This window comes from Pseudomonas sp. SDO5591_S426, from assembly GCF_054070755.1.
This window is the reverse complement of sequence record NZ_JBSVXD010000035.1, coordinates 1-41,934: the sequence shown is the minus strand read 5'-3', so window position 1 is coordinate 41,934 and position 41,934 is coordinate 1. Positions and strand designations below refer to the sequence as shown.

Below are 41,934 nucleotides of genomic sequence, written 5' to 3'. Positions count from 1 at the left end.
TCTGTAGGAGCTGCCGCAGGCTGCGATCTTTATTCCTCGCCGAGCTCTGTATACTGCGCCCTCGTCTTGAACACTGAGGTCGCCGCATGCCATCCGTAATTTCCACCGACGTTCTGATTGTCGGCGCTGGTGTCGCCGGCCTCTGGCTGAACGCGCGCCTGCGCCGCCAGGGTTTTTCGACCGTGCTGGTGGAAAGCGCCAGCCTTGGCGGCGGGCAGAGCGTGAAGTCCCAGGGCATCATCCACGGCGGCGCCAAGTACGCGCTGCACGGCGCCCTGACCGGTGCTTCGGAAGCCATCGCCGACATGCCGCGTCGCTGGCGTGAAGCCCTGGCCGGTGACGGCGAGCTGGACCTGTCCGGTGTGCGCCTGCTGTCCGAAGCCCATTACCTGTGGTCCCCCGGCACGATCGCCGGCAACCTCACCAGTTTCTTCGCCAGCAAAGCCGTGCGCGGCCGCGTCGATCAGGTCAAGGGCGACCAACTGCCGCCCGCTCTGCAAGACAAACGTTTCAAGGGCAAGGTCTATCGCTTGGCCGAACTGGTGATCGACGTGCCGAGTCTGGTCCAGCGCCTGGCCGACCTGGCCGGTGACGGTTTGCTCGCCGGTCAGCACATCGAGCCGTTGCTTGAGGGTGGCGTGCTGGTCGGCCTGAAAGTGGACGAGCATGAAATCCGCGCGCAACGCATCGTCTTGAGCGCTGGCGCCGGCACTGCTGCGCTGCTCGAAGCGCTGGGCCTGAGCCAACCGGCCATGCAACGCCGCCCGCTGCACATGATCATCGCCAAAGGCCCGAGCCTCAAACCGCTTTACGCCCACTGTCTGGGCGGCGGCACCAAACCGCGGATTACCGTGACCACGCACCCGGCGGCTGATGGCCAATGGGTCTGGTACATGGGCGGCGATATCGCCGAAAGCGAGGGCGTGGCCCGTGAGCCCGCCGAACAGATCGCCACCGCACAGAAAGAGCTCGGCCAATTGCTGCCCTGGATTGACCTGAGCACTGTGCAATGGGCCACCTTGCGCGTGGATCGTGCCGAACCGCTGCAATCGGGGCTGACCCGCCCCGACAATGCGTTTCTCGCCGAGGAAGGTCGACTGCTGGTGGGCTGGCCAACCAAACTGGCGTTGGCGCCGGACTTCGCCGACCGCGTTATCGCCAGCCTGGCCCGCGACGGCATTCAACCGGGTCCGGTGACCGCGCTGCCGCCGCTGCCAAAACCGCCGATGGGTGTTCCGGCCTGGGAGCAATTGCTGCCATGAGCCAACCAACTCTGCACGACCTGCATCGTCCCTTGGGCAGCACCGGCCTGCTGGTCTCGCCGCTGGGCCTTGGCACGGTAAAACTCGGTCGCGATCAAGGGGTGAAGTACCCCAACGGCTTTCAGATCCCGGATGATGATGAAGCGCGGATGCTGCTCAAACTCACACGCGATCTGGGCATCAACCTGATCGACACCGCTCCGGCCTACGGTCGCAGCGAAGAGCGCCTTGGCCCGTTGCTGCGCGGCCAGCGTCAGGATTGGGTGATTGTCAGCAAGGTCGGCGAAGAATTTGCCGACGGTCAGTCCCGTCACGATTTCAGCGCCGCTCATACCCGGTTTTCGGTAGAGCGCAGCCTGCAACGGCTGGAAACGGACTTCATCGATCTGGTGCTGGTGCACTCCGATGGCAACGATATGGCCATCCTCAACGACTGCGAAGTCTATGCGACCCTCGCCGAGCTCAAGGCTGAGGGCAAGATTCGCGGCTTCGGCTTTTCCGGCAAAACCGTTGAAGGTGGTTTGAAGGCGCTTGAGCAAGGTGATTGCGCAATGGTCACCTACAATCTGAACGAAAAAACCGAGAAGCCGGTCATTGACTATGCTGCTGCTCACGGCAAAGCCATTCTGGTGAAAAAAGCCCTCGCCAGCGGCCACGTGTGTCTGAGTCCGGGGGTGGATCCGGTGCGTGCCAGTTTCGAGTTGTTGTTTGAACATCCGGGTGTTGCCAGTGCTATTGTCGGGACCATTAATCCGCTGCACCTCGCCCATAACGTCGCGACCGTTGCCCAAGTCCTACGTAGCAACTGATGCCGCCCACGCGGCCTTAAGCAGGAGCCGACATGCCGCGTACGCTCATAAGAAAGAACCCTAGCAACTTCAAGACCCTGCCGTTATTCGTCGAAGCGACTCCCGAAGGCCTGAGTTATCAGAGCGTCGGGAGACCGCTCAACTTCTCCCAGATCCTGCAACGTCGCCGCCCGGTCACCGTCGCCGATAGCGAGCGGTTTTCCCTTGAGCTGGCCAACCTCGGGGTTTCGGTGCGCCTGACCCTGCATTGGCAGAATCGCGATTACTGGGTGTTGGTGCGCCAACGCCGACAGGATCGTGGCGACGTAGTGCTCAAGTTGATTTCCGGATATGTGCCGGCCCATGAGCTGAACCTGCCGTTGCACACGGCTATCCAGGAAATTGCCGAGGAGTGCCTGCTGGAAACCCCGGAAGGCTGGCTCGGCGGGCGCTTCAACGATACATGGCTACCGGCGCCCTACTCGTCTGCCCTGCATTACCGCGAAGCCCTGCCGTTTCGCCTGACGCCACTGTCGGGTTCGGCACGACCGGTGCGCTGCGCCAATCTGCAGTTGATCGAACGCCCACGGGCCTATGTGCACTTGCCGACCGCGTCGTTGCAGTTGATCTACGATTTGCGCCTGGACGTGCCCAAGGAAGCCAAGCCCTTGAGCCTGTTCCATGTCGACGAACGACTGGAAGGCGATCAACTGGTGGCCCGCCTCGACCGCAAGCGTCCCGATCTGTACCTGATGCCTTTGCAGGACGGCCACCCCACGGCCGAGCTCTATACCTTGAAAAAGGATCAGCTGTATCCGGCGAGCACGCGCGGGTTGTACCTGGCGGAAAGCTTTGCCCGACAGGAAGGCTGGCTGGTGAGGGATGAGCGGATTCGCTGGAAGGATTGGGTGCGGCAGCAGGGATTGACCCCACCGGGGAAGAATTCGGGGTTGGCGTTGTTACGCGGGAAAGCGAAGCAATTGCTGAAGAAGATCGTGCCGCGCAAGGCTGCACGCCCTTGATCGTTCCCATGCTCTGCGTGGGAATGCAGCCCGGGACGCTCCGCGTCCCTTTAACACCGAACGCGGAGCGTCCGTAGAGGCGTTCCCACGCAGAGCGTGGGAACGATCAGCGCGTCACTCAGACTTGCGGATTTTCTCGACAATCGCGGTCGTGGAGCTGTTTTCAACCAGCCCCAGCACTTTCACGGTGCCGCCGTAAGCGGTCACGATGTCCGCGCCGACCACTTGATCGATCCCATAGTCGCCGCCCTTGACCAACACATCCGGCTTGACCTCGCGCAGCAGGTTCTCCGGCGTGCCTTCAGGGAAGCTGATCACCCAGTCCACCGCGCCCAGACCTGCCAGCACGGCCATGCGACGGTCGACACTGTTGATCGGACGACCCGGCCCTTTCAGGCGGCTGACCGACGCATCGTCGTTGACCGCAACGATCAGGCGATCGCCTTGCGCCCGCGCCTGCTCAAGATAGGTCACGTGGCCGGCATGCAGGATGTCGAAGCAGCCGTTGGTGAAGACGATCTTCTCGTTGTGCGCACGGGCATCGTCGACTGCCAGCAGCAGTTGTTCGAGACCCAGCACGCCGCGTTCGGAACCTTCTTCACGCTGGATGGCGCGACGCAACTCCGGCGCGCTGATGGCCGCCGTACCGAGTTTGCCGACCACGATGCCCGCCGCCAGGTTGGCCAGGCCCACCGCATGCGGCAGTTCCTCGCCAGCAGCAATTGCTGCCGCCAGGGTTGAAATCACCGTGTCGCCGGCACCGGTCACATCGAACACTTCACGGGCGCGGGCCGGCAGGTGCAGCGCCGGATGATCCGGGCGCAACAGGGTCATGCCGTGTTCGCCACGGGTGACCAGCAAAGCGCCGAGGTCGAGGTCGTGCATCAACTGCGCGCCCTTGCTCACCAACTCGTGCTCATCGGCGCAACCACCGACGATGGTTTCGAACTCGCTGAGGTTCGGCGTGATCAGGCTCGCACCGCGGTAGATCGAAAAATCCTTGCCCTTGGGGTCGGCCAATACCGGAATGCCACGGGCACGGGCGGCCTGGATCAGCACCTGGTGATTCTTCAGCGCGCCTTTGCCGTAGTCGGACAGCACCAGCACCTTGATGCCTTCGAGCAATTCGTCGACTTGCACCGACAACTCCAGGGCATCTGTGGCGAAGGGTTCTTCGAAGTCGATACGCAACAGTTGCTGGTGACGACTCATGACCCGCAACTTGACGATGGTCGGCTGGTGCGCAATGCGCTGGAACAGCGCCCGAACACCGGCACCCTTGAGGCTATTGGCCAGGCTGTCGGCGGCTTCATCGTCGCCGGTCACACCGACCAATGAGGCCGGTGCGCCAAGGGCGGCGATGTTCAACGCAACGTTGGCGGCACCGCCGGGGCGGTCCTCGATGTGATCGACCTTGACTACCGGTACTGGCGCCTCAGGGGAAATCCGTGAGGTACCACCATGCCAGTAACGGTCGAGCATGACATCGCCGACCACCAAGACAGGGGCTTGATCGAATCGCGGCATGGACAACTTCATGGAGCAACCCACATACAAAATGAACAGGGGCGCGATATTAACACAGGGTAGGCATCGGCTTGTGCGACGGCTGCAACGGGATGATACGACGGGGTCGATTGCTCATTTTTCAAGCAAATCATTCAGACAGGGCGAGTCGTGCTCGCCCTGTTGTTGTCGAGGTCAGGCGATGTCTTCGGCCGGTGTGTCCAGGCCCATCGCATGCAGTCGCGAGTAGTAGCCGTTTTGCGCCAGCAGCTGCGCGTGGGTGCCGCGCTCGACGATCTGGCCCTGATCCATCACCAGGATCAGGTCAGCCTTCTCGATGGTCGACAAGCGGTGAGCGATGACCAGCGTGGTGCGACCTTTCATGACCTGGTCCAGCGCCGCCTGAATGTGGCGTTCGGATTCGGTGTCGAGTGCCGAGGTCGCCTCGTCGAGGATCAGCAGCGGCGCATTTTTCAACAGTGCCCGGGCGATCGCCAGACGTTGACGCTGGCCACCGGACAGCAACACGCCATTTTCACCGACCTGCGTATCCAGGCCTTCGGGCATCTGCGAAATGAAGTCCATTGCGAACGCATCCGTAGCGGCCTTTTCAATGTCGGCACGGGGTGCACCGGCCAGGTCACCGTAAGCGATGTTGTTGGCGATGGTGTCGTTGAACAGGGTGACATGCTGCGTGACCTGGGCCACGTGCCGACGCAGGTTGCGCAGGCGGTAGTCTTCGATCTCGACATCATCGAGCAGGATTTCGCCGACGTCGTGATGATAGAAACGCGGAATCAGGCTGGCCAGGGTCGACTTGCCGCTGCCTGAGCGACCAACCAAGGCGATCATCTGCCCCGGCGCCGCCGAGAAATTGATGTTCTTCAATACTTCACGGTCGGTTCCCGGATACGTGAAGCTGAGGTTGCGCACCTGCAGGTGGCCATTGACGCGATCACGCTCGACTGTGCCGTTATCGACTTCAGGCTCGACGTCCAGTTGCTCGAAAATGCTCTCGGCACCGGCAACGCCTTTCTGGATGGTCGAACTGACTTCCGAAAGCTGCCTGATCGGCTTCGGCAACAGACCCGCAGCGGTGATGTAGGCCACCAGATCACCGGCGGTGGCGTCGCCGCGCAGGAACAGCACGAGGAACATCAACACGGCCATGGCGGTGTAGATCACCAGTTGCAGCATGGGCGTATAGACCGCTCCGGTTTTGGTCATGCGCAATTGCTTGTCGGTGTTGCCCTGGCTGGCGGCGGCAAAGCGCTGTTCTTCGTAGCTCTCGCCACCGAAGCTGCGCACTACGCGATAGCCCTGAATGGTCTCGGAAGCTACGTGCGTCACGTCGCCCATGGCCACCTGGATCTTCTTGCTCTGCTTGCGGAATTTCTTGCTGGTGTTGCCCACCATGAACGCAATCAGCGGCAGGATGGCCAGCATCACCAGGGTCAGCTTCCAGTTCATCCACAGCAAATAGGCAAACAGGAAGACCACGGTCAGGCCTTCGCGGATCACCACCTTGATGGCATCCGTGGCCGCGCCGGTCACCATCGTCACGTTGAACGTGATGCGCGAGATCAGGTGCCCGGAGTTGTGGGTGTCGAAGTAGCGATTGGGCAGCACCAGCAGCTTGTTGAACAACTCGACGCGCAAGTCATGCACCAGCCCCAGCGATACCTTCGCCAGGTAGTAGTTACCGAGGAACGAGCCCAGGCCCTGCCACGCCGCGATCAGGATGATCAGCAACGGCACGGCCATCAGCAACTGCAAATCCTTCAGGTAAGGAACCGTGGGGAAGAGCACCGCTTCAGGGTTGCTCAGGCCATCGACGAAATACTTGAGAATCCCGGCCAGCATTGGCTGTGTGGAGGCAAAGATCACGAAGCCCACGATACTCAGCAGGAAAAGGCCGACATAGGGTTTTACATAACCCAAGAGCCGAAGATAGATTTTCAGGCTGGAATCCTGTCCCGCTTTAGGCGGTGCGTCAGTCATCGTAGAGCTCACTGGTTAGGTAGAACGCGAAATTTTATCACAGGCGTCGGAATTGGCCCGCGCCCACACCAAAAGACTGGCCAGCCCTACGGGTAACCAGCTTATGAACCATTCGGGCCTTGGTGTACCGGACAGACTGGCGGCGTCAAACTGCATGGCCAGTGTCGAAAACAGCCAGATGCCAATGATCCCCTTGGCATAGAGCGTCTCGCGGACTTTCCAGGCCTCGTACAGTACCGCAAGCCAAATCGCACACCACAACAGCAGTCCTGGCAACCCCAGCTCGATGGTCACGTGGGTAAACAAGTTGTGCGTATGGTCAAAATACAGATCCGAAGCAAACACTCGGTAATTACCGCCCAGTCCCAGGCCAAGCCATGGATGCTCACTGATCATCTGCAAACTGGCTATCAGGATCTGCGGTCGATAAGACACACCACGCGCCACGACGAAGGATTCGAAGAACCAGACAGCCAGCACCGCCACGATCAATGCAACCGCCGCGATGATGCGACTGCGTCGGTCACCGCTCCACACAGGCATGGCGAGTATCGTGAAAAACAATGCCACCCCGGCACCGCGGCTCTGGCTAAGCATCACAAAGGCGCAAAGCAGGCCCAGAGCTACCGCCCAGACCCCTTGCATCCTGCGGTTGTTCGGAGGCCAGAAAGCCAGCCATACCGCTGCCAACCCAATGACATAGCCCCCCAGAATCGGATGAGACAACTCACCCAACCCCTGAAGACGCGAAGTCCAGTCGTTTCCGTCAACGCCATAAAACCTGACGATGGCTACCAGCGCCGTCGCTGCCAACCCGATGCCTCCCCATTGCATGATGCGGATCACACGCTCGGGCCGGCCATTGGCAAAAACCGGAAAGAACAACAGGAACACCACGATGTAGAGCAAACGCTTGGCCTCGCGAGCGAGGTCAGGAGTGTTCGTCCATGCAAGACTGATCAGCGACCAGACCAGAAGACCGAGCATCGGTAGGTAGATCCAGCGTTGCTCATAGAACAACTCCCGGAGTCGGAAACGTGCGGACCATGAAAACAATATCGCCGGCACCCACAGCAATGCGACCAAACCTTGTTGATAGATTTTGTTGGTAGGCGCAACTGCGATGGCCAACAAAAACCACAGCAGACCTATTGTCATCCATACTTGCGCCCAGCGTTTTTCTTGCATCAAATTACCCCTGAGAAAAATCACCCACCCCGCCCGGCATGGTTAAAGCTGAAACTTTTCGGCATCATTGCCCGCCACAACACCCCGTATTCCAACAAGGCTTCTACGATGCAATGTTCTAGGCTTTCGATAGCCGCTCTAAATCAGATGATTGAAGGCGCCAGAGTACTGGAAGCCGACAGCTTTGGGCCGAAAGTCTACCTGTTGCAGAATGGGAATATTCTGAAACTGTTCCGCCGCAAGCGTATTTTTTCCTCCGCGCTATTTCGTCCCTACTCGAAACGCTTCATCGACAATGCCACCGAACTGCAAAAGCTCGGCGTGCCGACCTTGCAGGTCCTGAAGTACTACCGACTGCAAACACCGGGCATGACTGCAGTGCTTTACCAGCCTCTGCCAGGAGAGACCCTGCGCCAGATCGCCAGCAAGGAAGGCTTCACCTGGCCGCAGGCCCTGCCGGAGCTGGTCGGGCTGATACAAAGTCTTCATAAGTCGGGGATCTACTTCCGGTCACTGCACCTGGGCAACATTGTGGTCACACCCGACAACCGCATGGGCCTCATCGATGTGGCAGACATGCGTTTTCTGCGGGCGCCGTTGCCCCGTCATTTGATCAAGCGCAACCTGCAGCACTTCGCGCGCTATATTGCACGAGAGAACCTGAACGACAGCTTTCCGATGCAAGCACTCGAACAGGCATTGCTGCCGTCATGAAAGCAATGCCCGGGAAGCCTGGCTGAAGCTCAACCAGGCTTGATCCGGGGCAAGTGCCCGGTACTGATCTGCGGTGATCGTCCGGGCAGATACGCTGAACGCTCGCACAATGGCGTCGCGCCAGGCACTCACATCCTCGACCGGGGCGTACCAGCCGGTATCGCCCAGTTGCTCACGGAACACGTCCAGTTCGCTGGCGATTACCGGAACGCCCGCCATCACCGCTTCCTGCATGATGAGTCCCAAGCCTTCGCTCAGCGAGGGCATCGCGACCCAGTCGAATGCACAATAGAGTTGCGCCACGTCGTTGACGTGGCCCGGCAACAACACCCTGTCGTGCAGCCCCAGCGCATCGATTCGCGCTTCCAGCTCGGCACGGGCCGTACCTTCTCCCACAATTACCAATAGCAGATCCGGCCGTTCATGCAATGCCGCCGCAAAGGCATCGAGCAGGCAGCCAAAACCTTTTCCCGCGACCAGCCGTCCTACGGCACCCAGCACCGGCGTGTTATCCAGGGGCAGCCCCAAACGCGCACGCGCCTGCTCGCGCGGCAGCAGAGCCGAACGAAAGGCAGCAGGATCGAAGGCGCTGCGCAGCGTCGTGACCGGTACTTGCAGGTCCTGGCTCAACGAAGTCGCGAGGGTTTGCGACACCGCGACCACCGTCAGCCGGGAGGCCGCAAAGCGCTGAAAGAGCGCCCGATCAGTAGCGTGAACCCGCGTCGAGCCGTGGAAAATCACCACCGCACGGATATGTGGCAAGGCCTCGAGCACAGGCAGCAGCGTTCGCGCTACACCCAGGCCATCGAGCAACAGTACATGTACATCGCTGTCCTGAAGGGCACGCTGAAACCTGTGGCGCATCCACGGTCTGGTCAGTCGCCAGAAATGTCGCCCCTTCAACCGGGCAGAGGACAACCCCCACTCCCGTACTTCACCGACTTCTACCCCGCTGTCGGACGCATGTCCCTGCAACAGCCAGGTTTCAATCGGTACGGTGGTCGGAGCCTGAGACAATATCTGCTGGTGCACCTTATGAGTCGAGGCGAACGGAGCACCGCTGGCCCACATGACGTTAAGAATGCTCATAGCAGTCAAATGCCCAACATCAGGCGGATTTTTTCCAGCAGGCTCAACGGTGCGCGAGCACCCAAAGCAGGCTTGAGTTCCTCGACGATCCGCTGACCGATGCGCGCAAAACTGAACTGGCTGACCGCCAGCTCACGACCATTTCGGGCGATACGCTGTGCCATTTCCGGGTCGCTGCGCAATAGCGCCAGTTTTTCCTGAAGCTGCGCGATGCTCTGATAGAACACAATGTTGTGCATATCCTGCAGCCCCAGCGCCTGGCTTTCCGCCTCGCCCTGGTCATACGCCAGCAACACACAACCACAGGCCATGGCCTCGAAATTCTTGATCATGAATTCGCCCATGCCGACATCGGCACTGACGAAAAAGCGGATACGGTTGAGCGTGTCGCGGTACTCCTCACCGGATTTCGTGCGAGTGACCACCAGGGGTTCGACACGGGCCAACTCATCGAGCAGGGCCTTGCGTCCACTGTAGGCGACACTGTTGGTGCTGCCGACAAAAGCCAGTTCGATATCCCGCTCGCGGCCTTGATCCTCAAGTTGCGTCTGGTCGTAACCCTTGGGCACGAACACCGCGTCGAACCCCTCACCGCGCAGCCGTTCGGTGACAACGAAACCGGAACTGATGACTCGCGCCCACGGCAGCCGGCGGTAGTGCGCGCTGAACTTGCCGGTGTATTTGCAAGGAATGTAGTTCTGGTAAGCGTCGTGTTCGAGAATCACCAGGTTGGGGATCGTGCGGATAAACCCGACCTGACGGATTTCCTGTTTGAAACGCAGGAAAAACACGATGCGGTCATAGCGCGAGACATCGACTTCGCGCCGGAAATAGCTGCGCAGGTTGCGCTGTTCACTGCTGCTCAGCCACCGCAGGTCGCACTCGCAATGAGCCGCCACGCCGTCGTACAAACGGTCCAGGATGGCCCGTTGATCTTTCTGCACCAGAAATAGAACTTTCATCGTCTTCCTTGCCGCAACAGGCAAACCGAGCAACACCTGACACCCTTCCTGCTCGCAGCAGGCGGACTTCAGGCCCGTAACACTTTACAAATGCCAGAACAGCTCATGGCGACGCACAGCCTTGCGAAAAAATTCGTTCTCGCCGTAAGGCGAACCAGAGCGCCCGGCCAGCAGTCGCTGCAAGCCGCGACGCAACCGCCGCTTGAACGGGGCTCGGGGCTGCAAGTCATGCATCATCCCCAGTGCCATGGCCTTGTCCCGCTGCTGGGACTGAGCCAGCAGAAGGCAGTAGGGATGCAGCAACGAGGCCGGATCGAACACCGGTGGCAACGTCACACCGGCACCGCTATCGCCCATTGGCCAACGATCGTTGTCATGCAGATGATTGGCGTAACCGAGCAGCGTCGGCTGCCAGTCGAGCCCGTTCAAGGCTTCGAGAACTGCTGCATGAGCGCAAATATGATCCGGGTGTGGATCAAGGGTCGGGTGTGGCAGCACGATCACTTCAGGCTGTGCCCGCAGCAGCAGCTCACGCAGGTCGGCCAACAAATTGTTCCAGGTCGGCGCACCGTCGACATCGCCCGGCAAGGCAAACGGGTTCAACTGGCGAAACAACCGGGTGTCGCTCAAGTCCGCTTCTCGTGAGCCTGCCGGCTGAGCAGGCGAGGCTTGCATGGCCGCCAGTTGCAGGCAGAAATAACCCAACTGCACGCAACGGCTTTCAGGCACCCCGGCCCAGCGCGGTACCGCGACACTGTCCCAGGCACGCAAACGGCCTTTGAGACGCGCGGCCTCGACCTTGCCCAAGCCCATCTGCTGATAGTGTTCGGCTTCGATTTCACCGGCAGTCAGTGTGACGACCCAGGTTTCATCGGCCTGGCTGTACAAGCCATAGGCTGCCAATTCCGCATCATCGGCATGGGGCGCGATGACCATCACCCGCTGACGGCGGTAATCCGGATGTTCGAAAGCCCACAACACAGGCTCGCCGAGCAATCGGCAAAAACGCCCGCGCAGACGCAATTCCCCTCGTGACAGCACTTGCGCCTGACCACTGAGATTGAGGTAACGCAGGCCGTTCACACCACGCTCGAAAGTTTGTCGGTCCGGGTTATCGCCCCCGGACAACTCAACCACAGGATCGAGAAAACGCCCCAGCCATGTGCTTTTGATCCGCAGCGCCAACACCAGCGTCGCGTCGTCGACCAGCATCACACCGTCGTCCAGTCGCAGGCGTTCGCCGCTCAGATGAACCTTGGGTTTTGGCGTGTAAGGCGGGAAGTTGTACTGGTAATCGTCGTTGGGCGAGTAGAACAGATGATCGGCAAACCAGGCTTCGTGGGCGATCCAGCCCAGCACCGCCAGCACCGGCGGCAACCACCAAGCCACCATCACACCGATGGCGACCAACACCGCCAGTGCGATCAACAGACCGATGCGTTTGTTGCGTCGATGGCGCTTGAGCAGTTGCTGTTTGCGGCTCATGGGCTGACTCATACGGTGTAGACCGGCACGGGGTTGCACCAGCGATCCTTGTACTCCCGGTCGGCGCGACCGAAGGAAAAGCGCAAGGGCTTGTCCAGCGCCCGGGCATGTTCCCAGGCACTTTGGGTGTTGAGAAAACTCAGCACGCTGCCGGGGCTGAACTCGCGGGTTTCAGGGTCGACGCCGCCATTGATGTACTCGACACTGATCCACTGCGGTGTCTCGACGCGGTACACCAGTTGAATGGCGATCGGCGCATCGTTGAGAAAAATCACCGATCCGATCAGCAACTCGCGCAACAACTCGATGACCTCGGCCATACGCTCGGCACCGGTCGCCGGAAAGCCCCAGCGGCGCTGGAACAAGTCGCAATAAATCGCCGCCAGCTCGCCACTGGAAAACTCGGACACCGGCCGCACCGTGCCACCCGCTTCCTCCAGCAAACGCAATTCACGGCGCTGGTTGTAGCGAAATTTCTTCGACAATTCTTCAGGCGTGCGGGCCATGGCCAGTTGTTCGGTCTGCAACTTGATGCCGGTGAAACGGCTTTCGTTCAGCGCCGACAAATAACGACCACGGTGACGCAGTGGAGCCTGGGCCTCTTCAGCGGCCGGCAAAATGATCTCCGCATTGCCGAGGTCGAACAGGCCCTTTTTGCCGTGACGCTTGAGCACGTCTTTGGACAAGGCAAGGTCGCGTCCCCAGGTCGGGATCGCTGCCTTGACTTCGCCGTTTTGCTCCCAGGCCAGGTAACGCACCGGGATATCGGCCAACTGCGCCAGACGCTCGACCACCATTGGATGGGTCGCGACGCTGCCGCCATAACGCTGCCAGGCCTCGGCGTAAGTCGAGGCATCGGCTACCGACCAGCCACGTTCGCGCCAGCCTTGAAATCGGTTGAGCATCAGCCCCTCGGTGCCAGTTCGATAACGTGTGGCAAATGCCAGAAAGCATCGCGTACCGCGCGGTCGGAGAAGCGTTCGCGCAAGCGGTCGAGCATCAGCTCGGCGCATTGGCGACGTTGCTGATCGTCCATCGCGGCCAGATGTTGCAGCCCTTGAGCCAGGTGTTCGGCATCGCCCAGGGGGAACAGAATGCCCACGCCCTCGACCACTTCCTTTGCCCCACCACACGCGGTGGCGAGCAACGGTACGCCGGCGGCCATGGCTTCGAGCAGCACCATGCCGAACGGCTCGTGATCGGAACTCAGGGCAAAAACATCGAAAGCACGGAAATAACGGCGCGCTTCGGGCACCTGGCCTAGGAACAGGACGCGATCGCCAATTCCCAACTCGCGGGCCTGGGCCTTGAGATCCTGTTCCAGACGGCCGCTACCGAGAATCACCAACTGACTGCTGGCCGGCAACCCCGGCAGCGCCGCGGCAAAACCGTCCAGCAATGTGGCCTGATCCTTGTCCGGATGCAGTCGTCCGACGTTGCCGACAACCCAGGCATCCGGCGCCAGCCCGAGAATTTCCCGAGCCTCGCGAGCCGTCACCTGGCTGTCCTGCAACGTTTGCACATCGATACGGTTATAGAGCGTCTGAATCCGCGACGCCGACCACTTTGGCAGGCAACGGCGCATGTCATCGCGCACCGCATCGGACACCCCGAGCAGGCTCAGGCGCTTGCGGAAAATCTGCGCGAACAGTTTGCGCGTACCTCGTTTGTAATCGTCAAACGCGTGATGCACGCCAATCACCGGCAACGACGTGCCGAGCAAGGCGATGTAGATCGGCTTGAAGCGATGGGCGATGCAGAAACTGAAGTTGCGCGAAGCGGCGATCTTGCGCAGATCGCCGATGGCGCCCAGCTTCAGGCCACGAATGGCCTTGGAGCTGTATTCCATGAACAACACTTCGTCGGAAGCGCAACCCGCAGCGACTTCGGCGTCGGCGACCCCGGTGAGAAACACCGTGGTCACGCGATAACCGGTCCCCGCGAACAGGCTGGCGTACTGCCGGGCACAGTCCAGAAACGGCCCGTCATAGCCGTGGCAGAACTGCAACACATGGCGTTCAGCCGAGCGTGTCATAGGTGTTCGCGCCCTCTTTGACCACCAGGATGTCTTCCATGATCAGATACTGTAGATCCGATCCGAAGAACATGTTCAGTGCATCGGTCGGCGAGCAGATCATCGGTTCGCCACGACGGTTGAGCGAGGTGTTCAGCGACACGCCGTTGCCGGTCAGCACTTCGAGCGCCTTCATCATGTCGTAGTAGCGCGGGTTGTATTCGCGCTTGAGCACCTGGGCACGGGAAGTGCCGTCTTCGTGGACGACTTCCGGTACGCGGGTTTTCCACTCTTCCGCCACTTCAAAGGTGAAGGTCATGAACGGTGCCGGGTGATCGATCTTGATCATCTGTGGCGCGACGGTGTCGAGCATCGACGGGCAGAAAGGCCTCCAGCGCTCGCGGAACTTGATCTGGTGGTTGATGCGGTCAGCCACGCCGGGAATGCTCGGGCAACCGATGATCGAACGACCGCCGAGTGCGCGCGGACCGAACTCCATGCGGCCCTGGAACCAGGCCACCGGGTTGCCATCGACCATGATCCTGGCGATCTGCTCCGGCATGTTGTCGAGCTTGCGCCAGGTCGGCTTGTTCTCATGACGGGCGCACGCGGCAATCACGTCTTCGTTGCTGTACGACGGGCCGAGGTAGACGTGTTCCATCTTCTCGACCGGTACGCCACGGGCGTGAGACACATAGGCAGCAGCGCCGACGGCGGTGCCGGCATCACCGGATGCAGGCTGTACGAACAGTTCTTTGACGTCGTCGCGGGCAATGATTTTCTGGTTCAGCTTGACGTTCAACGCACAGCCACCGGCATAGGCCAGTTTGCCGGTTTCCTTGAGCACGTCGCCCAGGTAGTGGTCGATCATCTGCAGCGAAATTTTTTCGAACAGCGCTTGAATGCTGGCGGCGTAGTGGATGTACGGCTCGTCGGCGATGTCGCCTTCGCGCTTCGGACCCAGCCACTCGATCAGCTTCGGCGAGAAGTAGTAACCCTTGCCCTTCTCTTTATAACGACGCAGGCCGATGACGTTGGCGTAGTCGGTATTGATCACCAGCTCGCCGTTTTCGAACGAGGCCAGGCGCGAGAAATCGTATTTGCTGGCGTCGCCGTACGGCGCCATGCCCATGACCTTGAACTCACCGTCGAGCATGTCGAAACCGAGGAACTCGGTGATCGCGCCGTACAGGCCGCCGAGGGAGTCCGGATCGAAGAATTCCTTGATCTTGTGGATCTTGCCGTTTTCGCCATAACCGAAGAAGGTCGTGGCGTACTCACCCTTGCCGTCGATGCCAAGGATCGCGGTTTTCTCTTTGAAACCGGAGCAGTGATAAGCGCTGGAGGCGTGGGCCAGGTGGTGTTCGACCGGCTCGATCTTGATCTTCTTCGGATCAAAACCCAGTTGTTCCAGACACCAGACGATCTTGTTGCGATAGCGCTTGTAGCGACGGTTGCCCATCAGGATCGCGTCGAGTGCACGATCCGGGGCGTACCAGTAACGCTTCGCGTACTGCCAGCGGGCCTTGCCAAACAGGCTGATCGGAGCGAACGGGATCGCTACCACGTCAACGTCGGAAGGTTTGATACCGGCCTGTTCCAGGCAGAACTTCGCCGATTCGTAGGGCATGCGGTTCTTTGCATGTTTATCGCGCACAAAGCGCTCTTCTTCAGCCGCCGCGACCAGCTTGCCGTCGATGTACAAGGCTGCGGAAGGATCATGGCTAAGGGCGCCGGACAGGCCAAGAATCGTCAATGCCACAGGGGTCTAGCCTCTTTAGTCTGCGTGCAGGCGCAACGCGCCTCAAAAATTAATGTGCCCTCGCAAGGGGCGAGAGACAGCTAAAGGGCGGGATTATAGCTTAAAAGCAGCGGCAAACCTCTAGCGGCTAACGGCGTGCTTTTTCGGCCATGACCTTGCCGGTGTTTATCCACGCGCGGGCCGCCAGTAGATAAGGATGTTGCCGTCCACGCCTTGCCGGTAAATCGTGTACGGCAAGACAATCGTGTCCAGAGCGCCGGACAAGGTCAGGTCCAGCAATACAAGTGGCACGAGGATACCCGTGGGATCGGGCGGTGCATTCAACACACAGAAATCATAGGAGAGGCCGCTGTAAACCCTGGGAATGGACTGGCAATAGGTTTTTTGCCTTCGCAGCCCCTGAGCCGCGTCGGCATCGTCCTGCAGAACCGTTACGGCGGTCCCGCAGCCGGTCAAAGCCAGCGAGATAACGCCCGATGCAACTGCCATTTTTATTGTCAAAGCCTGCCCTCCGAGAACGTCTGGGCAAACTAGCATTGGGGGGAATCGGGCCACAGTTCATGGCTTCCGAAGATTGCGTAGGACGGTTCGCAAGGACTTGTCCCTAATCTTCGCTGACTGTTCCGGCCTCATCGCGAGCAAGCTCGCTCCCACAAGATTCTCGGCCGTACACAAGAAATGTTTTTGACCAAGATTCAATGTGGGAGCGAGCTTGCTCGCGATGGGGGCTTAGGCAGCGCCCGAGATGTTTTTGGGCAATCGCTGATCAATGACCTGGTAAAGCGCACTGCTTTCCGGCCAATTCCGCATGAACCGCGCCCGATCCCGCGCATACGCCGGTGCAAAACTGGCGAGCGAACCGTGTTGGCACATCGAATCCAGATCGATCAGCGCCCAGCGATCCTCCTGCCAGAACAGGTTGTGACCCTTGAAGTCGCCGTGACTGATGCGCTCACGAATCAGTTCGGCAAACAAATGATCCAGCGCTGCCAGCTCTGACTCCGGTGCATCACCGCTTTCAACATACGGCGCAAAGCGCTCGATGATGTCCGGCCCGGGAAGATGCTCGGTGATCAGATACGCGCGGCTGCGCAGCCACAGAAAACGCTTTTCCAGCAACGCCAGCGGCTTGGGCGTGGCAATCCCGAGGAACGCCAGGCGATTGCCTTCGCGCCAGGAGTGCCAAGCGCGGCTCGGGCGCCAGAAGCGCTTGAGCCAGTGGGCAAACCCCTTGATGTTGTAGCGCTTGATCACCAGCGTGCGGCCATCCACCTCGACCTTGCCGACGCTTGCCGCGCCGCCGGTCTTGTACAAGTGGCCCTGATCGAGCAAGGCATCGGCCTGTTCCAGCACCGGCAACATCGCCGCTTCTTCCTCGCGACGAATCGCCCGCAAGCCGAACGCGTCGCGTTGGACGCTGAACAGCGTGCATTCGCGGCCGACCTTGATGAGGTAGTCCTTGAGACGCCAGCTGCGGACCTTGTCGATCTGCTTCTGCAACGCTTCCATGGGCAAGGCGTGCTCGCCATTGCTCAGCAGGTAATACACCAGCAATTCTTCGGTGAACGGCTCCAGCGACTTGGGCAATTGAGCGAAAAACACTCCGAGGTTTTCCAGGACCTTCTGCCGCGACAGCGGCTGGCCTGGCGTTTCGGTGCAGATTCCGGCGCCATCGATCAAATACAGACGATTGCCCTGGCGGAGCAGGTTGTCCAGGTGCAGGTCTTCCTGCCACAGGCCTTTGCGGTGCATCTGGCCGATCGCGCCCAAGGCTTCCGCCAGCACCGCCGTTTGCTCATCGGCCAACACCGGCAGGTGATCGACCTGCTGCCAGGCATCACCGAGGCTGGCGGCGTTTTCCAGAAACTCGAACAGCAGCCAACCGCCCTCGCCGTCCTTGAGCCCATCAGCCAACAGCAGCGGTGTGGTCAGGCCTTGCGCCGCCAGCAGGCGCACGCCATCCAGCTCCCGCTGAAAATGCCGCGCCGCTTTGGCGCCGACCAACAATTTGGCCAGCACCGGACGACCACGCCAGACACCGGCCCCGACATATCGCTGTCCGGGCAACACGCGCAACAGGCTCAGCAGTTGCAAATCCGCCGGCCCGGCAGCATCGGCCAGTGAAAGGCTCAGCGGCAGCGTCGGGCTGCGGCCGGCGTTCTTCAGTTCTGACAAACGCATCAACGTTTCCCCTTGCGGTTACGCCGTGCGGTCAGGCGATTGAGCCAAGTGTCGATCAGCGAACTGTCCTGCGGCTGATCCAGATACGCGGCCAGCAAAATGCGCAACTGCGCTTCACTCCACTCGGGCGCCCGTCGTAACAGAGGCTCCAGATCCTTGACCCGGTCACGCTGACCGAACAGTAGCGGTCGGGTCTTTTCCAGATCGATCAATTGGGCCTGATAGCCGTCACCGGAGGCGCACAGGAAAATGTGCTTGGGATAAAAGCAGCCATGCACCTGACGCTTGCCGTGAAGGCGCTGCGCCAGCTTTCCGCAGGCCTGCATGATGGCGCTGTGTTGCGCCTCGCTCAGTTCCGACCAGCGCTGCAACAACGAATCCAGATCATCCCAACCGTCCAGAGCACGGGTCAGCAAGATCGCCCGGACCTCGCCGTCGACTTTGCGCTCACCGAAGAACGCCGCTTTCAGCGCCGGAATACCGAGCTTTTCATAGAGGCTGATGTTGCGAAATTCCCGGGCGAAGCTCGGCTCACCGAAGGGCGCGTGCAAGGTGTGCATCTGGTAGTTGCTCTGGCGCTTGAGGTAAAAGCCCTGACCCTCCAGATCGAGTCGAAACACGCTGCTCCAGCCACCACGAAGGGTGTTGGGCTCGTCCACGGCTTCGAGTTGCCGGGCCCACAGTGCGTCGAACGTACCGAGGCCGTGGCGTTCAAGCAACGCACGGTCTTCGGCGGCCAGAAAATCAGTCATTCGCGTCCCTCGAAAAATCTCACCACGTGCCGGATCCGCTTCTTGTCGGCGGCATTGAGCCGGGTCCGTTGGCAATATTGCAGATAAAAGCGCAGGCGCTGGGTGGTCGACAACTGATACTTGGCGACCTTGTCCAGGCAGGCCAGGTCCTTGGTGATGCGGTACTTGAGCCAGAAACCGCTCCAGAAATCGCCGTTCGGACAATCGATCAGGAACAACCTGGCATGGTCGTCGATCAGCAGGTTGCGCCACTTCAAATCGTTATGGGTGAAGCGATGCTCGTGCATGGTCCGGGTGTAGCCGGCCAACTGGCGGCTGACGGTGTCGACCCAGGTGCGGTCGGCGAGCTTGGGATCGTGCCGCTCGGCCAGCGCCGACAAATCCTCGGTATTGGGCAATTCACGGGTAATCATCGCGCCGCGGTCGTACGCCGCCCCGCGTCGCTCCAACCCCCACGCCACCACTTCGGCGGTGGGAATGCCCCACTTGGCAAAGCGCTTGAGGTTTTGCCATTCCATCTTCACCCGGGGCTTGCCCAGATAACGACGCAAGCCCTTGCCGGCACCCACGTAGCGTTTTACGTAATAATTGACGCCATTGCGCTGAACGCGGATGACCTCGGACAACGGGTCGCGGGTCAGTCGCTCACCCTCAAGCGCAAATACCGCGTCGAGGCTGCCGAAATCGTCCGCCAGGTCGCTGTACTCAGGCTCCAGTTTCCAACCCGCCATCAGAGGGCGTCCCCGTATCGCTGCTTGCGATCGTAGAGTTTGTTGGCCTTGCCTTCGAGCCAGCTCAACAGCCCGGCTTCCTCACTGAGAATCTGCCGCAGCGGTTGCTGGAAATAGCCTTTGAGAAAGCGCAATTTGTCGCGGCGGGTCAGGCCGATATCCAGCGCCGAAAAGTACAGCGCCGCCAGATCCTTGTTGCGCCAACGCGCGGTGATCGTCGGGCGCGTCTGGGCACGGTGCAGGTCGATCACCGAGAGCTTGAAGTCTTCAGCGGTCACCGGTTTGTCGGTGTGCAGCAGAAAGTGGCAGATGTAGCAGTCGCGGTGATTGACCCCGGCGCGGTGCATCATGCCAGTCATGCGCGCCACTTCAGCTATCAGTGCACGCTTGAGTTTTGGTTCCGGCGGTTGCTTGATCCAGTTGATGCTGAAGTCTTCGAGGCTGACGGTCGGCGCCAGTTCTTCGGTGACGATGAACGAATGCTGATCCGCCGGATTGCTGCCCTTCTCGCCGTAAGCGACGGCGGTCATGGTTGGCACGCCGACTTCCTGCAGGCGCTGGATGGCTTTCCATTCCTGGCCTGCACCGAGTACCGGCAATTTGGCGGTGAGCAGGTTCTTGAAGATTTCGCCCCAGCCAATGCCACGGTGGATCTTCACGAAAAACCCGTTGCCGTTCACTTCAGTGCGCAGGGTCCGGCGAGCTTCAAGTTCGCGGTACACCTCGCCCTGCAAGCCTTCGACTTCGGCGAACGGGTCGCGTCCGGCCCAAAGGCTCTTGAACGGTTCAGCCAGCATCAACTTCATTTAAGCGTGCTCCGCCAGAATCACATCGGCCGCGTGCTGCGGCATGCTGTAGAGGTCGGCCGTCTCGGCGAAGGCCAGACCGTTGCGGCTCCAGGCCGCCCGTGCTTGAGCGTCGTTCAACATGCCGGTCAGGTACTGTGTCAGTTGCGCCTGTTCGAACGGCTCGTCCAGTACCAGGCCGGCGTCGGCCTCGGCAATGTAATGGGCGTAACCACAGACTGCGCTCACCAATACCGGCAACCCGGCCACCAGCGCTTCGAGCAATACGGTGCCGGTGTTTTCGTTGTACGCCGGGTGGATCAACAGATCGGCGCCCAGCAGGAAACGCGGAATATCGCTGCGCCCCTTGAGGAACGTCACGTTGTCGCCAAGCCCCAATGTCGCGCTCTGCATCTGGAACAATTTGGGGTCGTCCTGGCCGATTACAAACAGCCGGGTGCGTTTCTTCAGATCGGCGGGCAATGCCGCCAACGCCTTGAGGCTGCGATCGACGCCTTTGGTCTTGAACCCGGAGCCGATCTGCACCAGCAACAGTTCATCGTCCTTAAGGTTGAATTCGGCACGGAACCCGGCGCGAATTTCATCAGCATCCGCTGGACGGCGACGGTCCTGGGCGATGCCCGGTGGCAGCAGATGGAAGCGCTCCAGCGGCGTGTCGTAATGTTTGATGAACAGCGGCTGCTGCACTTCGGAAATCATCAGCACTTCAGTCTTTGCGTCTTTGGCAAACACCGCGCGTTCGTACTCGGCGAAGTGGCGATAGCGACCCCAGCGGCGGTACAGCGAGTTACGCAGGTTCTGCGCCTTGTCTTCGAAGCAACCGTCGGCGGCGTAGTAGACGTCCAGGCCCGGCATCTTGTTGAAGCCGATCAGACGATCCACCGGACGCTTGGCCAGGTCCGCTTCCATCCACTCGCTGAGCTTTTCGTTGCGACGATGGTTGAAGAACGCCTTGACCGGCGCCACCAGCACTTCGAACCCCGGCGGCACGTCGCCTTCCCAGATCAGCGTGTAGACTCGGATCTGGTGGCCGCGCTTCTGGCACTCCAGAGCGATGCGCATGAAGTCGCGCTGCAAGCCACCAAACGGAAAGTACTTGTACAGGACAAATGCCAATTGCATCAGCGCAGCTCCTCAGCCAGTAACAACGTGCTCAGTCGGCTGGCGACACGCTCGGGATTCAGACGCGTGAAGCACAGAGGCCACTCGCGCTTAAGGTCAAACTGACGGGCATCTTCAGCCGTCGGTTGATAAGTGCATTTCTTTTGCAGGCACGGTGCGCACGGGAAGTCGCTGGCCAGGTGAATCTGCGACTTGCCGTAGGCGCCGGTCAGGCCGGGGTTGGTCGGACCGAACAGCGACAGCGTCGGCACATCCAGTGCGGCGGCCAAATGACCGAGACCGGTGTCCACCGCCACACAGGCTTGCGCACCGGCCAGCACTTTGCCGACACCGGCCAGATTCAGCTTCGGCAACACTTCGGCGTGCTTGAACCCAGCGGCGATGCGCTCGGCGCGGGCTTTCTCCGCTGCGTTGCCCCATGGCAGTTTTACGCCCACACCGAGATAACCGACACGCTCGGTCAGCTCACGCCAATAGGCTTCAGGCCAGTGTTTGGTGTCCCAGGTGGTGCCGTGCAGGAACAGCACGTAAGGATTCTTGCGCGGCAATTCCACCAGGCGCTCGACACTCAGGCCATAGTCGCCCAGACCTTTAGGCAGATCGTAACCCAGGGCGATGGCGAACAACTGACGCACTCGCTCCACCGCGTGCTGACCACGGGCAACCGCCAGGCGTCGATTGTAGAAACGTGCGGCGATCGGCTCGCGCGCGGACGCTTTATCGAGACCAGCCACTGGAGCTTTCACATAACGGGTCAGTAAAGCGCTTTTCAGCAGACCCTGGGCATCGATGACCAGATCGTATTTAGTCGCGCGAAGGCTTTGCTTGAAACGCTTCCACTCGCCGCTCTTGATGGTTTGCCAGATGTTCTTGCGCCAGCGACGGATCGCCACCGGAATCACCTTGCCCACCGCCGGGTGCCAAGTGGGGATTTCGGCGAAGCCTTCTTCCACCACCCAGTCGAATTTGATGCCGGGGATCGCCCGCGCCGCGTCGGTCAGCGCCGGCAACGCGTGAATCACGTCGCCCAGCGATGAAGTCTTGATCAGCAGTACGCGCAAACTATTTGACCTCGACCACAGTGCCCTGCAAACGCTGCAAGGCTTCGTTCACCGCTTGCGGCATCAGCTGGCGCAGGCAGTTGTAATGGCCGAAACGGCAGGTGCGGTCGAAGCAAGGGCTGCATTCGATGCCCAGGCGCACGATCTCGACATGCTCGGCCAGCGGCGGCGTGAAGCCCGGCGAGGTTGAACCGTAGACCGCCACCAGCGGGCGATTCAACGCGGCAGCGACGTGCATCAGGCCGGAATCGTTGGACACCACCGAATCGGCGCAGGACAACAAGTCGATGGCCTCAGCCAGCGAGGTGCCGCCACTGAGGTTCACCGACTCTTCGCGCAAACCGGGAATCAACCGCGAACGGATGTCTTCACCCACGGCATGATCGTTTTTCGAACCGAACAGCCAGACTTGCCAACCCTCGCGAATTTTCGCTTCGGCCACCTTGGCGTAGTGCTCGGACGGCCAGCGCTTGGATTCGCCGAACTCGGCGCCGGGGCACAGCGCCAACACCGGGCGATCAAGGGTCAGGTCGAATTTGGCCAGTGCCGCCTCGCGGGTCACCGGATCGATCTGCAGGCTCGGACGCGGATACGGCTGTGGCAAATCGAAACCGGGCTCATAGGCCAGCGCCATAAAGCGCTCGATCATCAGCGGATAACGTACTTTGTCCAGCGTGCGCACATCATTGAGCAGGCCGTAGCGGAATTCGCCACGCCAACCGGTGCGCTTTGGAATACCCGCGAAGAACGGCACCAGCGCCGACTTCAAGGAATTGGGCAACAGGATCGCCTGGTCGTACTGCCCGGCCAGGGATTTGCCGATGCGCCGACGCGTCGCCAGCTCCAGCGCGCCGTGACCGAGCGGGAAGCTCAAGGCCTGGCGAACTTCGGGCATGCGCTCAAGAATCGGCCGGCTCCACTCGGGGGCCAGCACGTCGATTTCGCATTGCGGGTGGCGTTGCTTGAGACACTGAAACAGTGTCTGCGCCATCACCATGTCACCGACCCAACTGGGCCCAACGATCAGAATTTTCATGTAGTTTCCAAAAACGATCCGGGGAGGCAAAGGCCTCCCCGTTTCGAGAATCAGCTTAGCCCCAGCTCACGCCAGATCCGCATGACCTGTCGCCGTTCGTCCGCGAACTGATCGCCCGGTATCACCCCGGCGTCCTTCTGCAAGGCCTGCCGGTGAGCGGCGGAGCGGTAAGCTTTATAGGCTTCACGCAACAGACTGGCATCTTCGACGGGCATCAGCCCTTCGTGTTCCAGCTCTTCCAGAATGCGGATGTTGTCCGTCCAGCGCAGCAATGGCGGGTGTGTTTCGGACCACGCCAGGGCCGCGTATTGCACCATAAATTCAATATCGACGATACCTCCGGCGTCCTGCTTGAGGTCGAAGGGCGCCGTGGCTTCGAAGGCATTCGCCCCGGTGCCGGCCGCCGTGCTCTTGCTGCCGAGGTTATCGCGCATCTTGGCGCGCATCTCGCTGACCTCTTGGCGCAGCGTCGTCAAATCGCGTGTTTTACCCAGAATTGCAGCGCGAACCTGCTCGAATGCGCGACCGACATCTTCGCTGCCCACCAACACCCGTGCACGCACCAGCGCCTGATGTTCCCAAGTCCAGGCTTCATTTTCCTGATAGCGGGAAAAGGCCCCAAGTGAACTTACCAACAAACCCGACGCGCCGGACGGTCGCAGGCGCATGTCCACTTCATACAGCTGACCGGAGTTGGTCTGCGCCGTCAGCAAGTGAATGATCCGCTGCCCGAGCCGGGTGAAAAATTGCGCGCCATCGATCGGTTTCGGTCCGTCGGTTTCCGCCTGCGGATCACCGTCGTGGATGAACACCAGGTCCAGGTCAGAACCATGCCCGAGTTCCAGGCCACCGACTTTCCCATAACCGACAATAATGAAGCCGGGATCGCACAAGCTGCCATCGGTGCGCAACGGCGTGCCGTACTTGGCGACAGTCTGCCGCCAGGCCAGGGCCAGCACCTGCTCGAGAATCGCTTCGGCGAGCCAGGTCAGGTAATCGCTGACTTTCATCAACGGCAGACTACCGGCGATTTCCGAAGCGGCGACCCGCAAGCGGTGCGCCAGTTTGAAGTGACGCAAGGCTTCCATTTGCTGTTCGAGGTCGTCCTCGGGAATCCGCGTCAGGCGCTCGCGCAACTCGGCGGCCAACTCCGGCGCCAAGGGCGGTTTGAACAGCCGGCCTTCGTTGAGCAACTCATCGAGCAGCAACGGGAAACGAGTGATCTGCTCGGCGATCCACGGGCTCGCCGCGCACAACGTCAGCAAGCGGCGCAGCGCGCCGGGGTTTTCGGTCAGCAAAACGAGATAAGCAGAACGCCGCGCCACGGCTTCCACCAGTGGCAGCACCCGCTCCAGCACGAGATCGGGATTGGCGTGTTCCACGGCTTGCGCCAGCAAGCGCGGAATAAAGGCATCAAGACGCTCGCGCCCCAGTCGCTGCATGGCACGCAATTGCGGGCTGCTGCGCAAGCCGGCCAAGGCCTTCAGCGCTTTTGGGGCATCGGCAAAACCGCCCTCCTCCAGCTGACGGCAGGCCGCTTCTTCGTCCTGGGCTTCTTCCCACAACGGCAGCCATTCACCACCGACCACCACTTCGCTTTCGGCACCCTGCTCTTCATCGGGATCGGCGATCACCTGACCGAAATGCCAGGCCACACGGCCGCGCCAGTACATTAATTGCTCATGAAACGCCGGCCAATCGTCAAAACCCAACATAAAGGCAATGCGCGCCTGATCCTGAGCACCATCCGGCAGCATCTGGGTCTGGCGGTCGGCGATCGCCTGAATCGCATGTTCGGTGTAGCGCAGAAATTCGTAGCCTTCGCGCAGTTCGCTGATCACCGCTGGCGGCAGATAGCCCTGACCTTCCAGGGTGCTCAGCACTTTCAACAATGGGCGCTGTTGCAGGCTCAAGTCGCGACCACCGTGGATCAGCTGGAAGGCCTGGGCGATAAATTCCACTTCGCGAATGCCGCCGGAACCGAGCTTGATGTTGTCGGCCATGCCCTTGCGCCGCACTTCCTGCTGGATCAGTTGCTTCATGGTGCGCAGCGCTTCGATGGCCGAAAAATCCAGATAGCGCCGGTAAACGAACGGCCGCAGCATTTCTTGCAGTTGCGCGCCGGCCACTTGATCGCCAGCCACCACCCGCGACTTGATCATCGCGTAGCGCTCCCAGTCGCGGCCCTGATCCTGGTAATACTGCTCCAGCGCGTTGAAACTCAGCACCAGCGCACCCGCCGAACCGTAGGGGCGCAGACGCATGTCGACACGGAACACGAAACCGTCGACGGTCATCGGGTCCAGGGCCTTGATCAGGCGCTGGCCGAGACGGATGAAAAATTCCTGGTTATCCAGCGGCCGCTTCACGCCGACCGTTTCGCCGCCCTCGGGGTAAGCGAAGATCAGGTCGATGTCCGACGACAGATTGAGTTCCACCGCACCAAGCTTGCCCATGCCCAGGACGACCATCTGCTGCGGCTCGCCGCTGCGTCGCCCGGTGGGCACGCCGAATTGCTGGCAATGGCGCGTGTACAACCATTGATAGGCCTGATCGATGCTGGCATCGGCCATGTCCGAGAGGTCGCGGCAGGTCTGGACCAGATCGGCCTGGCGGTTGAGATCGCGCCAGATGATGCGCACTTGATGACGAGTGCGCTGGCGGCGCAAGGCACGGCCCAATTGATCATCGGTTTCGGCAGCGTTCGTCGCCGCAGCGATCTGCGCGCACAACTCGCCGGCGGCAAAGCTGCGATCCAGTTCGCCGGAGCGCACCAGCTCCAGCAACATCAAAGGGTCACGCACGCTCTGTTCAATCACGAAATCGCTGGCGGCGGTCACGCGGGCGAATTGCGCCCAGCGCTCAGGTGTCCAGGTCGACAGGCCATGATCGTCATCCAGAGCGGCGACCGCAGTACGGAACGACTGCTCGGCGCGGGTGACAAACGGCAACAGAATGGCGGGTAGTTGGGCAAGCGAAGGGAGGCTCATGGTCTATCCTTGATCGGCGTGCAACGGGCTGCATGTAGTGAATCTCGCAAACCCACTACCTGATTGAGTGTCGAACAAAAGTTAGAAATAGCTGAAATTTCTTTATTATTGGCAGCTAACATCAAGCTTTCACCTTATACAGTTGGAAAAAGACCAACCTTAACGATTATTCTCACAACACAGTCGGGGGCCACAAGCCGCTCATCTGTAGTTTTACTACTCGTATATACATTAGTAAGGCTGAAATGCCGGATCATTTGTAGTAAAACTACACACCGCCGGAACAACCTATCGGCAATCCAAGAATTCATAACGTCTGCCCACAAGGCCAGTCGCTAACTCAGGCAACCGATTCTGGTAGCCTTTCCGCCCTGGAGCAAGCCATGCAAGACCTCGATCCCGTCGAAACCCAGGAATGGCTGGACGCCCTGGAATCGGTTCTCGACAAAGAAGGCGAAGACCGTGCTCACTATCTGATGACCCGTATGGGTGAACTCGCAACCCGCAGCGGTTCGCAGTTGCCTTACGCCATCACCACGCCTTACCGCAACACCATCCCGGTTACCCACGAAGCACGCATGCCTGGCGACCTGTTCATGGAACGCCGCATTCGCTCGCTGGTACGCTGGAACGCGATGGCCATGGTAATGCGTACGAACCTGAAAGATTCTGACCTCGGCGGTCACATCTCCAGCTTCGCCTCCAGTGCGACCCTGTATGACATCGGCTTCAACTACTTCTTCCAGGCCCCGACCGACGAACACGGCGGCGACCTGATCTACTTCCAGGGCCACACCTCGCCAGGCGTCTACGCCCGTGCGTTCATGGAAGGCCGCATCACCGAAGACCAGATGAACAACTTCCGCCAGGAAGTCGACGGTCAGGGCCTGTCGTCCTACCCGCACCCTTGGCTGATGCCTGACTTCTGGCAGTTCCCGACTGTATCCATGGGTCTGGGCCCGATCCAGGCGATCTACCAGGCACGTTTCATGAAGTACCTGGAAGCCCGTGGCTTCATCCCTGAAGGCAAGCAAAAAGTCTGGTGCTTCCTGGGCGACGGCGAGTGCGACGAGCCGGAATCCCTGGGCGCGATCTCGCTGGCTGGCCGCGAGAAGCTCGACAACCTGATCTTCGTCATCAACTGCAACCTGCAGCGCCTCGACGGCCCGGTTCGCGGCAACGGCAAGATCATCCAGGAACTCGAAGGCGTGTTCCGCGGTGCTCAGTGGAACGTGACCAAAGTCATCTGGGGCCGTTTCTGGGACCCACTGCTGGCCAAGGACGTCGACGGTATCCTGCAACGCCGCATGGACGAAGTCATCGACGGCGAGTACCAGAACTACAAAGCCAAAGACGGCGCGTTCGTGCGTGAACACTTCTTCAACTCGCCCGAACTCAAGGCGATGGTTGCAGACCTGTCCGACGACGAGATCTGGAAACTCAACCGTGGCGGCCACGACCCGTACAAGGTCTACGCGGCGTACCACGAAGCGGTCAACCACAAAGAACAACCTACCGTTATCCTGGCCAAGACCATCAAGGGTTATGGCACCGGTGCCGGCGAAGCGAAAAACACTGCGCACAACACCAAGAAAGTCGATGTCGACAGCCTGAAGTTGTTCCGTGACCGCTTCGACATTCCGGTAAAAGACGAAGAGCTGGAAAACCTGCCGTTCTTCAAGCCTGAGCCGAACAGCGCCGAAGCCCGCTACCTGAGCGAGCGTCGCACTGCACTGGGCGGTTTCGTGCCACAGCGTCGCGCTCAAAGCTTCAGTGTTCCGACTCCGTCACTGGATACCCTCAAGGCCATCCTCGACGGTTCAGGCGACCGTGAAATTTCCACCACCATGGCGTTCGTGCGGATCCTCGCGCAACTGGTGAAAGACAAAGACATCGGCCCGCGCATCGTTCCGATCATCCCGGACGAAGCCCGTACCTTCGGTATGGAAGGCATGTTCCGTCAGTTGGGCATCTACTCGTCCGTCGGCCAGCTCTACGAGCCAGTCGATAAAGACCAGGTGATGTTCTACAAGGAAGACAAGAAAGGCCAGATCCTCGAAGAAGGCATCAACGAAGCGGGCGCCATGAGCTCCTTCATCGCTGCCGGTACTTCGTACTCCAGCCACAACCAGCCAATGCTGCCGTTCTACATCTTCTACTCGATGTTCGGCTTCCAGCGTATCGGCGACCTGGCCTGGGCCGCTGGCGACAGCCGTACCCGTGGCTTCCTGATCGGCGGCACCGCCGGCCGTACCACCCTGAACGGTGAAGGCCTGCAACACGAAGACGGTCACAGCCATATCCTGGCTGCCACCATCCCGAACTGCCGCACCTTTGATCCAACCTACGGCTACGAGCTGGCGGTGATCATCCAGGACGGCATGAAGAAGATGACCGAAGAGCAACAGGACATCTTCTATTACATCACCGTGATGAACGAATCCTACCAACAGCCTGCCATGCCGGTCGGTGTCGAGGAAGGCATCGTCAAGGGCATGTACCTGCTTGAAGAAGACACCCGCGAAGCGGCGCACCACGTTCAGCTGATGGGCTCCGGCACCATCCTGCGTGAAGTCCGTGAAGCAGCGAAAATCCTGCGTGAACAGTTCAACGTCGGCGCCGACGTGTGGAGCGTTACCAGCTTCAACGAACTGCGTCGCGACGGCCTGGCCGTTGAGCGCACCAACCGTCTGCACCCGGGCCAGAAGCCTAAGCTGAGCTATGTGGAAGAGTGCCTGAACGGCCGTAAAGGTCCGGTCATCGCCTCTACCGACTACATGAAGCTGTTCGCCGAGCAAATTCGTCAGTGGGTACCGTCCAAGGAATTCAAAGTCCTGGGCACCGACGGTTTCGGCCGCAGCGACAGCCGCAAGAAACTGCGTCATTTCTTCGAAGTCGACCGTCATTTCGTGGTGTTGGCAGCCCTGGAAGCACTGGCTGACCGTGGCGACATCGAACCTAAGGTGGTGTCTGAAGCCATCGCCAAGTTCGGTATCAACCCGGAAAAACGCAACCCACTGGACTGCTGAGGAGAGATTCTGTGAGCGAACTCATTCGCGTACCTGACATCGGCAGCGGTGAAGGTGAAGTAATTGAACTGTTTGTGAAGGTCGGCGACCGTATCGAAGCCGACCAGAGCATCCTGACACTTGAGTCGGACAAGGCGAGCATGGAAGTGCCTGCGCCGAAGGCCGGTATCATCAAGAGCCTGAAAGTGAAGCTGGGCGATCGCCTGAAAGAAGGCGACGAACTGCTGGAGCTGGAAGTCGAAGGTGCCGCTGCTGCGGCCCCTGCGGCTGCCGCTGCGCCGGCTGCCAAGGCTGAAGAGAAGAAAGCAGCGCCTGCACCTGCCGCCGCTGCGCCAGCCGCTGCTCCTGCTGCCGCTTCGGTTCAGCAAGTGCACGTGCCGGACATCGGTTCGGCGGGCAAGGCTCAGATCATCGAGATCCAGGTCAAGGTCGGCGACACCGTCGAGGCTGATCAGTCGCTGATTACCCTGGAATCCGACAAGGCGAGCATGGAAATCCCTTCGCCTGCCGCTGGCGTGGTCAAGGCCATCAGCGTCAAGCTCAACGACGAAGTCGGTACTGGCGACCTGATTCTGGACCTAGAAGTGGCAGGCGCTGCGGCGCCTGCTGCTGCCGCTCCGGCCCAGGCTGCTGCACCTGCCGCCGCTGCTCCAGCGCCAGCCGCTGCCGCTCCGGCTGCACCGGTTGCCGACAGCGTCCAGGACATCCACGTGCCGGACATCGGTTCGGCGGGCAAGGCCAAGATCATCGAAGTCCTGGTCAAGGCCGGCGACAGCGTTGAAGCCGACCAGTCGCTGATCACTCTGGAATCCGACAAGGCGAGCATGGAGATTCCATCGCCAGCCGCTGGCGTGGTGGAAAGCATTTCCATCAAGCTCGATGACGAAGTCGGTACCGGCGACCTGATCCTGAAGCTGAAAGTCAAAGGCGCTGCCCCGGCCGCTGCTCCGGCACCTGCCGCTGCCGCACCGAGCGCTGCTGCTCCAGCTCCGGCCGCTGCTGCTCCTGCCGCCGCACCTGCTGCCGCCCCTGCCGCTGCTCCAGCCAAGCCTGGCGCCAAGGTTCACGCCGGCCCTGCCGTGCGTCAACTGGCCCGCGAGTTCGGCGTTGAGCTGAGCGCTGTCGGCGCCAGCGGTCCGCACGGTCGCATCCTGAAAGAAGACGTGCAGGTTTACGTCAAGGCCATGATGCAGAAGGCCAAGGAAGCACCGGCCGCTGCTGCTGGCGCAACCGGTGGCGCGGGCATCCCGCCGATTCCGGTCGTGGACTTCAGCCGCTTTGGTGAAATCGAAGAAGTGCCGATGACCCGCCTGATGCAGGTCGGCGCTGCCAACCTGCACCGCAGCTGGCTGAACGTGCCACACGTGACGCAATTCGACTCGGCGGATATCACCGAGCTGGAAGCGTTCCGTAACGCCCAGAAAGCCGTTGCAGAGAAGGCCGGCGTCAAGCTGACCATCCTGCCGTTGCTGCTCAAGTCCTGCGCACACCTGCTCAAGGAACTGCCAGACTTCAACAGCTCGCTGGCGCCAAGCGGCAAAGCGATCATCCGCAAGAAATACGTGAACATCGGCTTCGCCGTCGACACCCCGGATGGCCTGCTGGTACCGGTCATCAAGAACGTCGACCAGAAGAGCCTGCTGCAACTGGCCGCCGAAGCTGCTTCCCTGGCTGAAAAAGCCCGGACCAAGAAGCTCTCGTCGGACGAGATGCAAGGCGCCTGCTTCACCATTTCCAGCCTCGGCCACATTGGCGGCACCGGCTTCACGCCGATCGTCAACGCGCCGGAAGTGGCGATCCTCGGTGTTTCCAAGGCAACCATCCAGCCAGTCTGGGACGGCAAAGCCTTCCAGCCGAAACTGATGCTGCCGCTGTCGCTGTCCTACGATCACCGCGTGATCAACGGCGCCGCTGCTGCACGCTTCACCAAGCGTCTGAGCGATCTGCTGGCGGACATCCGCACCATCCTGCTGTAACACCGGCCGGCCCTCCTTCACCGGAGGGCCTGTCGCGTTTCACGTTTTCCGAGCGCCACGCTCGTACCTCAACCCCGCCAATTTGGCGGGGCTTTTTTTGCCTGAAAAAATCTTATTCCTACATTCGCGGCTTACTTGACCCACAACCCGGGTCCACTTTCGCCCGGTATTTTTCCTGCCCTACTCACTAGGCTTAGTTCAATAGTCGCCAACAAGTCTTTTTGAAGCGACAACTTGATCAACATTATTTCGAACGGACTCGAATATGTTCAAACCTACTGTCGGCCCTATCCTGGGTCACACGACAACTCATCATGCCCGCATCTTTCTACGTGGCGCATCGCAAAAAGATGCACAGGTATTTGCGGGCATTCGTTATCGCCGAATCGGTGATGTGTATTGGAACAAAGGTGTATTTACCCAACTGACCGCTTTACGCGACATGTCGGATGTCATTGTTCTGCATGATCTTGTCGCCGACACCGAATACGAATATCAGGCCGGCTGGTTCAGCCCCATGAACCCGGTGCATACCGTGGAGACGGTGCAGGAGCTGCCGCTGCAATGGCCCCGGGATATTTATCGCCTGCGCACGCAATCGAGCCAAACCACCACGCCGCGGGCGTACGTCGTCGGCTCCTGCCGCTACTTGCGCATGACCGCTGGGAGACCAGCGGCCCCGCACCTGGGCGACCGGATCTTCGCCTCCATCGCCAACCTGGCACAAAACGCCACGCCGCCGATCAATGCCATGTTGATGACCGGCGACCAGGTTTATGTCGATGACTTGAACTTCATAGCACCCGATCGGGAATACCAGGAGATACTCGCCAAATATCGTACGGCGTTCTCTCAACAACATATCGCCAGATTAATGTCCGGCATGCCGACTTACATGATCCTTGACGATCATGAAATAGAAGATAACTGGCCAGCCAATAAAAACAGCGCCGACGATCATTTATACAAGAACGCCATAACCGCTTATGAGTTATACCAAGCCAGCCACAGCCCGGCCCATGAACTGAATACCCAAGGGCAAACAAGCCCATCGTTAAAAAAATACTGGTACCAGTTTGCCAATGGCGATATCGAGTGGTTTGTCACCGACAGTCGCACCCGGCGCAATCTCACCGACCCCGACCGGCGCATCCTTGATACCGATCAGGAACAGGCTTTGTGCGACTGGCTGATCCACAGCCCGGCCCGGGTCAAGTTCGTGGTCACCAGCGTGATGTTCTACCCCGACTGCAAACGCCTCGGTGATGATGCCTGGCAAGCCTTTCCCGAACAGCGACTGCGGCTGCTGGAAACGATCCGCACCCACGGGATCAAGAACGTTATCTTCATTTCCGGCGATGTGCACGGCTCCCTGATTAGCCGCCTGACTCACAGCGAGGACCCGGACTTTGAAGTTCATACCATCGTCTCGTCACCGCTGTGCAACAGCAAACTGTTGCCTTATGCCAAAGCGTCCACCTTTATCCTCGATCAACCGCTGGTGCAAACCGCCGCGGGTGATTATCGACATGAATTGACCGGCCAAGTGATCAGCCAGGACAACTTCGCACACCTGACGGTCGATGCAGAACAGATTCATGTGCGCTATCACGATCGGGATGGCAACCTGTTGCAATCGACACGCATTGCCTTGAATCAGGGCTGAAATTCAGTGAATAGCCTGACTTTTTTCTATTAACTGAAGAAATCTTCGCTTCTGCCGACATATTCTTATAGCACTTGGCCTTCATGTCTCTTGTCAGTCGGTGCCGCAATGATGCAACCTTGCCGCAGGCAACAGTAAAGAGGGCGAGAGCCCGGCGCGTTCAGCAAATTCGAAGCGAGTTTCCCTTCATATGAAAAGCCAACCCGATGCCGCCAGCCGTATGGTGGCCGAGGTAGTGACGCAGTTGCCTGTGCCCTCGCGGCTCGGCATGCTGCGTTTCGAACGGCTGAATGAACCAAGCTGGGCGCTGCTGTTTCTCGATCCCAATTGCGAACGACAGTTCGGCCTGCCGGCTGTGGAGTTGTGCGCACTGGTGGGCTCGCCCTACGCCAGCCTGATGGAGCCGGAAGCGCGCTATCAACTGCATGACGCAGTCCAGCAGCAACTGAGTGAACACACGCATTACCTGATCCGCTACACCCTGCACACCGCCTCGGGTTCCCTGAACCTGCTGGAACTCGGCGAAGCTTACAAACAACACAATCGACACCTGTTGCGCGGCTACCTGCTGGTGATCGACGGCCTGTTCGACGATGACCCGTTGCTGCCGGCACTGGATCTGGAAACCCAGAACTCGCGCCTGCAAATCGCTCTGGAACTCAACCAGCGCGCCCAACAGGAACAACTGCTGCACCTGGACCGGGTGCGCGCCCAGCAGGACCTGATCCTGCTGCTGACCCGCCAGCGTTACAGCAGCAACAACTCCCTGCAAGAAGCCGCCGAACTGATCACCCGCAGCGCCTGCGATATCTACGAAATCGACTGCGCCAGTCTGTGGCATCTGGAAGGTTCGAAGCTGGTGCCGATCTCGGCCTATCACCGCACGAACCAGGAATACCTGCTGCCGGAGCCGATCGACGTCAGTGTGTTCCCCGACTATCTCGACGCCTTGCACACCGGGCGCGCCATCGACGCCCACAACGCCATGCGCGATCCGCGCACCCGGGAAATGGCCGAAAGCCTGCGCCCGCGCGACGTCAACGCGATGCTCGACGCCAGTATCCGCGTCGACGGCCAAGTGGTCGGCGTGTTGTGTCTGGAACAAACCGGCGCCACCCGCGCCTGGCAGTCGGACGAGATCGCCTTCGCCGGTGAACTGGCGGATCAGTTCGCTCAGGTCATCAGCAATCACAACCGACGCACCGCCACCAGCGCTCTGCACCTGTTCCAGCGTGCGGTCGAACAAAGCGCCAACGCCTTTTTGCTGGTCAATTGCGATGGCGTGGTGGAGTACGTCAACCCGAGCTTCACCGCGATCACCCAGTACAGTACCGAAGAAGTCCACGGCCAGCGCCTGTCGGAACTGCCGGCCCTGGAAAATCTCAGCGAACTATTGTTCGACGCGCCCTCCGCGCTGGCCAAGAGCAACAGCTGGCAGGGCGAATTCAAGAGCCGCCGGAAAAACCTCGAACCCTACTGGGGCCAGTTGTCGATCTCCAAGGTGTATGGCGATAACCGCGAGCTGACCCATTACATCGGCATCTACGAAGACATCACCCAGACCAAACTCGCCCAGCAACGCATCGAGCGCCTGGCCTACACCGACAACCTGACCAACCTCGGCAACCGCCCGGCGTTCATCCGCAACCTTGATGAACGCTTCGCCCGAGACAGCGACACCCCCATCAGCCTGTTGCTGGTGGACATCGACAACTTCAAGCGGATCAACGACAGCCTCGGCCACCAGACCGGTGACAAGCTGCTGATCAGCCTCGCCCGGCGCCTGCGCAACAGCCTCAGCCCGAGCGGCAGCCTGGCGCGGTTTGCCAGTAACGAATTTGCGGTGCTGCTGGACAACACCGACCTTGAAGTCGGCCAGCAAATCGCCAGCCAGTTGCTGACCACCCTCGACAAGCCGATGTTCGTCGACAACCAGTTGATCAGCGTCACCGGCTCCGTGGGCCTGGCCTGCGCGCCGCTGCACGGCCGCGACCCGCAAACCCTGATGCGCAACGCCGGGCTGGCGCTGCACAAGGCCAAGGCCAACGGTAAACATCAGGTGCAGGTGTTTACCGAAGCGCTGAACGCCGAGGCCAGCTACAAGCTGTTCGTCGAGAACAACCTGCGCCGCGCCCTGACCCAGAACGAACTCGACGTGTTCTACCAGCCCAAGCTCTGCCTGCGCAGCGGTCGCCTGCTGGGCATGGAAGCGTTGCTGCGCTGGGACCATCCGGAAAAAGGCATGATTCGCCCCGACCAGTTCATCAGCGTCGCCGAAGAAACCGGCCTGATCATCCCGATCGGCAAATGGATCGCCCGCCAGGCCTGCCGCATGAGCAAAGCGCTGACCGCTGCGGGCCTGGGCAATTTGCAGGTGGCGATCAACCTGTCGCCCAAGCAGTTCTCCGACCCGGACCTGGTGGCCTCCATCGCCAACATCCTCAAGGAAGAAGCGCTGCCGGCGCACCTACTGGAGCTGGAACTGACTGAAGGCCTTCTGCTGGAAGCCACCGAAGACACCCACTTGCAGCTCGACCAGCTCAAGCGCCTGGGCCTGACCCTGGCGATGGACGACTTCGGCACCGGTTATTCGTCGCTCAGTTACTTGAAAAAATTCCCCATCGACATCATTAAGATCGATCGAAGCTTCATTCACGAAATCCCGGACAACCAGGACGACATGGAAATCACCTCCGCGGTGATCGCCATGGCCCACAACCTGAAACTCAAGGTCGTGGCTGAAGGCATCGAAACGTCCGCACAGCTGACCTTCCTGCGTCGCCACCGCTGCGACGTCGGCCAGGGCTATCTGTTCGACCAGCCGATCCCGGGCGCCGAGCTGATCGAGAAGCTCAAACGCTACCCGCGCGGCCCAATCGCCTGACAGCGGGCCGACACTCGGGCAAACTGCATGTCTAAATATTCCAACGACTGAGAGGACTGATGATGGTTCTGCGCTCGGAAATTCTGGTGAACAAAAACGTGCTCCCTACCAAAGAACAAGCTCTGCCTGGCCGCGAAACCCCCATGACCGTGCCGGAAAAACACTTCGTCCACGACGCCCCTCTACTGGGCCCGTTCGCGATGGACGTGGATTTCGCGATCTTCGGCCTTGGCTGCTTCTGGGGCGCGGAACGCAGATTCTGGCAACGTGAAGGTGTAGTCAGTACGGCCGTGGGTTACGCGGGTGGCTTCACCCCGAACCCGACTTACGAAGAAGTCTGCTCTGGCTTGACCGGCCATAGCGAAGTCGTGCTGGTGGTCTACGAGCCGGCAAAGGTCAGCTACGAAGAGCTGCTGAAGATGTTCTGGGAGCTGCACAACCCGACCCAGGGTATGCGCCAGGGCAATGACCTCGGCACCCAGTACCGCTCGGTGATCTACGCCACCAACCCGCCCCAACTGGAAGCCGCGAAAAAAAGCGCACAGGTGTTCCAGGTCGAACTGACCAAAGCCGGCAAGGGCATCATCACCACCGAAATCGACGAAGCGCCGACGTTCTACTTCGCCGAGGCGTATCACCAGCAGTACCTGGCGAAGAATCCGGAAGGTTATTGCGGGATTGGCGGTACGGGCGTGACTTGCCCGATTTAAGCGCTTAACGCAAAAGATCGCAGCCTGCGGCAGCGCCTACAGATATATACATTCCTCTGTAGGAGCTGCCGCAGGCTGCGATCTTTTGATCTTGCTACTCGTTACTCGGCAATTAACCAATCCATCTGCCACCCACCCTGGGTCTGCCCCAGTTTCTGGGACAACCACGGCAGCAGTTCACGCAATTCTTCCTCCAGCCCCCACGGCGGATTGGCAATCGCCAACCCGGAGCCGTTCAGGCTGTTCGGCGTATCCAACGGATGCACCAGCAACTCCACGCGCAACAACTTCGGCGCCCCGGTACCGGCCAGGTCCTGATAGAAACGACGCAAGGCGCGCTGATCCTTCACCGGATACCAGATCGCCGCTACGGTTTGACGCATCCGGCCAATCGCCTCTTTCAACGACGCCGCGCAACGCTGCATCTCGTCGAGTTTTTCGAACGGCGGATCGATCAACATCACCGCACGCTTCTCCGGCACCGGCAACAAGGCCCGCGGCACATGCCAGCCTTCGCCCAAGTGCACTTTCACCCGACGATCACCGGCCATGTTGTCCTTGAGCAACACGCCGTCTTCCGGGTGTTTCTCGTTGAGCAACACACGATCCTGCGGGCGGGTCAGACGCCGCGCCAACTCTGGAGAACCGGGGTAATAACGCAACTGGCCATCCGGGTTCATCTCATGCAGCACCTGCATGTAATCAGCCGTCAGGATCGGCAGATCCGGCTGATCCCATAAACGCGCGATGCCTTCCAGGTACTCACCGGTACGGTTGGCCTGATCGCCCTGAAGGTCGTACAGACCAATGCCGGCGTGGGTATCGAGATAGGCAAACGGCTGCTCCTTGCGCGACATCAGGGCGATGAGGCGGGTCAAGGTCAGGTGTTTGAACACATCGGCGTGATTGCCGGCATGGAAGGCGTGACGATAATTCATGGCTGCTCCTGCGAAGGCCGGGAAGTTTACCTTTTACCGGCCGGCAAGTCAGGGGTTCACGGCTGAGCGGACAACCCCACAACGGGATGGCGATGAAGCAATAGGTGGCGGCAGTACGAAGGTGTGGAAGACCGGGACGTTAGGCACCCGGCGCACTCGAAAGCGCCCCGCGCACAGCCACCATAAAACACAGGCGCAAAAAACGCCGAATGGTAAATCTGATGCACCTAACGATAGAGGGCTTCCACACCCTGCCACTCAATTGCAGTGACAGGCAAAAGACTATCGATGAGTTTTGTGCTGCACCAGTTCATGGAAACCGATAGAGCTTGAAGGACATCTCCTAGGACGCTTCCGGGGGAAGCCGCTCCCACCGAATGAGCAAAACGCATTTACCAAGTAGACCGATCTTCAAGTCTCGCTTTGTCCAGTTCCTCCTTCCATAATTTTTGAGCCAGCGTATACACATCCTGAAAAAATTCCCTTGGGCTCTGTAATTCATACCACTCGCCACAAGGCCAACTCGACGCTAGGTCCTCATCGATGTCGAACAAAATTTGGAAATCAAAACCCTTGTCGTTGAGTTTATCCGCTAGCGACTCCAGCAGTACAAGCTTATGCCTGTAGGACAAGCATCCTAGATTCAAACTGTATTTCTTAATCAGCTCTACCCTATCAGTCTCCTTATTAGGATCGTAAACCTCTAACTCTGCGCCTCGAGTTTCTTCACGGTCGTAAACATTAAACGCCCCGATTAACCACATAAGATCCGGCTCAAACTCTTCATCTACGAATGGATCTCGCAACATCACTTTTTCTCCGAAGGAAAAGCTGTATAGCGAAGCCCTGTATCATCCTGATCAAATTTCACTTCAAACCAGTTCATATTTTCATTCAGCTTTGGATTATTCGAGTCTTTTTTGTTCGGTCTGTAGCCACAGCCGGCTCCTGGGAGCTCCATTCTTACAATTGGATCTTTATATGATCCTTTCCCGTGTGCGGGCTTAGCCCGAACATCTCCCTTGATATTGCCTTATTCAGTGCACCCAGATGAATCCGCCAGTTACTAAACTGCGAACTTAAACTCCATTCTGCACCTTTCGGAACTTTACTCGTGTGAGGGTTTGCTCCATTTATAGCCCTCTGCTTGAGTGCTGAATCGGATATTTCCGGGCCATGCTTTTCAACTGTATGCATGTCGTACCTTTTCTCGTACTCGAGAACCCGCCGTTTAGCATTCGACTCTGCCAGTTCGTCAATCCTCTCTCGCCGCTGCGCACCTGTCATCCTCGGGAGTTGCGGCTCTCCCTCGTCAACCTCAACCCCAGCAACCCCATCCAACACCGAACAACCCGGTTTATGCGCCCCCGGGCAACTCCGACTCAACCCCAACGCATCCGGCGTCAGATAACGCCCGGCATCCGGGTGGTAATAGCGATGGCGGTTGTAGTGCAATCCGCTTTCGGCGTGGTGCACCTGCACCCGGAAGCCTGCGGGGAAATCGATCCAGCCAATTGGCGGAGATGGCCTCACAGACTAAACATCAAGCGAAAAATGTGCGGGGGTATAGCGTGCATGTAATTGATTGCTTGGCGGTACCGGCGCGTGAAGGTGCTTGGTTGATGGGGCAGCGTTGAGCGGTCGGACACCGAGCACCAGTTCATGGAACTCGATGAAATTTGAAGGACATTTCCTAGAACTCGACCAGGAAAATTCGTCTGACCTCATCACCAAGTTGATTGATCTTCAGTGCCTGCCCTGTCCAATTCATCTTTCCATTCTTCCGCAGCCAATCTAAATATATCTTCAAAAAAACCACGAGGATTTTCTACTTCAGTTTCATCCCAGGCTACAGAGTCATTTGTCTCGTAATCAGTTTCAAACTGAGTAGAGAAGTCAAACTCCGGCTTCAGTAAATAATTTTCCAATATTTTAAATAGCACAAATTTATGCCTGTACGGTAAATCATCAAATCTTGCCACCACATATTTTCTTATAATCACGTCTCTGTCACTCGAATTATTTGGATTGTATTTTCTCAACTCCTCGCCAAGTGTTTCCTCGCGATCAAATGTAGAAATCCCACCCAACCAATATGAAATCGTAGGTTCAAACGGTAAATCATATTTTGGCCACTTCAGCATATTATTTATCCTAATCCGGGAATGCCGTGTAAGGTCGACCTTCAACATCTTTATCAAATCTGACTTCTGAATAATCCAAGTTCTCTATATAGCGTGGGTTACCTTTATCTTTCTTATTCGGTTTGTATCCTCGACCTCCCCCTGGCATTTCCTTCCTTACGACTGGATCACCTTTTTGGGTGAATCCTGTGGGAGCGGGAGGGTTTCTATTCATCCTTGAAATTGCGTCGTTTATTGCATTGAGTTGCAACAACCATGTCTTGAATTGTGAGCTTGAATTGACCCTCTCCTTTACTCCTTTTTTGGTCGGATGACTACCATCAATAGATCTCTGTTTTAAGGCTTGATCAGCTATCTCTGGGTTATGTTTTGCCACAGTGTGCATCTTGTACTTTTTTTCTAACTCAATGACCCGTCGCTTAGCATTTGCTTCAGCCAACTCATCAATTCTTCCACGTCGCTGTTCAGCCGCCACTTTCGGCAGCTGCGGTTCACCCTTATTAACACTAGTGAACACAACCCCATCCGGCGCCGAACAACCCGGCTTATTCGCCCCCGGACAATTCCCACTCAACCCCAACGGATCCACCCACCCCGTCGGATTGTGCGTGTACCGATAGCTGTTCAAGCCACCCGCCAGCTTCACCGGATCCGGTGTCAGATAACGTCCGGTATCCGGGTGGTAATAGCGGTGGCGGTTGTAGTGCAAGCCGCTTTCGGCGTCGAAGTACTGACCCTGGAAGCGCAATGGCTGTTCAAGCTGTTCGCCGCCGCCGTGGGTGATTTGGCTGACTTTGCCGTACGCGGTGTATTTCGCTGACCAGACGATTTCGCCGCCGTAGTCGGTGAGTTCCTGCGGGGTGCCGAGGTGGTCGAGTTGGTAGTAAAACGGGCAGGCTTTTTTCGGGCCTTTGCCGTCGAGCAGGGCCAAGGGCCGGAAGCTGCCGGGTTCGTAGAGGTAGCTGCGGTAGTGGCTTTTGCTGCTTTCGGCAACGATCTGGTCGCCTTGCCAGAAAAACTGCGTGCTGTGGTCGTCGACGGTTTTGTTGATGCGGCGGCCGAAGGCGTCGTAGCGGTAGGACGCTGTGCGGCCGTCGGGCAAGGTGAGGCCGATCAGACGGTGCTGGCTGTCGTAGCGGTAGGCGGTGATGTTTTCGCCACGCCGTTCGCGGATCAGGTTGCCGTAGGCGTCGTAGTCGTAATGCCGGTCGGCGTGGCGCCGCAGGCGGTTGCCCTTGAGCTGCCAAGGGCCGGGGCGGTCGTGGATCAGCAGGTTACCGGCCGGGTCGTGAGTGAAGTTTTCCGGGGCTTGCTCACGGCCGTGGCGCACGCCGATCAGGCGGTCGAGCGGGTCGTACTGGTAGCGGCGTTCGCCGTGGCGCGTGTCGCTGATCTGTGCGAGGTTGCCGTTGGCGCTGTAGGCATACTCGCGGCGGTACAGCGGACGTTGCTGTTGTCTGACGGCATGGGCCTGCAAACGGCCCTGCTCGTCGTAGGCATAGTCGCTCTGCAGCAGGCCCTGTTGACGGCTTTTTTCACGACCGAACTCGAAATGATGGCCGGTGAGCCGAGAGCCATTGAGGTCGATGGCCGTCAGCGCCCCGCCCTCGGCGCGGTGATACTCAAGACGACTGTTGTCCGGTAGGCGCAAGTGCTTGAGCTGGCCGCTGACGTCGTAGCCATAACGCAAGGTGCCCCAACCCTGATGTTCGGTGATCAGCCGGTCGTGGACGTCGTACTCGAACTCCAGCGGATGGTCCTGGCCATCATCGACGCTGACCAGTCGGCCCAGTCCGTCGTAGCGGTACTCGACCTTGACCCCCTCGGGCAGGGTCTTGACCAGTAAACGCCCGGCGCTGTCGCGTTGGTACGCGGTGAGCAACTGCGAGCCGTCATCACCGAACTCGGTTTTCGCCAGCAACTGGCCGTTGAGGTCGTAGGCATACGCCGTGCGCCGGCCGTCGAAGGCACTTTCCTGTCGGATCAGGCCGTTCGGCGTGTAGTCCAGCCGATAACGTTCGCCGACCTCGTTTTCGATCTCGGTCAGCAACAGCTGCGCATGGTCGTAGCGGTACTTCAGTTCGCTGCCGTCGGGGTTGATCCGTCGGCTGACCA

Annotated in this window: 32 protein-coding genes; 9 read left to right on the top strand and 23 right to left on the bottom strand. The window is 59.5% G+C overall.

Annotated elements, in window-relative coordinates; all coding sequences use genetic code 11:
• Positions 1-86: 86 nt before the first annotated feature.
• From ACW9JC_RS10405 to ACW9JC_RS10395, 3 genes are read left to right on the top strand one after another with little or no spacing between them, the layout of a single operon-like run.
• The gene (locus ACW9JC_RS10405; protein WP_457454939.1) at positions 87-1,262 is read left to right on the top strand and encodes an NAD(P)/FAD-dependent oxidoreductase; all 1,176 of its coding nucleotides are present in this window, start codon (positions 87-89) and stop codon (positions 1,260-1,262) included.
• Positions 1,259-2,071, top strand: coding sequence for an aldo/keto reductase (locus tag ACW9JC_RS10400; RefSeq protein ID WP_457454938.1), 813 nt, complete (start codon positions 1,259-1,261; stop codon positions 2,069-2,071). The genes ACW9JC_RS10405 and ACW9JC_RS10400 overlap by 4 nt, the downstream gene beginning before the upstream one ends.
• Positions 2,072-2,103: 32 nt before the next feature.
• A complete protein-coding gene (locus ACW9JC_RS10395) occupies positions 2,104-3,072 on the top strand; it encodes a metal ABC transporter ATPase (RefSeq protein ID WP_457454937.1) in 969 nt (322 codons plus the stop codon).
• 114 nt (positions 3,073-3,186) lie between these two features.
• Here the strand turns inward: ACW9JC_RS10395 and hldE are convergent, their stop codons facing one another.
• From hldE to ACW9JC_RS10380, 3 genes are all read right to left on the bottom strand, one after another.
• Positions 3,187-4,611: a bifunctional D-glycero-beta-D-manno-heptose-7-phosphate kinase/D-glycero-beta-D-manno-heptose 1-phosphate adenylyltransferase HldE gene (gene hldE, locus ACW9JC_RS10390; protein ID WP_150704323.1), complete on the bottom strand. Its 1,425-nt coding sequence runs from the start codon at positions 4,609-4,611 to the stop codon at positions 3,187-3,189.
• A gap of 162 nt (positions 4,612-4,773) precedes the next feature.
• Positions 4,774-6,579, bottom strand: a complete 1,806-nt coding sequence (gene msbA / locus ACW9JC_RS10385; RefSeq protein WP_457454936.1) for a lipid A export permease/ATP-binding protein MsbA — start codon at positions 6,577-6,579, stop codon at positions 4,774-4,776.
• A 15-nt stretch (positions 6,580-6,594) separates the two neighbouring features.
• Positions 6,595-7,767 carry an O-antigen ligase family protein gene (locus tag ACW9JC_RS10380; RefSeq protein ID WP_457454935.1) on the bottom strand — a complete coding sequence of 391 codons (1,173 nt, stop codon included), beginning with the start codon at positions 7,765-7,767 and terminating at the stop codon, positions 6,595-6,597.
• Between the two features lie 108 nt (positions 7,768-7,875).
• On the opposite strand from ACW9JC_RS10380, the gene ACW9JC_RS10375 reads away from it, so the two are divergent.
• Positions 7,876-8,481: a toluene tolerance protein gene (locus tag ACW9JC_RS10375; protein ID WP_457454940.1), complete on the top strand. Its 606-nt coding sequence runs from the start codon at positions 7,876-7,878 to the stop codon at positions 8,479-8,481.
• Here ACW9JC_RS10375 and ACW9JC_RS10370 read toward each other — a convergent pair.
• From ACW9JC_RS10370 to glnE, 15 genes are all read right to left on the bottom strand, one after another.
• Positions 8,476-9,570, bottom strand: coding sequence for a glycosyltransferase family 4 protein (locus ACW9JC_RS10370; protein ID WP_457454934.1), 1,095 nt, complete (start codon positions 9,568-9,570; stop codon positions 8,476-8,478). The two genes, ACW9JC_RS10375 and ACW9JC_RS10370, sit on opposite strands and share 6 nt — an antisense overlap.
• Positions 9,571-9,575: 5 nt before the next feature.
• Complete coding sequence (locus ACW9JC_RS10365) at positions 9,576-10,532, bottom strand: glycosyltransferase family protein (protein ID WP_457454933.1); 957 nt, start codon at positions 10,530-10,532, stop codon at positions 9,576-9,578.
• Between the two features lie 84 nt (positions 10,533-10,616).
• The gene (locus tag ACW9JC_RS10360) at positions 10,617-12,017 is read right to left on the bottom strand and encodes a PIG-L deacetylase family protein (RefSeq protein WP_457454932.1); all 1,401 of its coding nucleotides are present in this window, start codon (positions 12,015-12,017) and stop codon (positions 10,617-10,619) included.
• A gap of 8 nt (positions 12,018-12,025) precedes the next feature.
• The gene (locus ACW9JC_RS10355; protein ID WP_457454931.1) at positions 12,026-12,922 is read right to left on the bottom strand and encodes an antimicrobial resistance protein Mig-14; all 897 of its coding nucleotides are present in this window, start codon (positions 12,920-12,922) and stop codon (positions 12,026-12,028) included.
• Positions 12,922-14,052 (bottom strand): glycosyltransferase, encoded by a 1,131-nt coding sequence (locus ACW9JC_RS10350; RefSeq protein WP_457454930.1) that lies wholly within the window; start codon positions 14,050-14,052, stop codon positions 12,922-12,924. Before ACW9JC_RS10350 ends, ACW9JC_RS10355 begins: the two co-directional genes overlap by 1 nt.
• Positions 14,036-15,793, bottom strand: a complete 1,758-nt coding sequence (locus ACW9JC_RS10345) for a carbamoyltransferase family protein (RefSeq protein ID WP_416130327.1) — start codon at positions 15,791-15,793, stop codon at positions 14,036-14,038. The genes ACW9JC_RS10350 and ACW9JC_RS10345 overlap by 17 nt, the downstream gene beginning before the upstream one ends.
• Before the next feature lie 165 nt (positions 15,794-15,958).
• Positions 15,959-16,294 carry a YceK/YidQ family lipoprotein gene (locus tag ACW9JC_RS10340; protein WP_457454929.1) on the bottom strand — a complete coding sequence of 112 codons (336 nt, stop codon included), beginning with the start codon at positions 16,292-16,294 and terminating at the stop codon, positions 15,959-15,961.
• Between the two features lie 228 nt (positions 16,295-16,522).
• Positions 16,523-17,974 (bottom strand): lipopolysaccharide kinase InaA family protein, encoded by a 1,452-nt coding sequence (locus ACW9JC_RS10335; protein WP_457454928.1) that lies wholly within the window; start codon positions 17,972-17,974, stop codon positions 16,523-16,525.
• Positions 17,974-18,726, bottom strand: coding sequence for a lipopolysaccharide kinase InaA family protein (locus ACW9JC_RS10330; RefSeq protein WP_338584381.1), 753 nt, complete (start codon positions 18,724-18,726; stop codon positions 17,974-17,976). The genes ACW9JC_RS10335 and ACW9JC_RS10330 overlap by 1 nt, the downstream gene beginning before the upstream one ends.
• Entirely contained in the window at positions 18,723-19,457 is a 735-nt protein-coding gene (locus ACW9JC_RS10325; protein ID WP_457454927.1) for a lipopolysaccharide kinase InaA family protein, read from the bottom strand. The genes ACW9JC_RS10330 and ACW9JC_RS10325 overlap by 4 nt, the downstream gene beginning before the upstream one ends.
• Positions 19,457-20,263, bottom strand: a complete 807-nt coding sequence (rfaP, locus tag ACW9JC_RS10320; RefSeq protein ID WP_448106097.1) for a lipopolysaccharide core heptose(I) kinase RfaP — start codon at positions 20,261-20,263, stop codon at positions 19,457-19,459. Before rfaP ends, ACW9JC_RS10325 begins: the two co-directional genes overlap by 1 nt.
• Complete coding sequence (locus ACW9JC_RS10315; RefSeq protein ID WP_416130321.1) at positions 20,264-21,385, bottom strand: glycosyltransferase family 4 protein; 1,122 nt, start codon at positions 21,383-21,385, stop codon at positions 20,264-20,266.
• The gene (gene waaC, locus ACW9JC_RS10310) at positions 21,385-22,446 is read right to left on the bottom strand and encodes a lipopolysaccharide heptosyltransferase I (protein ID WP_338584377.1); all 1,062 of its coding nucleotides are present in this window, start codon (positions 22,444-22,446) and stop codon (positions 21,385-21,387) included. The genes ACW9JC_RS10315 and waaC overlap by 1 nt, the downstream gene beginning before the upstream one ends.
• A gap of 1 nt (position 22,447) precedes the next feature.
• Positions 22,448-23,482 carry a lipopolysaccharide heptosyltransferase II gene (waaF, locus tag ACW9JC_RS10305; protein ID WP_457454926.1) on the bottom strand — a complete coding sequence of 345 codons (1,035 nt, stop codon included), beginning with the start codon at positions 23,480-23,482 and terminating at the stop codon, positions 22,448-22,450.
• A gap of 50 nt (positions 23,483-23,532) precedes the next feature.
• A complete protein-coding gene (gene glnE / locus ACW9JC_RS10300) occupies positions 23,533-26,472 on the bottom strand; it encodes a bifunctional [glutamate--ammonia ligase]-adenylyl-L-tyrosine phosphorylase/[glutamate--ammonia-ligase] adenylyltransferase (RefSeq protein ID WP_457454925.1) in 2,940 nt (979 codons plus the stop codon).
• Positions 26,473-26,855: 383 nt separating this feature from the next.
• On the opposite strand from glnE, the gene aceE reads away from it, so the two are divergent.
• From aceE to msrA, 5 genes are all read left to right on the top strand, one after another.
• The gene (gene aceE, locus ACW9JC_RS10295) at positions 26,856-29,501 is read left to right on the top strand and encodes a pyruvate dehydrogenase (acetyl-transferring), homodimeric type (RefSeq protein WP_457454924.1); all 2,646 of its coding nucleotides are present in this window, start codon (positions 26,856-26,858) and stop codon (positions 29,499-29,501) included.
• An 11-nt stretch (positions 29,502-29,512) separates the two neighbouring features.
• The gene (gene aceF, locus ACW9JC_RS10290; RefSeq protein ID WP_457454923.1) at positions 29,513-31,477 is read left to right on the top strand and encodes a dihydrolipoyllysine-residue acetyltransferase; all 1,965 of its coding nucleotides are present in this window, start codon (positions 29,513-29,515) and stop codon (positions 31,475-31,477) included.
• Between the two features lie 265 nt (positions 31,478-31,742).
• Positions 31,743-33,143 carry an alkaline phosphatase D family protein gene (locus tag ACW9JC_RS10285; RefSeq protein WP_457454922.1) on the top strand — a complete coding sequence of 467 codons (1,401 nt, stop codon included), beginning with the start codon at positions 31,743-31,745 and terminating at the stop codon, positions 33,141-33,143.
• Between the two features lie 190 nt (positions 33,144-33,333).
• Entirely contained in the window at positions 33,334-36,027 is a 2,694-nt protein-coding gene (locus tag ACW9JC_RS10280) for a sensor domain-containing phosphodiesterase (protein WP_457454921.1), read from the top strand.
• 62 nt (positions 36,028-36,089) lie between these two features.
• Positions 36,090-36,737 carry a peptide-methionine (S)-S-oxide reductase MsrA gene (gene msrA / locus ACW9JC_RS10275; RefSeq protein WP_338586447.1) on the top strand — a complete coding sequence of 216 codons (648 nt, stop codon included), beginning with the start codon at positions 36,090-36,092 and terminating at the stop codon, positions 36,735-36,737.
• 101 nt (positions 36,738-36,838) lie between these two features.
• Here msrA and ACW9JC_RS10270 read toward each other — a convergent pair whose 3' ends face one another.
• From ACW9JC_RS10270 to ACW9JC_RS10250, 5 genes are all read right to left on the bottom strand, one after another.
• Positions 36,839-37,675 (bottom strand): 23S rRNA (adenine(2030)-N(6))-methyltransferase RlmJ, encoded by an 837-nt coding sequence (locus ACW9JC_RS10270; protein ID WP_223447514.1) that lies wholly within the window; start codon positions 37,673-37,675, stop codon positions 36,839-36,841.
• Between the two features lie 392 nt (positions 37,676-38,067).
• Entirely contained in the window at positions 38,068-38,484 is a 417-nt protein-coding gene (locus ACW9JC_RS10265) for a hypothetical protein (protein ID WP_457454920.1), read from the bottom strand.
• A gap of 154 nt (positions 38,485-38,638) precedes the next feature.
• Positions 38,639-39,151, bottom strand: coding sequence for an RHS repeat-associated core domain-containing protein (locus ACW9JC_RS10260; protein ID WP_457454919.1), 513 nt, complete (start codon positions 39,149-39,151; stop codon positions 38,639-38,641).
• Between the two features lie 251 nt (positions 39,152-39,402).
• Entirely contained in the window at positions 39,403-39,819 is a 417-nt protein-coding gene (locus tag ACW9JC_RS10255) for a hypothetical protein (protein WP_457454918.1), read from the bottom strand.
• A gap of 10 nt (positions 39,820-39,829) precedes the next feature.
• Positions 39,830-41,934, bottom strand: a 2,105-nt coding sequence (locus ACW9JC_RS10250) for an RHS repeat-associated core domain-containing protein (RefSeq protein WP_457454917.1), incomplete at its 5' end; no start/stop codon positions are given.

Bases quoted from the DNA above. Each gene is read 5' to 3' on its own strand.
- msbA (WP_457454936.1), bottom strand. From the start codon at position 6,579: ATGACTGACGCACCGCCTAAAGCGGGACAGGATTCCAGCCTGAAAATC.
- ACW9JC_RS10330 (WP_338584381.1), bottom strand. From the start codon at position 18,726: ATGACTGATTTTCTGGCCGCCGAAGACCGTGCGTTGCTTGAACGCCAC.
- ACW9JC_RS10325 (WP_457454927.1), bottom strand. From the start codon at position 19,457: ATGGCGGGTTGGAAACTGGAGCCTGAGTACAGCGACCTGGCGGACGAT.
- ACW9JC_RS10355 (WP_457454931.1), bottom strand. From the start codon at position 12,922: ATGCTCAACCGATTTCAAGGCTGGCGCGAACGTGGCTGGTCGGTAGCC.
- rfaP (WP_448106097.1), bottom strand. From the start codon at position 20,263: ATGAAGTTGATGCTGGCTGAACCGTTCAAGAGCCTTTGGGCCGGACGC.
- hldE (WP_150704323.1), bottom strand. From the start codon at position 4,611: ATGAAGTTGTCCATGCCGCGATTCGATCAAGCCCCTGTCTTGGTGGTC.
- ACW9JC_RS10350 (WP_457454930.1), bottom strand. From the start codon at position 14,052: ATGACACGCTCGGCTGAACGCCATGTGTTGCAGTTCTGCCACGGCTAT.
- glnE (WP_457454925.1), bottom strand. From the start codon at position 26,472: ATGAGCCTCCCTTCGCTTGCCCAACTACCCGCCATTCTGTTGCCGTTT.
- ACW9JC_RS10285 (WP_457454922.1), top strand. From the start codon at position 31,743: ATGTTCAAACCTACTGTCGGCCCTATCCTGGGTCACACGACAACTCAT.
- aceE (WP_457454924.1), top strand. From the start codon at position 26,856: ATGCAAGACCTCGATCCCGTCGAAACCCAGGAATGGCTGGACGCCCTG.
- ACW9JC_RS10380 (WP_457454935.1), bottom strand. From the start codon at position 7,767: ATGCAAGAAAAACGCTGGGCGCAAGTATGGATGACAATAGGTCTGCTG.
- waaF (WP_457454926.1), bottom strand. From the start codon at position 23,482: ATGAAAATTCTGATCGTTGGGCCCAGTTGGGTCGGTGACATGGTGATG.
- ACW9JC_RS10270 (WP_223447514.1), bottom strand. From the start codon at position 37,675: ATGAATTATCGTCACGCCTTCCATGCCGGCAATCACGCCGATGTGTTC.
- ACW9JC_RS10395 (WP_457454937.1), top strand. From the start codon at position 2,104: ATGCCGCGTACGCTCATAAGAAAGAACCCTAGCAACTTCAAGACCCTG.
- ACW9JC_RS10255 (WP_457454918.1), bottom strand. From the start codon at position 39,819: ATGCTGAAGTGGCCAAAATATGATTTACCGTTTGAACCTACGATTTCA.
- ACW9JC_RS10335 (WP_457454928.1), bottom strand. From the start codon at position 17,974: ATGCGTTTGTCAGAACTGAAGAACGCCGGCCGCAGCCCGACGCTGCCG.
- ACW9JC_RS10265 (WP_457454920.1), bottom strand. From the start codon at position 38,484: ATGTTGCGAGATCCATTCGTAGATGAAGAGTTTGAGCCGGATCTTATG.
- ACW9JC_RS10370 (WP_457454934.1), bottom strand. From the start codon at position 9,570: ATGAGCATTCTTAACGTCATGTGGGCCAGCGGTGCTCCGTTCGCCTCG.
- ACW9JC_RS10400 (WP_457454938.1), top strand. From the start codon at position 1,259: ATGAGCCAACCAACTCTGCACGACCTGCATCGTCCCTTGGGCAGCACC.
- msrA (WP_338586447.1), top strand. From the start codon at position 36,090: ATGGTTCTGCGCTCGGAAATTCTGGTGAACAAAAACGTGCTCCCTACC.
- ACW9JC_RS10280 (WP_457454921.1), top strand. From the start codon at position 33,334: ATGAAAAGCCAACCCGATGCCGCCAGCCGTATGGTGGCCGAGGTAGTG.
- ACW9JC_RS10315 (WP_416130321.1), bottom strand. From the start codon at position 21,385: ATGCAATTGGCATTTGTCCTGTACAAGTACTTTCCGTTTGGTGGCTTG.
- ACW9JC_RS10360 (WP_457454932.1), bottom strand. From the start codon at position 12,017: ATGAGCCGCAAACAGCAACTGCTCAAGCGCCATCGACGCAACAAACGC.
- ACW9JC_RS10365 (WP_457454933.1), bottom strand. From the start codon at position 10,532: ATGAAAGTTCTATTTCTGGTGCAGAAAGATCAACGGGCCATCCTGGAC.
- ACW9JC_RS10375 (WP_457454940.1), top strand. From the start codon at position 7,876: ATGCAATGTTCTAGGCTTTCGATAGCCGCTCTAAATCAGATGATTGAA.
- ACW9JC_RS10405 (WP_457454939.1), top strand. From the start codon at position 87: ATGCCATCCGTAATTTCCACCGACGTTCTGATTGTCGGCGCTGGTGTC.